General features: G+C 26.3%; 66 protein-coding genes. 32 read left to right on the plus strand and 34 right to left on the minus strand.

The window, feature by feature from the left end; all coding sequences use genetic code 11:
- Positions 1-153: 153 nt before the first annotated feature.
- The gene (locus RWY47_RS08830; RefSeq protein ID WP_021431470.1) at positions 154-531 is read right to left on the minus strand and encodes a hypothetical protein; all 378 of its coding nucleotides are present in this window, start codon (positions 529-531) and stop codon (positions 154-156) included.
- A gap of 2 nt (positions 532-533) precedes the next feature.
- Positions 534-1340: a ParA family protein gene (locus RWY47_RS08835; RefSeq protein ID WP_025163103.1), complete on the minus strand. Its 807-nt coding sequence runs from the start codon at positions 1338-1340 to the stop codon at positions 534-536.
- A gap of 1040 nt (positions 1341-2380) precedes the next feature.
- On the opposite strand from RWY47_RS08835, the gene RWY47_RS08840 reads away from it, so the two are divergent.
- The gene (locus tag RWY47_RS08840) at positions 2381-2677 is read left to right on the plus strand and encodes a hypothetical protein (RefSeq protein ID WP_150845137.1); all 297 of its coding nucleotides are present in this window, start codon (positions 2381-2383) and stop codon (positions 2675-2677) included.
- A gap of 211 nt (positions 2678-2888) precedes the next feature.
- Positions 2889-4043 carry a hypothetical protein gene (locus tag RWY47_RS08845; protein ID WP_224170974.1) on the plus strand — a complete coding sequence of 385 codons (1155 nt, stop codon included), beginning with the start codon at positions 2889-2891 and terminating at the stop codon, positions 4041-4043.
- 60 nt (positions 4044-4103) lie between these two features.
- Here the strand turns inward: RWY47_RS08845 and RWY47_RS08850 are convergent, their stop codons facing one another.
- Positions 4104-4226, minus strand: coding sequence for a hypothetical protein (locus RWY47_RS08850; protein ID WP_257440349.1), 123 nt, complete (start codon positions 4224-4226; stop codon positions 4104-4106).
- Positions 4227-4382: 156 nt separating this feature from the next.
- Positions 4383-4697 (minus strand): hypothetical protein, encoded by a 315-nt coding sequence (locus tag RWY47_RS08855; protein WP_150845139.1) that lies wholly within the window; start codon positions 4695-4697, stop codon positions 4383-4385.
- 147 nt (positions 4698-4844) lie between these two features.
- Between RWY47_RS08855 and RWY47_RS08860 the strand changes: the two genes are divergently transcribed.
- Positions 4845-5324 carry a hypothetical protein gene (locus RWY47_RS08860; RefSeq protein WP_150845140.1) on the plus strand — a complete coding sequence of 160 codons (480 nt, stop codon included), beginning with the start codon at positions 4845-4847 and terminating at the stop codon, positions 5322-5324.
- Positions 5325-5489: 165 nt separating this feature from the next.
- Here the strand turns inward: RWY47_RS08860 and RWY47_RS08865 are convergent, their stop codons facing one another.
- Complete coding sequence (locus RWY47_RS08865; protein WP_025163165.1) at positions 5490-5711, minus strand: hypothetical protein; 222 nt, start codon at positions 5709-5711, stop codon at positions 5490-5492.
- Positions 5712-5960: 249 nt separating this feature from the next.
- On the opposite strand from RWY47_RS08865, the gene RWY47_RS08870 reads away from it, so the two are divergent.
- The gene (locus tag RWY47_RS08870) at positions 5961-6551 is read left to right on the plus strand and encodes a hypothetical protein (protein ID WP_168932631.1); all 591 of its coding nucleotides are present in this window, start codon (positions 5961-5963) and stop codon (positions 6549-6551) included.
- Between the two features lie 298 nt (positions 6552-6849).
- On the opposite strand, the gene RWY47_RS08875 is transcribed toward RWY47_RS08870, so the two are convergent.
- The 3 genes from RWY47_RS08875 to RWY47_RS08885 all read right to left on the minus strand — a co-directional run bounded on the left by RWY47_RS08875 (position 6850) and on the right by RWY47_RS08885 (position 8972).
- The gene (locus RWY47_RS08875) at positions 6850-7053 is read right to left on the minus strand and encodes a hypothetical protein (RefSeq protein WP_025163163.1); all 204 of its coding nucleotides are present in this window, start codon (positions 7051-7053) and stop codon (positions 6850-6852) included.
- Positions 7054-7622: 569 nt separating this feature from the next.
- A complete protein-coding gene (locus RWY47_RS08880; protein WP_224170975.1) occupies positions 7623-7844 on the minus strand; it encodes a hypothetical protein in 222 nt (73 codons plus the stop codon).
- 15 nt (positions 7845-7859) lie between these two features.
- Positions 7860-8972, minus strand: coding sequence for a DNA-binding response regulator (locus RWY47_RS08885; RefSeq protein ID WP_224170976.1), 1113 nt, complete (start codon positions 8970-8972; stop codon positions 7860-7862).
- 217 nt (positions 8973-9189) lie between these two features.
- Here RWY47_RS08885 and RWY47_RS08890 point away from each other — a divergent pair, with 217 nt between their 5' ends.
- Positions 9190-9750, plus strand: a complete 561-nt coding sequence (locus RWY47_RS08890) for a hypothetical protein (RefSeq protein WP_224170977.1) — start codon at positions 9190-9192, stop codon at positions 9748-9750.
- Between the two features lie 99 nt (positions 9751-9849).
- Here the strand turns inward: RWY47_RS08890 and RWY47_RS08895 are convergent, their stop codons facing one another.
- Entirely contained in the window at positions 9850-10332 is a 483-nt protein-coding gene (locus RWY47_RS08895; protein ID WP_224170978.1) for a hypothetical protein, read from the minus strand.
- 896 nt (positions 10333-11228) lie between these two features.
- Between RWY47_RS08895 and RWY47_RS08900 the strand changes: the two genes are divergently transcribed.
- The 5 genes from RWY47_RS08900 to RWY47_RS08920 all read left to right on the plus strand — a co-directional run bounded on the left by RWY47_RS08900 (position 11229) and on the right by RWY47_RS08920 (position 16685).
- A complete protein-coding gene (locus tag RWY47_RS08900; protein ID WP_224170979.1) occupies positions 11229-12545 on the plus strand; it encodes an RNA polymerase sigma factor in 1317 nt (438 codons plus the stop codon).
- Between the two features lie 210 nt (positions 12546-12755).
- On the plus strand, positions 12756-15080 hold the full coding sequence (locus RWY47_RS08905; protein WP_224170980.1) for a DUF5011 domain-containing protein: 2325 nt from the start codon (positions 12756-12758) through the stop codon (positions 15078-15080).
- A gap of 246 nt (positions 15081-15326) precedes the next feature.
- The gene (locus RWY47_RS08910; RefSeq protein ID WP_035117301.1) at positions 15327-15542 is read left to right on the plus strand and encodes a helix-turn-helix transcriptional regulator; all 216 of its coding nucleotides are present in this window, start codon (positions 15327-15329) and stop codon (positions 15540-15542) included.
- On the plus strand, positions 15535-16329 hold the full coding sequence (locus RWY47_RS08915; protein WP_224170981.1) for a DUF3169 family protein: 795 nt from the start codon (positions 15535-15537) through the stop codon (positions 16327-16329). The genes RWY47_RS08910 and RWY47_RS08915 overlap by 8 nt, the downstream gene beginning before the upstream one ends.
- Before the next feature lie 137 nt (positions 16330-16466).
- Positions 16467-16685, plus strand: a complete 219-nt coding sequence (locus RWY47_RS08920) for a hypothetical protein (protein ID WP_224170982.1) — start codon at positions 16467-16469, stop codon at positions 16683-16685.
- A 66-nt stretch (positions 16686-16751) separates the two neighbouring features.
- Here RWY47_RS08920 and murJ read toward each other — a convergent pair whose 3' ends face one another.
- Together murJ and RWY47_RS08930 are read right to left on the minus strand one after the other, a co-directional pair.
- A complete protein-coding gene (murJ, locus tag RWY47_RS08925; protein WP_224170983.1) occupies positions 16752-18368 on the minus strand; it encodes a murein biosynthesis integral membrane protein MurJ in 1617 nt (538 codons plus the stop codon).
- A gap of 865 nt (positions 18369-19233) precedes the next feature.
- Entirely contained in the window at positions 19234-20010 is a 777-nt protein-coding gene (locus tag RWY47_RS08930; protein ID WP_224170984.1) for a CPBP family intramembrane glutamic endopeptidase, read from the minus strand.
- Positions 20011-20386: 376 nt separating this feature from the next.
- Between RWY47_RS08930 and RWY47_RS08935 the strand changes: the two genes are divergently transcribed.
- Entirely contained in the window at positions 20387-20575 is a 189-nt protein-coding gene (locus RWY47_RS08935) for a hypothetical protein (RefSeq protein WP_224170985.1), read from the plus strand.
- A 99-nt stretch (positions 20576-20674) separates the two neighbouring features.
- Here RWY47_RS08935 and RWY47_RS08940 read toward each other — a convergent pair whose 3' ends face one another.
- The 6 genes from RWY47_RS08940 to RWY47_RS08965 all read right to left on the minus strand — a co-directional run bounded on the left by RWY47_RS08940 (position 20675) and on the right by RWY47_RS08965 (position 25590).
- Positions 20675-21280, minus strand: coding sequence for a recombinase family protein (locus tag RWY47_RS08940; RefSeq protein ID WP_224170986.1), 606 nt, complete (start codon positions 21278-21280; stop codon positions 20675-20677).
- Positions 21281-21802: 522 nt separating this feature from the next.
- Positions 21803-23527, minus strand: a complete 1725-nt coding sequence (gene hcp / locus RWY47_RS08945; RefSeq protein ID WP_224170987.1) for a hydroxylamine reductase — start codon at positions 23525-23527, stop codon at positions 21803-21805.
- Positions 23528-23653: 126 nt separating this feature from the next.
- Positions 23654-23836 (minus strand): DUF1858 domain-containing protein, encoded by a 183-nt coding sequence (locus RWY47_RS08950; RefSeq protein ID WP_224170988.1) that lies wholly within the window; start codon positions 23834-23836, stop codon positions 23654-23656.
- Positions 23837-23867: 31 nt separating this feature from the next.
- Entirely contained in the window at positions 23868-24308 is a 441-nt protein-coding gene (gene nifU / locus RWY47_RS08955; protein WP_224170989.1) for a Fe-S cluster assembly scaffold protein NifU, read from the minus strand.
- 69 nt (positions 24309-24377) lie between these two features.
- The gene (locus tag RWY47_RS08960) at positions 24378-24926 is read right to left on the minus strand and encodes a hemerythrin domain-containing protein (RefSeq protein ID WP_224170990.1); all 549 of its coding nucleotides are present in this window, start codon (positions 24924-24926) and stop codon (positions 24378-24380) included.
- Positions 24927-24951: 25 nt separating this feature from the next.
- Complete coding sequence (locus RWY47_RS08965) at positions 24952-25590, minus strand: hypothetical protein (protein WP_224170991.1); 639 nt, start codon at positions 25588-25590, stop codon at positions 24952-24954.
- A gap of 330 nt (positions 25591-25920) precedes the next feature.
- Here RWY47_RS08965 and hcp (RWY47_RS08970) point away from each other — a divergent pair, with 330 nt between their 5' ends.
- The 3 genes from hcp (RWY47_RS08970) (at position 25921) to RWY47_RS08980 (ending at position 28564) form a co-directional block, all read left to right on the plus strand.
- Entirely contained in the window at positions 25921-27579 is a 1659-nt protein-coding gene (gene hcp / locus RWY47_RS08970) for a hydroxylamine reductase (RefSeq protein ID WP_224170992.1), read from the plus strand.
- Between the two features lie 294 nt (positions 27580-27873).
- Positions 27874-28062 (plus strand): ferredoxin, encoded by a 189-nt coding sequence (locus tag RWY47_RS08975; protein WP_224170993.1) that lies wholly within the window; start codon positions 27874-27876, stop codon positions 28060-28062.
- A 79-nt stretch (positions 28063-28141) separates the two neighbouring features.
- Positions 28142-28564 carry a hemerythrin domain-containing protein gene (locus tag RWY47_RS08980; protein ID WP_224170994.1) on the plus strand — a complete coding sequence of 141 codons (423 nt, stop codon included), beginning with the start codon at positions 28142-28144 and terminating at the stop codon, positions 28562-28564.
- Positions 28565-28682: 118 nt separating this feature from the next.
- On the opposite strand, the gene RWY47_RS08985 is transcribed toward RWY47_RS08980, so the two are convergent.
- From RWY47_RS08985 to RWY47_RS09010, 6 genes are read right to left on the minus strand one after another with little or no spacing between them, the layout of a single operon-like run.
- Complete coding sequence (locus RWY47_RS08985; protein ID WP_224170995.1) at positions 28683-29018, minus strand: cupin; 336 nt, start codon at positions 29016-29018, stop codon at positions 28683-28685.
- 3 nt (positions 29019-29021) lie between these two features.
- Positions 29022-29360, minus strand: coding sequence for a cupin domain-containing protein (locus RWY47_RS08990; RefSeq protein ID WP_224170996.1), 339 nt, complete (start codon positions 29358-29360; stop codon positions 29022-29024).
- A 43-nt stretch (positions 29361-29403) separates the two neighbouring features.
- Complete coding sequence (locus RWY47_RS08995) at positions 29404-30096, minus strand: ABC transporter ATP-binding protein (protein WP_316030296.1); 693 nt, start codon at positions 30094-30096, stop codon at positions 29404-29406.
- Positions 30068-30847, minus strand: a complete 780-nt coding sequence (locus RWY47_RS09000) for an ABC transporter permease (protein WP_224170998.1) — start codon at positions 30845-30847, stop codon at positions 30068-30070. Before RWY47_RS09000 ends, RWY47_RS08995 begins: the two co-directional genes overlap by 29 nt.
- Complete coding sequence (locus RWY47_RS09005) at positions 30819-31805, minus strand: ABC transporter substrate-binding protein (protein ID WP_224170999.1); 987 nt, start codon at positions 31803-31805, stop codon at positions 30819-30821. The genes RWY47_RS09000 and RWY47_RS09005 overlap by 29 nt, the downstream gene beginning before the upstream one ends.
- 51 nt (positions 31806-31856) lie before the next feature.
- Positions 31857-35705: an acyl-CoA dehydratase activase gene (locus RWY47_RS09010; RefSeq protein WP_316030297.1), complete on the minus strand. Its 3849-nt coding sequence runs from the start codon at positions 35703-35705 to the stop codon at positions 31857-31859.
- Between the two features lie 102 nt (positions 35706-35807).
- On the opposite strand from RWY47_RS09010, the gene RWY47_RS09015 reads away from it, so the two are divergent.
- The 5 genes from RWY47_RS09015 (at position 35808) to RWY47_RS09035 (ending at position 40227) form a co-directional block, all read left to right on the plus strand.
- Positions 35808-36494, plus strand: a complete 687-nt coding sequence (locus RWY47_RS09015) for a Crp/Fnr family transcriptional regulator (RefSeq protein ID WP_224171002.1) — start codon at positions 35808-35810, stop codon at positions 36492-36494.
- A gap of 945 nt (positions 36495-37439) precedes the next feature.
- On the plus strand, positions 37440-37865 hold the full coding sequence (locus RWY47_RS09020) for a hypothetical protein (protein WP_224171003.1): 426 nt from the start codon (positions 37440-37442) through the stop codon (positions 37863-37865).
- A 62-nt stretch (positions 37866-37927) separates the two neighbouring features.
- The gene (locus RWY47_RS09025; RefSeq protein ID WP_224171004.1) at positions 37928-38440 is read left to right on the plus strand and encodes a ClbS/DfsB family four-helix bundle protein; all 513 of its coding nucleotides are present in this window, start codon (positions 37928-37930) and stop codon (positions 38438-38440) included.
- 147 nt (positions 38441-38587) lie between these two features.
- On the plus strand, positions 38588-39025 hold the full coding sequence (locus RWY47_RS09030; RefSeq protein ID WP_224171005.1) for a GNAT family N-acetyltransferase: 438 nt from the start codon (positions 38588-38590) through the stop codon (positions 39023-39025).
- Between the two features lie 905 nt (positions 39026-39930).
- The gene (locus tag RWY47_RS09035; RefSeq protein ID WP_224171006.1) at positions 39931-40227 is read left to right on the plus strand and encodes a hypothetical protein; all 297 of its coding nucleotides are present in this window, start codon (positions 39931-39933) and stop codon (positions 40225-40227) included.
- Positions 40228-40724: 497 nt separating this feature from the next.
- Here the strand turns inward: RWY47_RS09035 and RWY47_RS09040 are convergent, their stop codons facing one another.
- Together RWY47_RS09040 and RWY47_RS09045 are read right to left on the minus strand one after the other, a co-directional pair.
- Complete coding sequence (locus tag RWY47_RS09040; protein WP_316030298.1) at positions 40725-41009, minus strand: VanZ family protein; 285 nt, start codon at positions 41007-41009, stop codon at positions 40725-40727.
- Complete coding sequence (locus RWY47_RS09045; RefSeq protein WP_316030299.1) at positions 40949-41236, minus strand: hypothetical protein; 288 nt, start codon at positions 41234-41236, stop codon at positions 40949-40951. Before RWY47_RS09045 ends, RWY47_RS09040 begins: the two co-directional genes overlap by 61 nt.
- A 251-nt stretch (positions 41237-41487) precedes the next feature.
- Between RWY47_RS09045 and RWY47_RS09050 the strand changes: the two genes are divergently transcribed.
- From RWY47_RS09050 to RWY47_RS09070, 5 genes are all read left to right on the plus strand, one after another.
- A complete protein-coding gene (locus tag RWY47_RS09050) occupies positions 41488-41952 on the plus strand; it encodes a GNAT family N-acetyltransferase (RefSeq protein ID WP_224171009.1) in 465 nt (154 codons plus the stop codon).
- Between the two features lie 132 nt (positions 41953-42084).
- Positions 42085-42330: a hypothetical protein gene (locus RWY47_RS09055; protein WP_224171010.1), complete on the plus strand. Its 246-nt coding sequence runs from the start codon at positions 42085-42087 to the stop codon at positions 42328-42330.
- 315 nt (positions 42331-42645) lie between these two features.
- Positions 42646-43011 (plus strand): DUF3796 domain-containing protein, encoded by a 366-nt coding sequence (locus tag RWY47_RS09060; RefSeq protein ID WP_150843539.1) that lies wholly within the window; start codon positions 42646-42648, stop codon positions 43009-43011.
- 7 nt (positions 43012-43018) lie between these two features.
- Positions 43019-43222: a helix-turn-helix transcriptional regulator gene (locus tag RWY47_RS09065; RefSeq protein ID WP_170075612.1), complete on the plus strand. Its 204-nt coding sequence runs from the start codon at positions 43019-43021 to the stop codon at positions 43220-43222.
- A gap of 201 nt (positions 43223-43423) precedes the next feature.
- Positions 43424-43642 carry a DUF4177 domain-containing protein gene (locus tag RWY47_RS09070; protein ID WP_025162410.1) on the plus strand — a complete coding sequence of 73 codons (219 nt, stop codon included), beginning with the start codon at positions 43424-43426 and terminating at the stop codon, positions 43640-43642.
- A gap of 115 nt (positions 43643-43757) precedes the next feature.
- On the opposite strand, the gene RWY47_RS09075 is transcribed toward RWY47_RS09070, so the two are convergent.
- Positions 43758-44336 (minus strand): helix-turn-helix domain-containing protein, encoded by a 579-nt coding sequence (locus RWY47_RS09075; protein WP_224171011.1) that lies wholly within the window; start codon positions 44334-44336, stop codon positions 43758-43760.
- 321 nt (positions 44337-44657) lie between these two features.
- Between RWY47_RS09075 and RWY47_RS09080 the strand changes: the two genes are divergently transcribed.
- Positions 44658-44987, plus strand: coding sequence for a DUF3784 domain-containing protein (locus tag RWY47_RS09080; RefSeq protein WP_224171012.1), 330 nt, complete (start codon positions 44658-44660; stop codon positions 44985-44987).
- Positions 44988-45191: 204 nt separating this feature from the next.
- A complete protein-coding gene (locus RWY47_RS09085) occupies positions 45192-45809 on the plus strand; it encodes a CPBP family intramembrane glutamic endopeptidase (RefSeq protein WP_224171013.1) in 618 nt (205 codons plus the stop codon).
- Positions 45810-46018: 209 nt separating this feature from the next.
- Here the strand turns inward: RWY47_RS09085 and RWY47_RS09090 are convergent, their stop codons facing one another.
- Complete coding sequence (locus tag RWY47_RS09090; RefSeq protein ID WP_316030300.1) at positions 46019-46309, minus strand: hypothetical protein; 291 nt, start codon at positions 46307-46309, stop codon at positions 46019-46021.
- Between the two features lie 118 nt (positions 46310-46427).
- Between RWY47_RS09090 and RWY47_RS09095 the strand changes: the two genes are divergently transcribed.
- Complete coding sequence (locus tag RWY47_RS09095) at positions 46428-46814, plus strand: CPBP family glutamic-type intramembrane protease (protein WP_224171015.1); 387 nt, start codon at positions 46428-46430, stop codon at positions 46812-46814.
- Positions 46815-47398: 584 nt separating this feature from the next.
- Here RWY47_RS09095 and RWY47_RS09100 read toward each other — a convergent pair.
- Complete coding sequence (locus RWY47_RS09100) at positions 47399-47734, minus strand: hypothetical protein (RefSeq protein WP_224171017.1); 336 nt, start codon at positions 47732-47734, stop codon at positions 47399-47401.
- Between the two features lie 302 nt (positions 47735-48036).
- Here RWY47_RS09100 and RWY47_RS09105 point away from each other — a divergent pair, with 302 nt between their 5' ends.
- The gene (locus RWY47_RS09105) at positions 48037-48447 is read left to right on the plus strand and encodes a hypothetical protein (RefSeq protein WP_224171018.1); all 411 of its coding nucleotides are present in this window, start codon (positions 48037-48039) and stop codon (positions 48445-48447) included.
- Positions 48448-48660, plus strand: a complete 213-nt coding sequence (locus tag RWY47_RS09110) for a helix-turn-helix transcriptional regulator (protein WP_025162418.1) — start codon at positions 48448-48450, stop codon at positions 48658-48660.
- A 130-nt stretch (positions 48661-48790) separates the two neighbouring features.
- Here the strand turns inward: RWY47_RS09110 and RWY47_RS09115 are convergent, their stop codons facing one another.
- The 4 genes from RWY47_RS09115 to RWY47_RS09130 form a co-directional block, all read right to left on the minus strand.
- On the minus strand, positions 48791-49186 hold the full coding sequence (locus RWY47_RS09115) for a YxeA family protein (protein WP_224171019.1): 396 nt from the start codon (positions 49184-49186) through the stop codon (positions 48791-48793).
- 10 nt (positions 49187-49196) lie between these two features.
- Entirely contained in the window at positions 49197-49946 is a 750-nt protein-coding gene (locus tag RWY47_RS09120; RefSeq protein ID WP_224171020.1) for a hypothetical protein, read from the minus strand.
- Positions 49940-50743 carry an ABC transporter ATP-binding protein gene (locus tag RWY47_RS09125; RefSeq protein ID WP_025162422.1) on the minus strand — a complete coding sequence of 268 codons (804 nt, stop codon included), beginning with the start codon at positions 50741-50743 and terminating at the stop codon, positions 49940-49942. Before RWY47_RS09125 ends, RWY47_RS09120 begins: the two co-directional genes overlap by 7 nt.
- Positions 50744-50989: 246 nt before the next feature.
- Positions 50990-51181 (minus strand): hypothetical protein, encoded by a 192-nt coding sequence (locus RWY47_RS09130; protein ID WP_021430951.1) that lies wholly within the window; start codon positions 51179-51181, stop codon positions 50990-50992.
- 199 nt (positions 51182-51380) lie between these two features.
- Between RWY47_RS09130 and RWY47_RS09135 the strand changes: the two genes are divergently transcribed.
- Together RWY47_RS09135 and RWY47_RS09140 are read left to right on the plus strand one after the other, a co-directional pair.
- On the plus strand, positions 51381-53036 hold the full coding sequence (locus RWY47_RS09135; protein WP_224171021.1) for an alpha-keto acid decarboxylase family protein: 1656 nt from the start codon (positions 51381-51383) through the stop codon (positions 53034-53036).
- A gap of 169 nt (positions 53037-53205) precedes the next feature.
- Complete coding sequence (locus tag RWY47_RS09140; RefSeq protein ID WP_224171022.1) at positions 53206-53634, plus strand: MarR family winged helix-turn-helix transcriptional regulator; 429 nt, start codon at positions 53206-53208, stop codon at positions 53632-53634.
- Positions 53635-53773: 139 nt separating this feature from the next.
- Here RWY47_RS09140 and RWY47_RS09145 read toward each other — a convergent pair whose 3' ends face one another.
- Entirely contained in the window at positions 53774-54922 is a 1149-nt protein-coding gene (locus RWY47_RS09145) for a replication initiation protein (protein WP_224171023.1), read from the minus strand.
- Positions 54923-55704: 782 nt separating this feature from the next.
- On the minus strand, positions 55705-56841 hold the full coding sequence (locus tag RWY47_RS09150) for a replication initiation protein (RefSeq protein WP_224171228.1): 1137 nt from the start codon (positions 56839-56841) through the stop codon (positions 55705-55707).
- A 440-nt stretch (positions 56842-57281) separates the two neighbouring features.
- On the opposite strand from RWY47_RS09150, the gene RWY47_RS09155 reads away from it, so the two are divergent.
- A complete protein-coding gene (locus RWY47_RS09155; RefSeq protein WP_224171229.1) occupies positions 57282-57596 on the plus strand; it encodes a DUF3784 domain-containing protein in 315 nt (104 codons plus the stop codon).
- The last annotated feature ends 75 nt before the right edge of the window (positions 57597-57671 follow it).

Consider the following 57671-nt stretch of genomic DNA (forward strand, 5'->3'; position numbering starts at 1 on the left):
ATATTACTCTTAATAAGGTATATTTGAATAAGGGTTAAAACAACAAATGGTGTAACAAATTATAAATCAAATAGAAATGTATTTGTTTTATAATTTGTTACACCATTTTAATTTAAGTTTGTTATTTAATTTGTAACTAAATCATTAGCATTACTATCTTCTAGCCTTTTTATTTCTGCTAGTTTTATCATAATCTTTTGCTAATTTATCTATGTTAAAATCACTTGGCAAATTGCTTTTAGTTGTTTCTAAAGGCCCTTCTAGTATACTCATTACTGTTTTGTTTACAGTTGTATTTTTAAACTTTGATATAGCTTTTAATAGCTTTAAATCATCTTCTTCGAAGTATATAGACATAGAAACCTTCTTACTTGATTTCTTGTCTTCTTCCATTTCTAATAAGTTAATTGAATTAGGCTTTACCTCTTCTTCTTCGAATTTAGTTTTTAACTTGTCATCTACTTTTGACTTATAATTTTTTTTAGGTAACTCCACTTTTTCCTCATCTACTAAAAATTTATCTATTCCCATATTTATAACACTTCCTTTTCTTTTAATTCTTCTATTAATTCCCCAAATTCTTCTCTAACCTTATGGCTTCTTTTAATTTTTTTACAATAATCTTCTATGTCTAATTTATTTAGTATCGCATTCTTGATTAAAGTTGTATCACTTAACTTGCTTTCTAATAGATCTTGTTTTATATCTTCAAATTGATCTAAATAATCATTAAATATATCTGCAGTAGAAAGTTTTCTTTCAGTGTATGAATTTATAATTACAGCTCTTTTAGCTGTGTTTTCCATTTCCATATCTACTAAGTCTTGATTAAACTTCTTATAAAATAATTCGCACCCTCTTATCGATGCAATATCTTGATATTCTAAAGGAGTTATAATTGAATCTGATACTATCATAAAGTTTCTAGCAATTAGATCATAAGATGGAGATAAATCTATAAATACATAATCGTAATTTTTTAAAGTTTCTATATTAGATTTGAACCATCTCCAAACTGACTTCTCTCTATTAGTCTTAGTTGTAAGAAACTCAGAAAGAACACTTAAACTTAAATCAGATGGTATTAAATCTATATTTGAATACTTTGGAAGTGGAGACTTAATTATAACCTCATCTGCACTTGAGTTATCTGTTAATGCTTCAAACATCGTTTTATCACTATGTGATACTTTATATAAAAACTGAGTTAAATTTGCTTGAGTATCTGCATCGATGATTAGAACTTTATTACCTTCTTTGCTTAATTTAATTGCTGTTAAAGCTGTTAGAGTTGTTTTTCCAACTCCACCCTTTACATTAAAAAATGAACATATTTTCAAAATACTTCCTCCTCTATGGTTGAACAAATACAATAACAATCTGTTTAATAATTAGTTTAACAAATTGTTATTGTATTTGTAATTTTATTTGTTTCAAGATTTCATTTAGAAATTGTTGTATAACTAGTCTATCAAGTTGAGTTATGGTTTGTCAATAAAATAATCGAATGTATTCGGAATAGTTCTATTAATAGTAATTACGATATAATACTTTAAAATCCTTTAATTAAATTTAATTTAGATGATTTTTATTTTTTTAATATTAAATATACAACCATCATAAGTGAAATTAATAGAAGTATTAATTTATAAGTTATAAGTAAATTTTCTTTGTATCTCTTTTTCATTTTGGAACCTCACGTTAAAAGTCTTACTTAAAGTAAATACACTTTTAATCACTTCATTAGTTGATTAAGATATAAAATGATTAAAGATATAGATACTATAAGTTTTGTTAGTTCTATAATTAAAACCTTCGTATCTTGTTTCATGTTCAATTCTCCTGCTTAGTATTTGAGTATATGATATCATGTAGAATGTGTAAGACTGCCGAACAAATTTGTAAGGTAGGCAAAATACAAGTAAACTTAAATTATTGAAAAATTTAACGTGTTGATAGTTTATTTAATTTTCGTGTTTAATTTTCTAAATTTTATAGTATAATATAAATATAGAAATAAAAAAAAAGAAACTACAATCTAGTGGTATAGAGCGAAGTTTCTATGTAAATAAAATATCTATTTATTTAGGTCACTCTTATTGCCGTTAGAGTGACTTTTTAATTTATCGTAAATAAAACATCCGACTATGCTAAAAAAGAGAACCATAGCCTATTTTGTAAGTCTTACAATTATCTTCTTTTAATCTTTTAGATGATATTACTATACCAGCGATACTTACGATTAATTCTCCTAATACACATGCCCATAAAAAGGTTCCAAAATATCAATAGAGATTTATTACAATTTGTCCTCATGTATTTTTAAAAAAGCTGCGTCATACAATTTATATATACAATTCATATGTATAAGGGGGAAATTATGATGGACTTTCTACAAACTGTTATCGTTGGAGGTTTAGCAGGTATCATAGCAGGATTAATACCATATTTCATAGGTAAAAATAAAGATCAAATAAAAATGGCTACACAAGCTCTTATAGTTTGTGGTATATGCGGTATTTTCCTAGGTCTTTTATTAGCACTGCCTGTCGCACTTATTTATACTTTTTTAATATACGTTCCTTACAAGAATGAAATTACATGCCATTATTGTAAGGAACGTATATTAAAAGATGCTACAATATGTAAATATTGCAAACAAAATATAAATCAATAACATCCTATTTTAGTTAATTTATTTTTAAAAAATGTCTTGCTAAATTCTAGTTAATTTAACAAGGCATTATTTTTTTATTTGTAGGCTACAAATTATTACAAATTTAGATAAACTATATATGTATAATATCTTTTGTAGTTATTTTTAAGATTGCGAAACGTCACTTTTTTGTGAATCAAATTTCACAATAAAAAGAAACGGGGGATTTATAATGAATCGCAGAAAAGGAATTTTAATAGCACTAGGAGTAGTTGTTATAATAGTTGGATGTACTCTAGTTCTGAAGCCAATATCTAAAACTAAAAAAATTAGTAAAGATGATGTTGTAAAAGAAGTAAACACTGGCGAGGTTACAAAAAATAAAGAAGAAACATTAGCGAAATTATTAGAAGGTAAGTACTTATATGATGATAGCGGTGATAGCAAAATAGGTACAGTATCCTGTTTCAATAAAGATGAAGTAGTAGCATTATACCCATATGAAGCGGATGTAAATAAAATAAAAAAAACATCCACTGATATAAATACTGCTTTATTCGAACTTGAAAGTAATGAACATGGTTCCCCTGAAATTATAATTAAATCTAAATTTAAAATAGAAAAAACAAATGATACATCTGTAACTCTTGTAGAGTCACCAAATGTTGAACCTACAGGGCTATCTAAAAGTTTAAATATACTAACTACAGAAGAGAGTGTAAAAGATATAGCTAAAGTTAATCCTGATTATGTTCAAGATAAAAACTTGGATGATTTAGGATTAAAAAAAGAGTTATTCACTAAAACTTTTGGATCAGTTCAAACTAGCACAAGTTCTGATGAAAACATTATATCATCAGAAAAAGCATTACAATTATGCAAAAACAAGTTATCAGGATTTATAAATACTGACTATCTTACTTTAGGAAAAAATACACCTGGTATGCCTTCAGGCGGTAAATACAATGGAGTTAGATACATATATGTGTATTACATGATAGATGGAATAGCTGCTGATTACAGATACTGCGTTAAAGAAAGTGATGGATCAATATATTATGAAGACTCTGCTAATATAGGCAAATTGATAGATATTGATACACATATCGCAAACAATAAAAGTATTAGCGATTCTGAGCCTAAAATCAAAGAGAATGAAGATACAACAGAAAGAAAGAAGATATCAGAAAGCGAAGCGATTGCTCTATGCGATAAAAGACTTAAAGAACTAAATTTCCGTGAATTTGAATCTCTTGGTAGCGTCATTAACACATTAGAAGGAGATTACTACCAAATTGTATATGATGGAGGCGATGCTTTTGCCGTTCATATGTATACTGGAGAAGTTTTTTATTATGGACGTGATGGAATATCTAATCTAGAATAGTTAAAAAAAAGAAACTACAATCTAGTGGTATAGAGCGAAGTTTCTATGTAAATAAAATATCTATTTATTTAGGTCACTCTTATTGCCGTTAGAGTGACTTTTTAACTTATCATAAATAAAACATCCGACTATGCTAAAAAATATAGCGTCGGAATTGTTTAAAAATAATCTTAAAATTTCCATACTTCCACCTCCTTCCTATTGGAAGTAGGTTTTATCCTTCGTATAGAAACAGTCACTCTTAGATTGTAATTTCCATTTATTATTATAACATAAATAAACTTACAAATATTTAAATTTTAAACGCAGCATATACTAATGCACTTTACTGTACGGAATCTATTCTTCGTAGTAGTTTACCATGTAAATATAGTCTCCGTTTGCTAATATAGATATAATTCCATTCTTTCTTTCATATCTGTATGTTTTTAAATCAGGCATATTATCTTGAATTTTTTCATTATCTTGAACATCTTTTAAATTATACCCATAGTCCTCTAGTATTTTCTGAGCATTACTAAAACTGTCACTTTCTTCTATGATAGGAGGCTCTTGATCCTCTAAGGAGCTAAAGTTAAATTTAGATACTTTATACCCTAGCGTAAGTATAAATAAGAAAACTATAGCTAAAGTGATTTTTGTAATGTTTTTCAATAATTCACACTCCTTTATATAAAATCAAATGTTATATAATTACTTATATTATAGTGTATTTCACAATTTGTAGACATTTTATTTGCATTATATATTTATAAAAATTATACTAAAAAAAGTACATCAATAAATTAAAGGGGAATTTTTATGAGTAAAAAATTAAAAATTTTAATAATCGGACTTAGTGTTTTGATTATCGCATCTATTTATATAGTATCAAAATCTAATTCAGTTAAATCTAAAGAAACATCTAAAACACTTAACTCATCTTCTCATCAACAATCTAGTGAGATAGAGTCAATTTTAAAAACAAGAAAATATCAATTAATAGAAGGCAAAGAATATATCCAATATGAGTTACCTTATTCAACAAATGAAATAATGAAAAATACTAAATTAATGCTACAACTTAGAGATCTGTTAGTAGATGAGAATACTTTTTTCACAATGCTAAAATTGAATGATGGAAATGGAGTGTTAGTGCAAACTGAATTCCAATCATTAATGATTGGTAGTTTAGGTGATGAATTTTGTACATTAAATAATGTACTGTATGATGGTAGTGTGTATAAAGATAAAATTGATTATTTCAAATTTAAGGAGACACTTCCATATATCCCAGAATAATTGCATTCATCCACATAAAACTTTAAATAGATGAACTAAGAAAAGAGCTAGTGTTCTATAAAACTAGCTCTTTTCTTTACTTAAAAAAATAAACTTTTCCACTAACTCAGTATATGCGATAAATTATAAAAACTAGGTATAATGTTATACCTAGTTTTTACTTTATTAAGCCTTGTGATTAGCCATTATATTTTTAACCTCTTCTATACACTCAGGCTTTATTAACTCCAACATTCTTGGAATAAAACTCATCATATACTCTTTGTTAAAAGTTCCTTCGTCTTGTTTTTTAAAACTTTCATTTAGTAATTCTTTTGCTTTGTCTTGATTTTCTAAAGCTACTCTTTCCATTATAAAATTAAAGAATCTTTCTTGGCCATTATTCATTGTGTGTATCTCCTTTTAATTTGGGTTCTAAGCTATGTTGATTCAGTAATATATATTATATACTAAACCTTGAGCAAATAGGTGTACTTTAGCACTGATTACTAAAATATAAGTCCTAAATACATTAACTAAGTTTCTTCAAAATTATGTATATTAGATCATTTATAGATTTAAATGTAAATAAATGGTAATATATCACAGTGAATAATGTAGGTATGTACGCTTATAAAAAGCTTGAGGGGGGATTTAATGAGAAGAAAAAGTATATTTTTAATAATTCTAATTATATTATTTATAGGTATAAACTATCTAATTTCTAAATCTAAAAATGAAAATAAAGAATCTATAAAGAACGTTAAACCAATAGAATTCACAGAAGAGATTGGAGATAACGGAGTAGGGGTTTTATTAGATGCAAAAAAAATGGGTACTAATAAAAATCCTTTGCAAGCAAATGTAGTAGAGCTTAATAAATTTCAAGCTCAAATTTTAGATGAAAACAATAATGAGAAGTTGAAAAAGTTGTATCTAAATGCAAAATCAAATACAATTTCTGAAGATGAATTTGAATCTAATTTCTATACAAAAGACAAGGATATATACTCAAAGATAAGGTATAAAGTAGTTTTTTTCGTTGATAGCGATTCATTATATTCACATTATCAGCTAGGTGAGGGGTGTGTTTTTGACAATGGAGTATTTTATCAAAACATTTATAAAATCTCTAAAAATGGACCTGTTTATGTATATTTAAAAGGAAAGTTCAATTCTGAAGATATGAAAACGGTACAGAGTATATATGACAAAGCTTATACTCACAAATTAAATGGATATAACTAAAAGTAGTACATAAAGTAAATATAAATCTACTTTATGTACTACTTTTACTAGTAAACAACACATATTAACTTTTCGCGTTCGTTGATACAATTGAATAAATATTTTTTATAAACCACATAAAAAACTATAAGGAATTTAATATAACATGCACTCTTTTGATAATAAGTTGTAAAAAAATATATATGCTATGTTTTTATTATATCATCTAGCTTTGTATTATTAAAAATTCAAATATCTTATAGTATTTATTTAAATTTTTAATGTATTTAAGTACTAAATCAATTACATTTCTAATCCCTTACTTCTTTTCTACGAACTTATTACCTTCTAATCTATAATTAAATAGCCAAAATAAGAAGCCTACATCTATCCCTAAACAGTTACTTATAGTTTTTACATCATAATACTCTAACATCTCATTTACTACATCTACCCTTTCCTTTAAACACATATTATTAAACTGATTTGTAGTTACATACTCATCTAAATTTAAATTGTTCATTTACATCACTCCCCCATACATTCTGCACATACAAATTTTAGCTTTTTCCCCAACAAATTATATATATGCTAACTAAAAAAAATTATGATATATAATTTTATATAAAAGGTTGTCCAAAAAAATCATAAAAATATCCTATATTAATTTGGATTAGAAATTACTTTTAAAAATCACACTTGAAATTTGCTATTCACAAAACAAAAATTTAATATATAGGATGTATATAAGTAATTCCTTTTAAATACAGAACACTTGAAATTACTACTTTTAAACTCTGATTTGAAGAAATACAATAACAAATGGTGTAACAAATTATATAACAAATATAAAATATATTTGTTATATAATTTGTTACACCATTTTAATAAGAAATTGTAAATGTATTTTAGTATTATACTAAAAGGATTCAATAAACACGCCTTAAACCCTTCTTTTCCGTATACAATAAAACAAAATAATCAATATCTACTGGCAGCCAACATTCCTAAAACATTCTCTATCCCCCAATTAATTATATTAAAAATAAACCCCCACACCCACATATTTATAAAGAGCCATTTCATGTCACCCTAAGGGTCCTTTTTCAAGCGTTGAACTTGCCTCACTGATAACCCTAGTTTTTCAGCTATATCTTTATTTTTTAATCCTAGTTCTACAAACTCTTTAATCTTATTTATATTATCAACTTTTTCTTGTTCCCTTTTAGTTAACCCTTCTTCATTTCTTCTCTCTAACCTTCTTCTTTTATTATTTCTATAGTACTTTTCCTCTTTATTAATTATAGTTATCATATGCTTTTGCTCTCTTCACGTAATTCCTAATCGTTCAATTAAAGCAGTATTTTTATACCAATATCCTTCTTTATCCATCATCCTTTTATAGACTTTTTTAATCTCTCCATTTCTTAAACCTTGTTCATACTCTATAAACTTTTCAATAGCTTTTGAAATACACCTTAGAATAGCTTGTACTTCGGTATGTTTAAGAGGTTCTTTAAAAGAATTATTTAACTTAATAACTTCTTTTTTAAGTTCATCTAGATTTCTAGTATATATTCCTTTCCAATATGCATAACAATGAATAATCATATTTCTATAACCTTTCATATCAAAGTTTCTGAGTTTACATAAGGTTTGTAAATCACAGGCTCTTTGCATATGCAAGCTATATGAATTAAAGAATTTATTTGAAATGACTTTGTTACCTTGTCCTTTAGTGTCTTGAATCTGTAGTTGATATGATTTAGGATTATAATTTAAATATTTATCTCTTAATTCATACATAGAATATTCTAGCTCATCATCTATATATATAACTTGGCAGTTTAATTGGTTCTTAGAGTTTATAGTTCCTGGTAATCTAAGGACCCTGGCACTATCTGTAGCCTTTTTATCTGCTCCTAAATGTTTTAGGTTGTAATATATGTAATCTTCTAGTTCTTGCCATGTATTTAAAGCTCCATATGGAGCGTTTTTTACTCTCCAGTATAAATGAATACCTCTTCCGCTGTCTGTTACCATAGTTGGCTTTGGTATTTTACCTTCATAGTATAATTCCCAAACCAAATACACCGTTTCAGCTTTTTCTAAACCTACGTTTTGACAATCTATATCTTGAAATAAAGATCTAAACTGTCTTATATTTTTTACTCTTCTCTTTGGAATGTACATTGTGTTTGGCGCGACAAATACATCCTTTTCTTCATGAAGCACCTCTACAATGTCTCTTAACTCCTCATTCCTAGTATTATATATTTCAATAGTTCTTTTAGTTGAATTTGTATTAGAACTTTCTTTATTTCCATCATTGTTTAACTTTAAAATCTGTATATACCCATCTGTGCTATCATCGTATAAATGATCGCAAAACTCTTTCATCCCCATAAAAAACTCACTTCGCTCCTGTAGCTCAAATTCCATGTCGTCAACGCCCACTCAGCAAGTTCGTGTCTCGTTGCTCAAAAATCTCCTATATTTCAACTTTATCAACCCATATTTGTGTTCTTAATAGTATGAATATACCCCCATATATTATATCACTAAGAAATTTCAAATACCAATTATTGACAAATAGCATTTTAAAATATATCTTTACTTTATTATTAGAAATAAAATTTATAAAAGGGAGTAATTTAGAATGATATCAAAGAAAAGGTATTTTCCACTAATTATTGTGGTTATTGTTTTTGCGTTTTTCATGTTTAATAGGTCAAATACTATTAAAAACAATATTGCTGATGTTGAAGAATTATCTAATGTATCTACTAACTTACAGGATTCAGAAGATATATTATTATTAGACTCAAGTAAAGTATATGAAAAAGATGATTCAAAGAATATTGCAATAGAAGATGATCCTGAAGGTGTTGTACATATCTATAAAGAAGATATATACACAATAGAAAATTTATATAAAAATGCAAAACTTACATTAACTACTCAAAGTGAAACTTTAAATTTTGTTAGAACAAAAGATAAAAATATTTATACAAAAACTAAATATCAAATAATGTCATATATCCAAGGTAACGGTAGAGGAGGATTATACTTAGGTCGTGGTTATATCCTTGATGATGGAACATTTTATCAAGGTTTTTTTAAAGATGGAAATACCATTTATGCTAAAGGTAAGTTTACAGAATCTGAAATGAAAGTAATTGAAGATATTTACCAAAGAGCTATTGAAAAAACACCATAAAATATAAGCTACATAAGTTTTAAAATATAATAATCAATACTTATGTAGCAGTTTTACTAAACTATTTGAGTTCTGTCTTCAACTTCTATTAGAATACAATTACTTAGAACTCTCCCAATTTGAATTTATTTCTACTCTTGGAAATGTTATTCCTGATACTGTATTTAAGTCACTATGTTTAACATTATTTTCTAGCGGTTTATACGGGTGTACGTAACAAACATAGAAAACAAAATCTTCTGTACCGTATTTAGCATAAGTTGCACCTTTATCTTCCCTAAATTTACTTTCAATTTCTTTAATTCCATCTGGTAAGATATTTTTTACATATTCTTTTGCCTCTTCCATTGTTTTAATAGGTTGATCTTGACTATCATAAATGCATGCGTTATACATTTTATCTTTTACTTCACTTAAACTATCGCTGAAACTAATTTTATTAGCAGTATCTTTGTTTGTATTATGTTCGGTGCTAATTTTTTTAGAATCATATTCTTTACTTGTGTTTTCAACCTTACTACATCCTAATGTAAATATACATATTAAAAATGTAAGCCCCAGTACTAATCTTTTTTTTATCATAAATTCCCCTCTCCTTTATACTTACAGTACAATTAATACTAATTATACCAGAGGATTATTTTAAAATAAAATTTCAATTCACTTGAGAGTCTACATCTGTTGCAGCATCACCTAGCACTTCTTTTATTGCTAATAATAAGTTATTCATAAATTTATTAATTTTTTGCAAAAAAAAAAGAGCACATAGAGCAAATATCGTTCTAATTTATGTACTCTCTCTTTTTATTAACAACACATATAAAATGTTTATTGTTCATTAATTTTGAATATACAAATGAACAAAGGTTTTTTATCTTGCAAATAAAAAATCATAAGGAATTTAATAACATGCACTTCTTTGATAAATAAGTTGTAAACAATGTATATAAGTGTATCTATTTGCTCTGTAACCATTATATCATCTACCTTTGTATATATAAAAATTCAAATATATAATAGTATTTATTTAAATTTTTAATCTATAAAATATATAGGGGTTAATATCATAAAAATGGTTAAACAGTAATTTACCCCTAAGGTATATAACTAGATATTATCTATATATATTTGGAATTTTTAGTCATTCATATTATACTTATAGTTATTCCAATATATTTAACTTATAAATAGTTCAATAATTTATGCCTATATATTTAAAGTGACATCATATGGTCTTTTATAAATATGTTGAAAATATATGTTAAAAATTGATATAAAACTGATTTAAATCAATTTAGAAAGAGTATAAATAATGATATTAAAATAATATGTTAGAAATTCGGACTATTTTATATAGAAATAGATCTTATTAAAGGTATAATATTATATACAATCAAAGAAAAAACTACAAAAATTAATTATATAATGATTTAGACAAATACAGAAAAAATAACTACTATTTTAGAAAAGGATGGTTTATGAAAAAATATGATTACAAGCAAATAGAAAAATTAGTTATTAAAGCACAGAGCGGTGATAATGAAGCCTTTGAAGAGTTGTACAGTACAACATATAAAAATGTATATTTTTATGTATTATCTATTTTAAAAGATGACACCTTAGCAGAAGATATATCTCAAGATGTATTTTTAATTGTAATGAAGTCTATAAATGATCTTAAAAACCCGAAGTTATTTATAGCTTGGGTGAAAAAAATTGCATATAATAGATGTATTCAAGAAATCAATTCTTCTAAAAAGCTTGCATACTGCAATTATGAAGATACATTGAAAAATGATACTTTATCTGAAGTTGATAATGTAATAGAACATACATATGAAAAGAAAGAAAAACACACATATCTTGTATCATTAATAGACAAGTTATCATTACAGCATAAGAATTTAATACTATTTAAATATTATGAAGGCTTAAAAAGTGAGGAAATAGCATTTATAATGGATATGCCTCTAGGAACGGTAAAAAGCGGACTTCATTATGCAAAGAAAAAACTAAAATCTATGTATTTAAGTGATAATTTCTACGGAATGATTTTTATTCCAAGTATATCAAAGTCATTAAATATCCATTATTATAATACTGCAAAGAACATTACAGTTCCTGCACTCGCTAAAGGCACATATTTATCCCAAAATGCAGCTGCAAGTACAAACTATTTAGGAGTATCAAGTAAAATAAATATAGGCAATAAATTCAAATTTATAGCCGTATCCTCAACAATTGTAACTTCTGGTATTTTATTAACTACTATCGGCATAAATCCAAATATAAAATCTATATCTTATAATGATAGTAAATATATAAATAAAGATTTAGAACTGGAAATTACATTGAACCACTCTGCATTTTTAGATGAAATATACATATTAGATAGCAATGGAAATAAGATTTATAGCAGTAAATCAAAACATAATAAAGTTTCAGCAGTTATAACAGAAAATGGAGCTTATGAAATATATACTAAGTCTATTTTTAACAAAACAAATACAAAAGATATAGCTATTAATTGTATTGATAAAACAAAACCTCAAATTATAGATTATAAATATAATGAAGAGGAAATAGTTATAAACGTAACTGATGATTTATCCAATATAGATTATGATAAATCATATATAACTGATGTAAATGGAAATAAAGTTGAAATATTTCCGAGTGAAAATATAAATGAAATTAAGCTAAAAACAAGTAAATATAACACTGATTTTACATTGTATTTATATGATAAGGCTGGAAATTTATCTAAATACTTGATTAATATAAAGTTTAAATAATAATATATTTAATATGATGGAAATTGACTTTAATGTAAAATGATTTTTATGTTTAGAGAAAAAATACTATGTAAAATAGTATTTTTTTTTAGAAAATTTGAACCTTTTTAATAAAAATCTACCTTATTAATTAGTATATAAATTTTTTCAAGTTGAAGACACAAAAGTAAGGGTATATAAATATAACATTGTAATAAGGAGACATCTTAAATGAAAAACAAGCAAATTAAAAAAGCAGTGGCAGGTGCAATGGCTACAACGATATTAATGAACCCAATGCCTCTAAGTATTTATGCAAATGAAATTAAACCAGATGTATCAACGGAAGATACTAACAACGTAGAAACTAATCCAGCAACAAACGATACAAATGAACTCCCAAATAATCCAACTGAAAAAGAGAATACAGATAGCGAAGTTAATAATGTTGAGGAAAAAGATAAAGTATCAGTTCCAGAAGAAACACCTGAAAAACCAGAAGTTGCATCGGAAAATAATAAAGAATTAAATAAAAATGAAAAAACCGCATATGGAAATGGATATAGATTTGAAACTAGTTACTCTGATAATAAATATGGTCATTTACACTATAATTTATCTACAGGAGAAGATATCCATACAAATTGGCACTTCGCTTTAACTAATGGGACACTTAGTGAATACTCTTATACATTTACAAACCATACTGAAAAAGGTGAAAAGTACGTAGAATTTACTAAACTACCAGTAATAAAAGAAGATTCACAAAGTGCTTTCACTCTTGAATATTCAACTGATGGAAGTTCTTTTTCTACCGATGTTCCAGAGTTAAAGGATCTAGTAGCTTTTAGAGTAACTTTAAAATCTACTATTGAAGGAGATGAAGATCCTAAATTAAAGGTTGAATATGCTTTTAAACCAATTAATATTCCTAAAGACTTTGTAAATTCTGAACATCTTATTATAGGAGGATATCAAACAACTAAATACGGAAATACTTGGGTATCTGATATAAATTCAAATATGATTCATTTTTATGAAAGTACACCAAACCATGCTCCTGTGATACATGCAAAAGATAAAACTATAGAAGTTGGAGATAAGTTTAACCCAATGACTGGAGTTACGGCTACTGATAAAGAGGATGGTAATATTACTAAAGATATTAAAGTTATAGAAAACACTGTAGATACAAGCAAAGCTGGTAAATATAAAGTTGTATATTCAGTAACTGACAGCAATGGGGCTACAACTACTGAAGACATAACTGTAACTGTAAAGCTTAAAGACTTAACTTTAAATAATATCCCTGAGATACACGCAGAAAACAAAACTATTAAAGTTGGAGATAAATTCAATCCACTGGATGGAGTTACTGCTATTGATGAAGAAGATGGTAATATTACTAAGAATATTAAAGTTATAAAAAATACAGTAGATACAAGTGAAGTTGGTATATATAAAGTTACATATAAAGTAACTGATAGTGAAGGGGCTAGAACCACTAAGTCTATATTAGTAACAGTAAGAAGTAATGATAAACCATTAATAATCGGTGCTGATGATACCAGCATAAAAGAAGGAACTTTATTTGATCCAATGTACGGAGTTGCTGCTATTGACACTGAAGACGGTAATATAACAAAGCATATCAAAGTTATTGGATATGTGAATACTAATAAACCTGGAACGTACGAACTAACGTATAAAGTAAATGATAAAGACGGAAATACGGATACTGTTAAAAGAACTATAATTGTAAATCCTAAAGAATTACATATAAATAATTTACCTGTTATAAATGCAAGTAATAAAACTATCAAAGTTGGAGACAAGTTTAATCCAATGACAGGGGTTACTGCAACTGATAAAGAGGATGGTAATATAACAAAACATATTAAAGTTATAGAAAACACAGTAAATACAAATAAAGCAGGTACATACAAAGTTGTATATAAAGTAACTGATAGTAATGGAGCTACAACTACTAAATCTATAGCTATAATTGTAAAGAGCAATGATAAACCAGTAATAAACGGTGCTGACAATGCTAGTATAAAAGAAGGAACTTCATTCGATTCAATGAAAGGAGTTACTGCTACTGACAAAGAAGATGGCAATATAACAAAGCATATCAAAGTTACTGGAAGTGTAGACACTAACAAACCTGGAACATACGAACTAACATATACTGTAACTGATAAAAATGGAAATTCTACTACTACTAAAAGAACTATAACTGTAAGCCCTAAAAATGAAGAGACAAGTAATTTACCTGAAGTAAATGAAGATAATAAAGCTCCAAATGTTGGAAATACTGTTAATTCAATAGATAGGCCTAGTTCTACTAATACAAAACCAGCTATAAATAAACCTAATTTACCGCAAGAACATAAAAAGACATTAGAAGTAACTATTTCTAGTTTAGATGATAATAAAGAGGTTTTTAGTTCAAATCCTAAAACAATAGATATGGGTATAAAGACATTCTTATTTGTAGGTGCGATATCTGCATTCGGACTGTTTTTAAATAGAAGAAATAAATATAGAAAATAATATTGAAGGAGTATGAAATATATGTATGTTGAACTACTTATCAAGATTATTAAAGAATTAAATAAAGATAAAGACTTGTAATTTAAAGTGCTTTGATTTACCAAAAAGCTGTATTAAAATATTAACTTATTTTAATACAGCTTTTTTTAGTTGTATACGCTTGACAATTATAGTTGTCATAAGCTATAGTTAATATTGACAAATATAGTTGTCATATTGACAATAAAAATAGTCAGGAGGGGTTATATGCCATTAAATAATCGCTTGAAAGAATATCGAGCTAAGATTAATGTAAATCAGACTGAGATGGGGGTATTAGTTGGCGTGTCTAGACAGACAATAAGCCAAATTGAGAGAGGGGATTACTCTCCTTCAGTTACTTTAGCATTAAAAATAGCAAAGATTTTTAATGTAAGTGTAGAGGATATTTTTAGTTATGAGGAGGATGGGGTTAATGAGTAATAAATGTATGGATGAAATTAAAAAAGAGGATAAAAAAGCTTTTAAAAGTTTTATAGTTATGATAGTAATATCGTTAGTTGCTGGACACTTTTTGGGTAGAATATCTGGAAATTTAAAACAAATTATGGGTGAGAATGTATCTAGTTCGTTAATAAACATGCTTAAATATATTACACCATTCGCAAGTCTTGTTCTTTCTATATTATTGATACTAGTATTTAAAATAATATATACTGATTCAAGAAAAAGTTATGAGTTATGGAAAAAATCAAATGAAGATGACAACCGTATAGACAAAATTGAAGAAAATTTATCTTATTTAAGACTACTTTCTTCTATAATTAATATTATTGGTATGTTCTTTATTGGAATAGGAGCCATGTTACTACCTTTTGATGATATAAATGGTGATATTAGTATTACAAAGTATATTTGTTTTTCAATAGGACTGATATTATGTGTTACATCTAATATACTAATTCAAAAGAAAATAATAAATTTACGAAAAGAAATTAACCCATTATTAAAAGGGAGTGTATATGATATAAAATTTGCTAAAAAATGGGTAGATAGTTGTGATGAATCTGTAAAATTAGGGATATTTAAAAGTGCTTATAAAGCATATGTATCTGTATCTAAAACATGTATTATACTTTGGCTATTTTGCATTATAGGTTATGATTTATGGAACTTTGGGATCATGCCTCTAGTAATAGTAACTATTATATGGCTAGTTCAAACAATTTCTTATTGTTTAGAATCAATTAAATACTCAAAGGCACAATAAGGATTCGTATATTATAATATAAAAATTACAATTCCCAATTTATTACAGTAAGGTTACACAAATGAAAAAGTATCGAAAGAAAATACCTTTCGTGTTAGAATTTGGTAAAACAAGTTTTTACTAAAGGGGTAATGGGCATGGAAGATAAAAATAAGATCGAAAAAATCACTAGTATACGATGGAAAACTTTTAATTTATTTGGATGGCTTTTCGGAGCAGCTGCAATGGCATTACATATGTCTGTAAGTGATAAAGTTCCTGTATGGTTATTAACATCTTTAGGGATTGTAATACTTTTACTAGTCATTCAATCTTTATACATTGTCTATTGCAAAAAGGTTATTTCTCATAAATAAATGATAAAAATAGTTTCTAAATAAAAAACTGTCTTAAAATATTAACTTATTTTAAGACAGTTTTTTCTATTTCTTTATTTTATTTTTTATATTGTTTAAAATTAAATTTACTTCATCTACTTTTAAAAGAATTATGCATATACCATAAGTTAATGCCCCACATCCCACGGATCCACCTAGTGAAATAATATCATATACCTTTTCAGCGGTTAATTTTTTCTCTAAGGCAGCAGGTAAAATTTTATGTAATAAATCTGGCAATACTCCATCTAATAAAGCAGGTACCGCCTCATTTAAGAAATTATATACAAATAGTGTTACAACAGCCATCAATAATGCTGATACAATTGATTTTATTAAAACGATTATAATTGATTTTCCGCCAAATGGTCCAATTTTTTTCCTTAAACTTATAAATAATAATATTATGGTAACTATTGCAGAAATACTAGTTGCAAAAGCCAACCCTGCATGTTGCATATTTGTATATCTTACAAATAGTAAGTTTAATACTATATTTAATACAATAGTAATTATCCCATTTACCATAGGTGTTGTTGTATCTTGCAATGAGTAAAACACCTTTCCAAGGATATCTCTAAGACCAAATCCTATGATCCCTATTGAATAAAATACTACTGCTATTGCTGTCATTTGTGTAGATTTCGCATCAAATGCACCTCTTTGGAAAAGTACTTTAACTATTGGAGTTGCAAGTATCATAGCCCCTATTGATATGGGTATTAGTAAAAGTATAACTGTGTTTACTGATGCTTTTATAGCTTTGTAAAATTCCTCTTTATTGTTTTGTGTTGTTAATTTAGCTAATAGTGGATAAACAACAGAAGAAATTGATACTATAAACATCCCCATTACAAATTGATTTAATTTAGCTGCATAATCTAGTGCTGATATACTTCCTTCAGCAAGATTAGATGCTATCGTCCTATCTACAATAGTGCTAACTTGATTGACTGCAACCCCTATTAAAACAGGTATTACAAGCCATAGCATTTTCCTTAAATATTTATCATTAAAGTTAACAAATAAGCTATATTTAAATCCTCTTTTTTTAGCAAATGGTAGCTGGAATAAGAATTGTAAAAATAATCCTATTAAAGCTCCCCAAGGAAGTAAATGTATACTTATTATTGAACTCAAAACTATAGATGTTATAACTATAATATTATTTGGCACACTCATAAGTCCAGGTATTACAAAGTTTCCTTTTACCTGAAGATAAGCCGTCATAATATAACTCATTCCTAAAAACGCTAATCCTATTATCATAATTCTAGTAAAGTATACTGTTTGAGCAAATATCTCACCTTTAAATCCCATTGCAAATACATGTACAATTTGAGGTGTAAATATCAATCCTAATATAGAAAATGCCATACAAATTAAAATAACTGTATTTAATACGTTATTTGTAAATTTGTTTGCTTCCTTTTCTCCATTATTCTTAAGTACCTCTTGATATAAAGGTATAAACGCTGTATCTAAAGATGTTCCTACTGCTGCAAATATAACTACCGGTATAGTCATAGATATTTTGAATACATCACTTATCCCCTGTGTTCCGTATACTCCAGCTAGAGTTAATTCTCTTCCAAATCCCAATACTTTTGCTATTAACGTAGCTATCATCAATCCTATCGTTGTTTTTGCTACCTTTGACATAAATATTTCTCCTTTTTTAAACTTATATAATTTTAAATTACAACATTAAATAACTCTGTTTTTAAATTTATATAAGCTTTTTATTTATATAGTTTCACTTTAAAAAGGTTAAATTTATAACTATATAATTTACCAGAATTATATTATACATCTTTTTATATCTTTTCAAGTTACAACTTTTACATTTATTTCCATTTGACTAAATCGTGAAATATTCTCTCTAATTGAAATTACTACATCTATTGATCTATCAATTCCTTTTATAAGGCTTTGGTTAGTTCAGTATAGGACACACGCGTATCTAAAATCATACTACTCTATATCTTTATTTTTTATTTTCTAAATTAATAAAAACTTATATACTATAAGTGCAATGCTAATTTCTCAATATAAAAAATTCAATTCACTTGATTCAATACATCCGTTGAAGATAGTATTATCTATATAGCGTTACTAAATTAATTATCAGGAGGAGTTTAAACTTGAGTTTTTATATTAATTTTTATTTAATTTTTGTTATTTTTATAGAAATACTAACCTCATTAGTTATATCAAAAGCAGTTTTATTAAGTTATAGAAACAATAGGATTTCTAAATCTGTAATGTTATTAATTTTTTAGTTCGTAAATTATTATATATATTGTTGAACTATTTAAATATAATTGACCTAATTAATAAAATACATAAAAACACTTCAATCATTGGAATTACTTAACAAAATCCCCTTAACATTTTTTAGGACTCTATCCCTACATTCTATGTAATTAGTAAGTTACACTATAAAATTAAATGTCCAAGTTTATTATATCCAGGTGTCCATTTGACAGGTTCATATTTAAGATAAGAGAATTTATTTAATACCAAGTTAATTATTACACTCTCTATTTTCAAAAGATTTTTTCATATTTTTTTTCATTTTTAATATAGAAAAAACTAAACATAATATTCCAGATATAAATACTATATATCCCATTATTTCATTAATAGCTACTAACTTAGGAATAATTAAAGTTCCACATAAGTTAAGTACCATATGTAGAATCATACTTCCTACTAATGAATCGCAATACATATATATTATAGCTAATACTATCCCTATTAAAAAAGCACATATTCCTTGAACAATATTTCCATGTGCTATCCCAAAAATTAATGCCTGAACAATAATAGCATACACTACAGTATAATTTTCTTTTAAATATCCAAATATAATTCGCCTAAATATTATTTCTTCAAATATAGGTATTATCAGTATAGTTATTATCATCTGGTCTAGCGATTTAACGCTTAGTTGATTAGCTACATTCACATAACTTGGAAAAACTTCAGTTAATTCTCCAGCTAAAATTGATCCACAAACACTAAGGCCTACTCCCAATAAGCTAATATTTATTACTTCATTTAATTTTATTTTTTTTAAAACATCTTTACTTAATAGTTTTTTATTAAAAATTGAATACATCCAATCTACTAAGATTAGTATAATAACGTCTATTATGCAAGTTATTATATATATATATTTACTCATTTCTTTAGAATCTTCAATTACAATGGCAAAAATTCCTGTTACAATCATACTGCTAAAAAAACTTATTAATAATAACCCTATACATATTCCTAGTAATTTCAAAAATTTTTTCATAATCATTTCCTTTCCATTATTTAAGATATATTTATTTTTGAATACAACTTTTTCTAAAATATAATAAAGCATTTTTTCACTTCTTATTAAAATTTTTGCTTTACATATCATTTCTGATTTTATAGAATTTTTTTCACCCTATTCCTCCATTTGTTGTATATATAATTAAATAGATATTGTGACCATATCTATTTTTGTTTTAAAAGTAAATATATTTTGACTGAATAGTGCATTTTGGGAACTGAATAGTTTTACCCTACACTATTCGAACAAGAACCTATACTATTCAGTCATTCTTTATATTTTTTTAACATTTTTATGTTATTCTTAATTCAAACAAAATAAGTTTTAACATTTTATTAAGGGAGGTTTATATATGAATTTAGAAAAATCAAATATGTCAGAATTAAAGTTTGAAGAATTACAAGAAGTTAATGGTGGTAAAGGTGGTAAAGGTTTTACATACTTAGAAGTTGGATATGAACTATTTAATTATATAGATAGTCGTCCTAAACGTAACAAAGATGCGTTTTGGAAAGCAGCTAATAAAATGAAATGGTGCTAAGTTAAGCTAAATGTCTAAAAATAAGCCCTCATTTAGTATTTATATAATTAGTACTGAATGGGAGCTTATTTATATAATTAATATTATTGAATTTTGTCCTTAACTTTCCAATTCATATTCCTTAACTCTTCTATAAAATGTATTGCTCTTTAATCCTAGCATTTCCATAGCTTTTACAGCAGTAATTTGTCCTGATTTCCATTCTTGATAAACTTCTTCGAATTTTTCCCCGGGATCTATTTTACGTCTACCAAACTTAATACCTTTTTCTCTTGCTATTTTGATACCTTCTCTTTGTCTTTCTTTTGTTCTAAGTCTTTCGTCCTCTGCCATATAACTTAAAAGTTGAAGAATTATATCTGATATTAAATTTTCTAATCCGTTCATGTCTTTGTATTTAGTAGTATCTAAAAGTGGCATATCTAAAATTACTATATCTACTTTTTTAACTTTAACTAATTCATTCCATTCATCTAATATCATTTGTTTATTTCTTCCAAGTCGGTCTAGCGATTTTATGTATAGTACATCCCCTTCTCTAAGCATCCTTTTTAAAAGTTGATACTCAGGTCTTTTAAAATCTTTTCCACTCGCAACTTCTAAAAATATATAACTTTCATCAATTCCTAATTTTTTTGCTTCTACAATTTGTCTTTCCAAAGTTTGGTCTTTTGTACTTATCCTTGCATAAAAAAATTTTCTCATACAGGTTTATCCTTTCAAGTGTCATTTTCTCTTTCAATAAGTATACTATCATTTTGCAATATTTCAAATATGAAATTGTTTAATTTTTGAAAGAAAATAACTTTTAAAAAGTAAGTATGTCAAAAAGTAGACTTTTTGACATGCTTACTTATTTTGTATTATTTGTATCTTTTATAGTTTAAATTCCTTGAGTAGCTCAAAGCAAATATAAAAGTTCAAATAGACTAATTTTCTTATACATATTATGTCTTTTAAAAAATCAAAAATATTTTACTTAACTAAAATATTTTTATCTATAGATCGAAGTTTTACTAATTCATAGTTTTTATCATATTCTTTTGTAAAAATATAGATCCAATTCATTTTTGTCTATTTATTTTAATATCTCAAAATCAACCTTGAAAAATTCTCTATTTTGTTTAATTTTATCCATATATATATCTGTTTTTAAAATTATATAATAATTTATATATTACAAAAATACTCTCCCATACAATATGTATAGGAGAGTATCTTATAATTTTATTGCTCTAAAAACATTTTTAAATCATCTTCAACGTTAGTTATTCCACCAATTCCAAAGTTTTCAATTAAAACTTTAGTAACATTTGGAGATAAGAATGCTGGTAGAGTTGGTCCTAAATGAATATTTTTAACTCCTAAGTATAATAGTGATAATAATACTATTACAGCTTTTTGCTCATACCAAGCTATGTTAAATGCTATTGGTAATTCATTTATATCTTGAAGTTCAAATACTTCTTTAAGTTTTAATGCTATTAAAGCTAATGAATAAGAGTCATTACATTGACCTGCATCTAATACTCTAGGTATTCCATTTATATCTCCTAAAGGTAATTTATTATATTTATATTTTGCACATCCTGCTGTTAATATTACAGTATCTTTTGGTAAGGCTTTTGCAAAATCAGTATAATAGTTTCTTGATTTTGCTCTTCCGTCACATCCTCCCATTACGAAGAATTTCTTTATTGCTCCTGTTTTTACTGCTTCTACAACTTTATCTGCAAGTGCAAACACTTGATTATGTGCAAATCCACCTATTATTTCTCCACTTTCAATTTCTGTTGGAGGATCACATTTTTTAGCTTGTTCTATTATTTCTGAGAAATCTTTATTATCTTCACTTATTCCTTTTATATGTCTAACTCCAGTAAATCCTGCTGCTCCAGTAGTGTATAATCTATTTTTATAGCTATCTTTTGGAGGTACTATACAGTTTGTAGTCATTAATATTGGACCATTGAAACTTTCAAACTCTTCTTTTTGCTTCCACCAAGCATTTCCGTAGTTTCCTGCAAAGTGAGAATACTTTTTAAATGCTGGATAGTAATGAGCTGGTAACATCTCTGAGTGAGTATAAACGTCAACTCCTGTTCCTTCTGTTTGCTTTAATAATAGCTCTAAATCTTTTAAGTCATGTCCTGATACAAGTATCCCTGGATTATTTCTTACACCTATATTTACTTTAGTTATCTCTGGATGACCGTAAGTTCCTGTATTTGCACTATCTAATAGCGCCATTCCATCAACTCCAACTTTACCAGTTTCTAAAGTTAATGCTATTAATTCATCAATAGTTAAACTATCATCTAAAGTTTTTGCTAATGTAGATTGCATAAATGCATTTACATCTTCATCGTCATATCCTAAAGCATTAGCATGCTTTATATATGCAGACATTCCTTTTAATCCATATATTATAAGTTCTCTTAAACTTCTTATATCTTCATCTTTAGTTGCAAGTACCCCTACCTTAGTTGACTTTTCATCTAATGCTTTAGTTATATCAGCTGATTCTTTTCCGCTTCCAAGTACAGCATCTTTTATTTTACTTAATATATTTACTTTAGCATCCATTTCTACATTTGAACTTGCATTCCATAATGCTGCTTCTGATAAATTCTTTTTATTACTTAATTTAGATAATAAAGACTCTTTAGTAGCTAAAGTTTCTTTAACTCTTTCATAAAATACAGCATCATCAAAGTTTGCATTTGTTATTGTAGTAAATAAGTTTATAGTTATTAAATGATTAACTTTTCCACTCACTTTTTTACCTTCTGCTCTAAGTCTTGTTGTAACTTCTGATAATCCTTTTGTTGTATATATTAATAAATCTTGCATTCTAGCTAAATCTGGTGACTTACCACATACTCCGAATTTTGTACATCCCGTGCATCCTGCTGTCTCTTGACATTGGAAACAAAACATTTTATTTTCCATCTGTATATCTCCTTTAAATGTGTATTTTATTTACTCTTTTTAAGTTAAAAAATAATATCTTTTATAATTGCTTAATCAATATAACTAAATTATATATAAAATAATCTAGTTGTTCTGTAACGCTCGTTACGAATTTAATTTTGATAAAACTTCTTCTAAACTTAAACCATGTACAAAGCATGCTTGTTCTAAAGTTTCCATTGTTGCAGATGGACATCCTAAGCATCCCATACCAAATCCCATTAAAACTTCTGCTGCACCTTGTTTTATTTTTAATATTTCTCCTATTGTATAATCTTTGTTTATCATTTAATTCATCTCCTTATTATTTTTATTTAAATTAATCTTCAAATATTTCATGATCATGATGATCATCATCTATAACTACGCCCTCTAATTCAGGTATGTTTACATTATTTTTTTTAGAATAATCAATTAATGCAGATTTTACTGCTTGCTCTGCCAATACAGAACAATGCATCTTTACTGGTGGAAGACCGTCAAGAGCTTGTGCAACTGCTTTATTAGTTAACTTTAATGCCTCCTGTATAGTTTTTCCTTTTATCATTTCTGTCGCCATTGATGAGCTAGCTATTGCTGATCCACATCCAAATGTTTTGAATTTAACATCCTTTATTATATCATCTTCTATATCAAGATACATTCTCATAATATCTCCACATTTTGCATTTCCAACTTCACCTATACCACTTGCATTCTCTATCTCTCCTACATTTTTAGGATTCATAAAGTGTTCCATAACTTTATCACTATATTGCATTGTAATTACTCCTTTTAATTAATCTTTATAACTTTCATAAATTATCATTTTTATGAAAGTTTTTTTAATCTATATATACTTACGTTCTAATTTTTCTAAAACAGATATACATCTGTCTTTTTCTTGTAAATTATTTGCTTCGTATTCTCTACATTCTTTGTCTATTAAATTTAAGACTTCTTCATTAAGTTCTCTTTGTGCAAATTTATATATAACCCTATCTTCTTTGTCGATGTGTCTTTCTAATAAGTGTGTATATGATATAGCATTTGATATTACATCTAGTTTAGCCTCTTCATCTCCTGACTTTAATCTAACTAAAGCCTGTTCCAAATCTCTCATATATAACCTTCCAAAATCATGCTCCACAAGCATTCCTTGTTTTACAAACTTTTCTGCAATTTCACCTATATGTTCTATCATCTTATTAAAAAGTATATCTTCTTCTTTTTTATGATGATGTCTATCTGCATAATTTGATATAAAATCAATTATTGAATTAAAATCATCATAATTTACATCTTCTCCTTTTAAGATCCTAAAACTTACTTTTCTAACTACTTTTAACATACGCGTTATATATCTATGTTCTTCATTCATTATTTCTATAGCATTCATATTATTTCTCCTTATAAATTAAGCTCTACTTTTTTATGCTTATATAATACTCTCCATCATTCTTTTCGATATATTCAAAATCACTATTTACTTCGTTGACAAAAGCTTTTATCCATAAATTCCTTAAATCATAGAACACTTTAACATTTAGCCCTTTTTCTTCCCATATAACTTTATGAACACAAATTCTTCTTTTCCATTTTACAAGTTCATCTTCTAAAGTAATAATATCATTTACACTATCGCAAGGCATCCCATCTAATATATAATCATTTATGCTATTATATAATTCCTTAGCACTTGAAATACTGCGGTTTGATTTCACTTCCTTCGCAGCTTTAATACCTTGATAAATATATATTTTTTCTAACTTTGTTAATTTATTTCTGTCACTTGATAGTATAAAATATGTCCATGATGCCATTCTTCCTTCAGAGGAATGTATTTTATTTTGTAACCAACCATGTATATTGCTTGTATCTATAATTTCTTCTAAATTTTTATTTGATAATTTAGCTCCATGTTTTAAATTAATTTCATGTTCTATATTTTCTATATCTAAGCACTCTTCTTTTGCCAATTTAATAATTTCATCCTCTAAATTCTCAAACCATAAAATTTTATTAAATAGCCAATAATGTATTTTGCCTAAAAATAAACTCATTTTTATTTCTCCTTTTTAATGTGTATTTTATATACCCTTTTAAAAGTATTATTTAACTTAAATTCATTGCATCAGTATCAATGATTACCATATCTCAAGTATATAACAATATTTTTAAATTTTATGTACCATACGTTACAATTTTATAAATAAATAATAAAAACTTAATTTTTGACACTGTATTTATAACTATATAATTTATATAATAATATGCCATAAATAAAAATTTACTGACTATAACTTTAAAATATTAATTTATTTATAAAATCATGTTATTTTTCAACTCTATTGGCAATCATATTATTGACTAATGAAAAAGGAGTGATTTATATGGATTATCCAATGTTTTGTTATCAATGTGAACAAACAGCAGGTGGGAAAGGTTGTACTAAGATAGGGGTTTGTGGTAAAACTCCAGAAATAGCAGCTCTTCAAGATTTGCTTATATACCAAATCAAAGGAATAAGCTGTTATGCTAATAAGTTGATAAAAAAAGGTGAAAATATAGATAAAGATATAGTTAGCTTTGTTGAAAATTCTTTATTTACAACACTTACAAATGTTAACTTTGATGGTGATGTTCATGAAAAAATGTTAAATCAATCTCAAGAAATAAAACAAGCCTTAAGAAGCAAAGTATCAACTTGTGCAAGTTGTTTTGAGCAAGCTACATATAATTTAAGTGCTACTAGAAATCAAATGTTAGAAGATGCTAAACGTGCAGGTATAATGTATGATCAGAACTTAGATCCAGATATACGTTCTTTAAGACAAACTATAATATATGGGTTAAAAGGAATTGCTGCATATGGTCATCAAGCTAGAGAACTAGGATATTATAACAATCAAGTTGATGAGTTTTATTTTAGAGCATTAGCTGCAACTTGTGACGATAAATTAACAACAGAAGATTTAATAACATGGACTTTAAAAACAGGTGACATGAGTGTTGCTGTTATGCAAAAGCTAGACGAGGCAAACACTACTATTTACAAAAACCCAGCTCCACATAAAGTAAATATTCATATTAAAAAAGGTCCATTTATAATAGTTTCTGGACATGACTTAAAAGATTTAGAAATGCTTTTAAAACAAACGGAAGGAAAAGGAATAAATATATACACTCATGGTGAAATGATTCCTTGTCATGGATATCCAGAGCTTAATAAGTATCCTCATTTAGCAGGAAACTTTGGAGGTGCTTGGCAAGATCAACAAAAAGAATTTGATAATATTCCAGGATGTATACTAATGACTACAAACTGTCTTATGAAACCTAGAGATTCATACAAAGACAGAATATTTACAACTAGTGTAGTTGGATGGGATGGAGTAAAATATATAGGAAAAACTGAAAATGGTGAAAAAGATTTCAGTGAAATAATAGATAAATCTTTAGAACTTGGAGGATTTAAAGAAGACCAAGAACCTAAAGAAATCTTAGTTGGATTTGGTCACAATGCTACACTAAGTAATGCTCCTGCTATAATAGATGCAGTTAAGTCTGGTAAATTAAGACATTTCTTCTTAATAGGAGGATGTGATGGTGCAAGATCTGGAAGAAATTATTATACAAAATTTGCTGAACAAGTTCCAAAAGATTGTATAATACTTACTCTAGCTTGTGGTAAATATAGATTTAATAAACTAGAGTTTGGAGAAGTGGCTGGGCTTCCAAGACTTTTAGACGTAGGTCAATGTAATGATGCTTATTCAGCTGTAAGAATAGCTTTAGCTTTAGCAGATGCTTTTGATACAAATGTAAATAGCTTACCACTTTCTATAATATTATCATGGTATGAACAAAAAGCAGTTGCTGATTTATTAGCACTTTTATCATTAGGAATAAAAGGAATATATCTTGGACCTACATTACCAGCATTTTTAAGCCCAAATGTACTTCAATATTTAGTTGATACATTTGATATAAAACCTATAAGTACACCAGAAAAAGATTTAGCATCTTGTCTAGAAGTACCTATAAAATAAATAACTTAGGAATAATTACTATGTTAGATATAAATAGTAAAAATTTAAACCTAGTAAACATTAATAAATTAATAACTAAGAGATAAATATTAGTTCAAAATGAAAAATAACTACATATTTATGTAGTTATTTTTCATTAAAATATATTTTCAAAATATGTTAAATAGTTATATACGTAACCTTCGTTACAGAAATTAACTGGGAGAAAATGTATTATATACATATCAATAAACCATACATAATTATATTTATTGAAATAAAATTAAAAGATTTTTACTAAGGAGAAAACGATAAATGAAAGCTTTTGTAGACAGAGATACTTGTATAGGATGTGGCGCATGCGAAGGTATTTGCCCAGATGTATTTAGTATAGACGATGAAGGAAAATCTGTTCCTATAACTGAAGATATTACTGCGGATACGTTAGACTCAGCTCAAGACGCTAAAGAAAGCTGTCCAGTTTCAGCTATAAGTATTGATTAATACTAAAAATAAAAACAATGATTAACCAAAATATAATCATTGTTTTATTTATTTAATAAAACAATTTAAGGAGAAAGAAATGATCCATCAAAATTTAACAAGACAACACAAAGAACTTTATAAATTATTATCTGATATGAAACATCTTAGGTATAATATAGAGTCTAATGCTGACAAGATTGCATTAAACATTAATTTATTAGCAGGAAAAATAAATATTCATTTACAATCAGAGGATAAATATTTATATTCATTACTTTTAAATTCTGATAACCCAGAGGTAAGAAAAATTGCAAAAATTTTCATTACAGAAATGGGACACATATCTAAAACATTCAATGATTTTAAATTGAAATTTAATACTAAAAATAAAATTTTAAACAACATAAATGAATTTAACTTAGAATATTCTAAAATAATTGATGCTATTTCTAATAGACTTAATAAAGAAGATAAAAATTTATACATATTATTAAATACAAAAAAAGATACGCACCTATAATTAGATGTGTATCCTTTTTTGTATTTAATAATTAGCCTTTTATGAGAGTATTGCTTAATAACTAAATGGATCTTCCCACCATAAATAGCTATATATAATTTTAATATTTCTATTAATATTATACTTTTACCAATACATTAAATAATTTAGCATTAGTTAAAGCTTTTACTCCATAATCTGTATTAGCTTCTAATGCAACTATATCACCTTTATTTATTACAACTTCATCATCCTCATTGTATAAAATCTTAACACTCCCTTCTATCATTACAAACAACGTTTCCATTTCATAATATTCTTTATCTATATCTTCTCCACTAGCAAAAGAAAAAAATCTTATTTCTATATTATCATTATCTATTAATGCTTTACTTGCTATTGTATTTCCTGTATGACTTATAATATCAGTCATGGAAATAGCTTCAAAGGGTTTTATATTTCTTAAAAACTTCATAGTTTAATCCTCCTTAACAACGACTAAAAGCATCTTCATGTCTTCCTTTGCAGTTACTTGGTGTGGTATATTAGCTGGCATCACTACTAATTGTCCTTTTTTTGCTTCGATTGTTTCTTCTCCTATTTTTACACTAGCAACACCTTGATGAATATATATTAAAGCATCTCCTTTAGCTGCATGAGGACCCACTCCTTCTCCTTTTCCAAACGCTAGTACCGTTATTCCTACTCCCTTTTTCTGAGCCATAGTTACAGTTTCTATTTGTCCTTCTTTACAACTTACTAAACTATCGAAGTCTATTGATTTTGATTTTTCTATATTTCTTATTAATTCTTGCATTTTATTTTCTCCTTATCCTGTTTGTTATTTATAATAATTAAATTTAATTTATTAAATATATTATCTCTTTTTTATATTTGACAAATTCATCAGAATTTATATCTCTATTACCAATACTTTCTTTATCCAATATTATTTCCTTAGCAACTCCAGTTGGTCTTTTTTTTAATACTATAATCCTATTAGCAACAGTTATTGCTTCATCAATTTCATGTGTTATAAATAAAATTGATTTTTTACTTTTATTCCATAATTTTATTAAAGTATTTAGCATTTCTATTCTTAAGTTATAATCTAAGGATTTAAAGGGTTCATCCATTAATAGTAAATCACAATCATAGTTAAAGCCTCTAGCTATTGCGCATCTTTGTCTCATTCCACCGCTTAAAGTGTCTGGATATGACTTTTCAAAGTTCTTTAATCCTACTTCTTCTATTATTCTTAAAGCATGTACTTCTTTTGAATTATCATTTACTATTTTTACATTTTCAAGAACATTCATCCAAGGTAATAATCTATCTTCTTGAAATACATATCCTATAGTAGGTTTTGATGTATGAATTTGTCCTTCGTACTTTTTTACTATTCCTGAAATTATATTTAAAAGTGTGGATTTTCCACATCCTGATGGCCCTATAATAGCCACTATTTCATTTTTTTCGATATTTAAATTTAAATTTTCTATGACTTTAAGTTTATCAAAGCTCTTAGTTAAATTTTCTATCTTTAAAAGCATATCTATCACCTTTTACCTTTTTATTAAACATATAATAGATAACATTATTAGTTATATAAAATAATATTACTATTATTATCGTCCAAGCAAATACATATTCTGTTTCTATATTTACTCTTGAGTTCGTAAGTTCTCCACCAATTCCATTATTACAACTTAACACCTCTCCCATAACTATTATCTTCCATCCAAGACCTATTACTACTTGTAAAGCTCCTTGAAAATAAGGAATTATTGAAGGTATTATTATTTTTTTTAACATCTTAGTCTTAGAAAAACAATATATTTCTCCCATTTCTACTAGTTGATGATCTATATTTTTTATACTTTCCACTAAATTGATTATTACTAATGGAAGTGTAGATATTACTGCTATAAATATACTCGCCTTACCATCAAGTCCAAACCAAATTATTGCTAAAACTAGCCACGATATTGGAGGTACTGATTGCATAAATCCAATTATAGGTGTTAGCAATAGTTCTATTTTTTTATTGCAACCTATAATTATTCCTAAAGCACTTCCAAGAGAAATTGATATAGCTAAAGCTATAATCAATCTCTTAGCTGTTATAAATATATTTACTAAAATTTCTTTTGTCGTAAATATATCAACTAATGCTCTTAATACTTCATTTATGCTAGGAACAATTATTGGAGAATATATATTTGACATAAACTCCCATAATATCAAAATAAATATTATGGATATTAATCTATATTTATTTTGTACTATAATAGAATTCTTCACCTGGAACATTACCTCCAATTGTGCTTGGATCAAATTCAAATAATAGTTTGTAGAAACTGTCTAAACTCTCTTTAGAATCTTTTCCATCTTTGTACATTAATCCTAATCTAGGCATAGATTTTATAACTATTTCTTTATTCAATCCAAAATGTTTTTCTCCTAATTCTCCAGCTACCTCTGGATTTTCAATTAAATAATTTAATGCCTTTTCATATTCTTTTTCAAATTTTTTCATAACCTCTTCATTTTCTTTTATAAATGTAGTTGTAGCTCCTATTCCCGCATTAGGGAAGTTTTTTTCTTCTCCCATTAATTTCTTCCACTCTGTATCATAGCTAAAAGCTATTCTTGCATTTTTATTTCCAGCTAAAGCATTAGTTACTTGCGGTTCTAAGCTTACTCCATGTTCAATTTTTCCTGCTTTTAAAAGTTGTGTTATCTCACTTGGAGTGCTATATTTTATCTCTACATCTTTACCTACTTTTACTCCATTTTTTTCTAAAAAGTATTGAGCAAATATATCTGCTGGAGATGACTTTAATGGTACATATATTGTTTTACCTTTTAAATCTGACCACTCTTTTATATTTTTATCTGTAGTTATAAAGTATACAACTCCCCAAGTGTTTACATTAGTTAACTTTATATCTATACCTTTATTATGAAGTTTAGCTCCTACTGTAAGTGGAAGTGCAAACATATCATGTTTATTATCTTGGGTCATTGCTATCAATTGTTCTGGAGAATTCCAATAATCTAAATTTAGTTCTACATTATCACCCATTACACCCGTTTCTATCATTTGTAGTATAGGTAATGTTGGTGGTGCCTTTGGTACTCCTAAATTTATGCTTGTTTTTTTAGTTTCAGTCTTCTCAACTGGCGTTGATTTGCTACTACAACCTACTACTACCAAACTAAGTATGCATAAGCATATTGTTAAAAATTTCTTTTTCATTTTTTATCCTCCAATAAAATATTTAATTAAACATATTTACTATCTATATTTTTATAAATAAGCTGTAAAAGTTTCTATTAATTCATCATTATTTTTATTCATATTACTATCAAAATATAAATCTAGAATAGGTACATTTATACAACTCTTATATTTATCTCTAATTATTTTTAAGATTGTAGCTGTATTTTCATACATAGAACTTACCAAAATCACTCCATCAACATTATTTACAGTAAGTAATTTACCTAGTCTATATCTTCCTGCTCCACCTTGATACAGAGGTAATTTGTCTTCTAGTTTTTCTAGCATAAAATCTATATCTTTATTAAATGGAGATTCACTTTCTAATATTGAATTAATAATTTCAAATAATGACTTACCTTCTTTTAATAAATTTATATATTTCTTATTTCTTTTATTTTTTTTGGTACTAAAATCTTTCCATAATACATATAAAACTTCTGATAAAGGTTGCTTTATAATTGTATTATTTTCCTTTAATTTTTCTAATTTATTATTAGTAAGGTAGTCTTTATAGACAACTAGTGGCTCTCCTATAATTAATAACTTTTTCTTATTGTTATCTTTTTTAATATTTAATTTTATTTGTTTAGCTAAATTCTCAAAATTCACATTAGATAAATCATTTATTTCTAAATAATTTATTAATTTGTTTAAGTATAATTGACTCTCATTATCATCAAGTAGGGTAAGTAAATCTCCAATAATTATAGCTTTAAAGAATTCTAATCCAAATAATTTATCTCCTAGTAAATCCTCTATAAAAGGTGAATCTAGATTAAGATTTTTATCTATTTCTAAAGCTTTATCTCTTATAAGCTTTCCATATTGTCCAAAAGTCTCACTACCCTCATTAGTTGGTAAATATAGAGTATATTCTTTATCACTATCTTTTACTTTATTAATTACCTCTGCTATTAATGATGTAAGAGAAAAATACTCTTTGCTCATTGAAAATTGTTTGCCATATTCAATAGATTTTTCATTTACTTCATCTAATATAGTTACATTTTTGCCTTGTTTTTCTAAGAAAACTTTAAATATATTACTATATGGATACACATTAGGGATTAATACTTCATTATTAACTTTATTTTCTATGATAATTTCTTCTTTGTTTTCATTTCTAGAAACATTATTATTTAAAGAGTGAACAAAAGCCTCTACCCTAGTTATAACCCCAACTTTAGATGAATGCTCATCTACCTCTATATGAAGATATGGCTTATCTCCTATTTCTTTTTTAAAATAATGACTAAGTATAGTATCGGGCCCACATCCATGATTTGTAATATATATAGGATATAAATTTTTATTGGCTTTTATTATTTCTACACCTGTTAAAGTATGTTGACCAAAAGGCCAGTACATATTTTCGTACTCTTTCTTTATTTTTATTTCTCCTGCTTCAAGATGAGATAAATAAAGTACTTTATATCCAAGCTGTTTTAACTTTTTCTCTATTCCCATATTTAAAATTGGATCCACTATATTATATACTCTACTTAGAATTACAAATACTTTTTCATCTTCATCAATATTTTTTAATACTTCTGACCCTAAATTTTCTAAGTGTTTTTCATAATCAATAAATTTCTTCATTCCAAGCATTACTGCCTTAGTAGTTTCAAGTTTATTTTTACCTAATTGCGCCCCTATAGATAATAAGGTTTTAATCATATATTCCTTGCCAAAATTAAAAGATATAGTTGGACATATTAATTCAACATTTCTTTCTTTTAAATTAAAGACATTGTCTATTATCTTTGGTGAAGTTTGCATATAAACGCAGGAATAGTCTTCTCTAACAGTAGAACCTGCATGTTTCATAGTGTGTAAATGAGGTAAGAAAATATAGTCAACATTTTTTTCTAATAATGACGCTACATGCCCATTTATTAATTTTACAGGTAAGCATGTTTCTTCAAATGAATGTTCTTGACTTAATCTTATTATCTCTTCATTACTTATATCTGAGAGAATAACATTGTATCCTAGATTTCTAAATATAGCATTAAATAAAGGAAACATCTTATTTATAAATAGTACCCTTGGTATTCCAACCGTTTTTTTATTAGGATCTAAATTTTTATCATATCCATCTAAAAACTGTTTTTTATCTTCCTTTTCTAAATAATCATTAGTATTATCTTTTTTTAATTCTACTATTTTTCTTTTACTCTCTTCTTTCGTTAAAACAGCTACTCCTAATGCTCCTGTTACACTAAAAAAGTTTGGAACTATTATTTCTTTGTTCAATATACTTCTAAAAGCATTAACAACAGCTTGGTTGTAAGCTATCCCACCTTGTAAAAATATTGTTTCACCTATCTTTTTATTACCAACTACTCTATTTAAGTAATTTTTTACTATAGAATAAGCAAGCCCTGCAGATATATTTTCTACACTTTCACCTTCAGCTATTGCCTTGCCTATATTGCCTTCAATAAATACTGTACACCTATCACCTAAATTACTTGGGTCATCTCCTTGTAATGCTAAATCTCCAAAATCGGATAATTCTATTCCAAGCTTTTTTATTTGCTCTTCTATAAAAGCTCCCGTTCCTGCTGCACAAATTTTATTCATCTCAAAATCTTTTATAACTGCATTATCTATACTTATATACTTAGAGTCCTGACCACCTATTTCAAATATTGTATCTATATTGTCATTTGCTATTACTGAACCTTTTGCTTGAGCTGTAATTTCATTGACCACTACATCTGCATTTACTAATTTTGCTATATACTCTCTTGCAGAACCTGTTGTTCCTATTCCTTTAATTTTAAAATTCGCTCCTAACCTTTCTTTTAATATTTCTATAGAACTTTCCACAACTTCTTTAGGTTTACCCATAGTTTTTGTGTATATATAATCAATTACTTCATTTTCATCATTTACTACAACGAGATTTGTACTAGTCGATCCTATATCAATACCTAAGTATCCTTCTTTAGAATCTTTGCCTGTACATTTATGCTTGTTTAAACTATCTTTTTGTCCAAATTTATCTAATTTCTTATATATAGATTTGGATTTATTCATGCATTTTATTTTTTTACTTTTAGATAACGTATCATATTTTATAGTTAAATTCTTTTTAGTAGCAGCTTTACATGCCCCAAAACATGATATATATTCAAAATTTTCATCTATTATAATATCTTTGTCTTCAATGCTCAAAACTTCTTTTAAAGCCCTTAAAACACCAATATTATTTATAACTCCCCCTGTTAAAATTACAGGAGTTGTTACACTATTTTTTTGGATAACATTTGCCTTATAGTTTCTAACAAGGGCATAGCACAACCCTAATAATATATCTTCTATCTTAGTTCCATCTTGCTGGTGATGAATCATATCTGTTTTTGAAAATACACTACACCTTCCTGCTATTCGAGGTATTTTAGTAGCCTTTTCTATATATGATGATATATTTTTTATATCTACAGATAATCTAGATGCTTGTTCCTCTAAAAAAGAACCTGTCCCTGATGCACAGCTACTATTCATAAAAAATTTAATATTAGAATTATTAGTACTATCAATATTAGTTATAAACTTTGTTTCCTGTGCACCCAATTCTATAATAGATTTAATATCTTTATTTTTATAAATAGATCCTTCTACCAATGCAATACTATTATTAATATAATAATTTTTACTTATATCAATCCTAGATGCTAAACTTCCTGTTATACCCAATATTAATTCTTCATTAGTATCTGATTTAATTTTATTTATTAATTCATTGTAGTATTTTTCTATATTTCCTTTGTGAAAGTTATATCCTTTTTCAATTACTTCATCTTCGCTATTTGTATAAATATATTTAAATGTCGAATATCCTATATCTATCCCTAATTTATTCATATTTCACCTCTTATTGAAATTAATTATCGTTTACCATTGATATTGATTATAGTATAATGTCAGTAATAAATCAGTCTCACATGAGACACTTATGGAGGTTTTATGAGAAATTTAATAAAAGATTTAAAAAAATCATCCCTTTTTGAAAATAAATCTAATGAAGAACTAGAAAACTTAATTAATTCTATAAATTATAAAATCATTAAGTTAAAAAAAAACGAGACAGTTTTTGATGTATTTACCTTGACTAATTCTATTGGTTTAGTTTTATCTGGTGAATTAACAGTCGAAAAAATTTTACCTTGCGGAAAGCTTATAGTTTTATTTAATAAATTATCTGGTGAGATTTTTGGAGAAGTTGCAGTATTTTCAAATGCAAACGAATACCCTTGCAATGTTATAGCTAAAACTGAGTGTAAAGTTATTTTATTTACTAGAGAAGAATTATTTAAACTTATTACACTTGATAATATAGTTCTAAACAACTTTTTATATTTAATATCTAGTAAGGCATATTATTTAAATTCAAAAGTAGAATCTTTATCCTTCACTTCAGTAAGACAAAAAATTGCACATTCTCTTATACGAGATTTTAATGTTTGCAAGAATAATGATTTTGTAAAATTACCTTTTTCAAAGAAAGTTTGGTCGGATAATTTAAATATATCTAGAGCATCTCTATATCGCGAACTAGATTCATTATGTAGTGATTCAATTATCACTATTTCTGATACTTCTATAATTAAGATTTTAGATTTTGATAGATTAAATTCAGTTTTATTGGAATAAGTTTTTTACTAAGCTAGATTTATAATACATTCTAATACCTTTGCCAATTTCTAGCTTACAAAGTATTATTCAATTAATAATTTGAACTTACTTATTTATCCTACTGTACTAGACTTTATACGGGGTATAACCATATGCTTGTAAAATTACCTTAACGTTATAAGTCCACATTTTCGTGATGCTACCCTTATTGTTATTTATCTTACTAATCTAATTAAAACAAAAAAAGAGTTCCATATCTAAAAATAGATTATAGAGCTCTTTTTATTAGTATTTTGTTAAAAATATAAAACTTTATTTAAGTCCTAATAATACAATTAAATTTACAAATTTTCAATGCTTTCATGTCTCCAACGACTTTGTCAGTTGCTCAAAAGATGTAGGGTAATCCCTCCATCTTTAGTTTGAAAACACCTAATACTAATTGATACTTAAATATTTCATTTTAACAGATATAAATCTTAATAAATAATTCATCAAGCAAAATGTAGCTATATAATAACATGTAAAAATAATTATACTATTAATAGTCATTACGCTCTGAAAAACTAGTAAAATACAAGTAATTATGTAAAACAGTAATTGCAAACTATAATAAGAATCCTTTATAACCTTCATATTCCCGTTGTTTATAGTGTAAATAATAATTTTATTTTTATATGATGTTAAACTATATATAAAAAGAGTTAATGGTATTATAATTGCTGAAATCACAAGGAATGTATACTCTATTTGAATCCCTCCTAAATAATTGTTTATTTAATTATAGCAGAACTTACAGCTAAAAATGCTCACGATACCATATTTGATATTCATACAACAAAATAACCACAAAAATATCTATTTTAGTGGTTATTTTGTTAAACTCTAAGTATATATAAACTAGGTATTCTTTAAAAAGTTTAAGTTAAAATCAATAATTATTTTACGAAGGGGTCAAAATTAATGAAAAAGATAATTACAGCTATTTTACTATGTATGTTTTGTATTTGTATAAGTGGATGTAGTAAGGATAATCAAAAAACAACTTGGAATATGAGATCTATTCAAGATAATAATGGAGAAGTTATTTATTGTTCAAATAAAAGTAAAGATGCTTTTCCAAATGCTATTGTCAAGGATATTATCTGCATTTTACAAGGTTCTTCTGTAATTATTACAGATAAAAGTAGCGATAATAAATGGATTGGAAACTGTACAAAAATGGATTCTTCTCAAGATATTTACGAAGTAATATTTGATAATAATAAAAAAGGTATTTTGAGTAAAAGCATTACTAAATATGAAGATAAAACAAAGGAGAATACATTGGTCATTTCCTGCGAGGGCTATACATTGTATTTTACTGAAAATACAGATGAAACAAATTGAGATTAAATTAGTAATTACTATATAATATAGGTAAATTTGAATTTTAAAAGGGGAATTGTAAATTGGTAGAATATAAAAATAGAGAAGAGTTAATTTTAGAAATTTCAAATCGTTCAAAATTATTCATAGGAGAATTTAATAGTATTAATGAAAAAGATAAAGATAAATTAATTGATGGAGTAGATAAAACCCCAGCTCAAATGATTGCTTATCAATTAGGATGGATGAATCTTATTCTTGATTGGGAAAGTAAAGAGCAGCAGGGGATTGCTGTTATAACCCCAACCCCAGGCTATAAATGGAATAATCTTGGTGGTTTATATGAAAGTTTCTATAAAAAATATGATGCATATACTCTAGCAGAATTATGTGATATGTTTGTAGAAACAGAAAATAAAATTATACAATTAATAAATACATATACAGATACCGAATTGTTTCAACAAGGAGGAAGAAAGTGGTCATCATCAACACCTTCAAATTGGCCAATATGGAAGTGGATTCATATAAATACTGTTGCACCTTTCAAGTCATTTAGGACAAAAATACGAAAGTGGAAAAAGCTGCAACAATGATAAAGTTATCTTTAAATGTATTTTTAGAGAATAGTATTTCTTAGGAATGTCCAAGAAAGCATCTGTTTTAATGGGAGCTTATGAAACTATGAATTCTGCTATAATTAAATTAACAATTGTATAAAATTATTTTAATTAATCGAGAGGATGAAGAAAATGTTTATTACCATTTCCAACTGCTGTGATGAGCAGGAGTTTTTAAATTCAGTTCGATTAAACGGTTTGCTTAAGTACAATATGAAGCAAACAAACGGTAAATTACAAGTTCCAAATGTGGAGTTTGTAAATGTAGCTCGCAACGAAAAAGGCGTTATTATTGGAGGTATCTCTGGTTCTACCTATCTTTCATCCTTGGAAATAGAGGCCCTTTGGGTGCAAGAAACTTACAGGGGACAAAATATAGCCTCGCGTTTGTTGGAAGAAATAGAACATAGGTCAAAAGAATCTGGCTGTCAGCTCGCCCATCTGACTACGTATTCCTTTCAAGCTCCACTTTTTTATCAAAAGCATGGGTATGTTATCTGCGGAGAAATCAATGGATTTCCCGATGATATAAGACTATATACATTGAAGAAGCAACTGTGATATACATCTTAAAGACGAAGGCACTAAATTCTAATTTATATATTGTAAAATAGCCAATAAACTTTAGTAATAATTAAATTAGTCTCAAAGTTTTACTTTAGAGACTAGTTATGTATTTTACATAAAGTTAATACCATTAGAATTTATTTATTTGGATTCTAATGGTATTTTTACTAGATATATTTTTTTATTATTTTTAGATTTTTTCTTGTTTTTATATGAGCTAGTAAATCTTCTAACATCAAGTAATGCAAAAAATAAACCAATTACCCCATTATAATACCTAATTTATCTCCTACTAATATACCGGTTGTAAGGCAAAATATTCCATCAAATTTAAAAAATATGTTAAATCTCTTTAGCGTTTTTTCACTCATTGTATCCCATACACTTCGATTACAATAATTTACTTTTTTTGTTTGTGCATTTTTTCTATATTATTTATTCTTTCTTCTTTTTTATCCTTTGATCTTCATTTATTCTTTCAATACCTTCTTTTAAATAAATCTTAGCATCATTAAGTTCTTGTTTCATTTCTTCCTTAGTTTTAACCATTTTAAAATCTCCTATAAGTAAATTTATCTAAATTATATCAATCATACAACTAAAGTATAATTATTTCTAATTAAGTATAAATTTGTAATTAAAGTATAGGCAATCCTAAAATTTCACTTTAAGGATTAGAACAAAGTTAAAGCTCTTAAAATCCAAATAAATGGATTTTAAGGGCATTTCTACTACTTCTCTTTAAGTAAGTTTTAGTGTAATATTTTTTATATTTCACCCCCAAATAAACCTATCTCAATCCAATTTCAACAATTTTCATTTGAACTTTTATATAATTTAAACTGGTCTTTGAAAATTTCAGAATTTGAGATTTAAGTTTGAATGGAGGAAATTTAGAAATGAGTAAGCATACATGGAAACTAATAGATTGGATTATAGGAGGAATTGGACTTATATTTATAATATCCGAACCTTCAAATTTTTTTGAACCAAATCTATACGAACCAAGTCTATATAGTAGCCCCTATAATATTCCTCAAAGGATAGTAGGTTTATTTTTGATATATTGCTTTTTATCAGTAATATACTGGGTAATAAATAAAAAAATAAATATGGTAGTTCATTATAGTATAATAATAGCCATATATATAGCAATTACTATACTATATGTTATTGCAGTTCAATCAGGTATCTAAAAAACATAATAAGAATTTTAATATTATTTTCTTTAAACTTTTTCAATTTACTTTCAATAAAATCGAAAAGTGGGTAGATTTTATATGGTTCCTAATAAATTAAATTTAAACTTAAGTGCTTCAAAATATATGAAAGATGCAGGTATATACTTTGCTATATTATAGTAATTTATCATATGCTTTATATGGTGTTATAATCTTTATATTTAAGAATAATATATTAAAACTTGTAAAAGATCCTAAAAAAAATGATATAAAAATCATTAATACCCTTAGTGTTAGTTATATATTAATAGGGTTAATTTCAAGCATAATCTATATTGATGGAATATATTTATTAATTATTGTATTAGGCTTTCCTTGGGTTTTAATTAAATATTATAAGTCATAGGCATCTTAATTTATTAAGATGTCTTTTTTACATAAATCTAATGCCTTTATAATCCAAATAAATGGATTCTAAAGGCATTTTTACTATTAAAACAAGTTTTTAAGGATTAGTTGCTTATAATCAAAATCGTTAACCGTAATGTAAGACATATAGTTGCTAAAGATGCGCATATATTAATAAATTTATTCAGTTTTAAATCTGATTTAAATATTTTAATAAGTATAAAGTAAATTAAAATACCTATAGCTCCACCTAGCGTATTATTAATTAAATCTGTTATATCAGATGCTCCTAATCCAAATATAAATTGTGTTACTTCAAATAACAAACTTACTCCAAATATAGTAAGTATTTTTTTTTTGCAAAACTCCAATCCCACTTTAACATACATATATAACAACCTAAAGGTATAAATGCAATTACGTTCTCTATTAACTCTTTGGTATAAAGCTTGCCATTTGATATTACAGAACTTCCATAAGGGACTAAGTTAATACTTCTTTCCCCAGAAACTGCTACACCCATTTTAAATACTATTAAAAAGGTTAGTATAAACAAATATATTATCAATAAAATACTCGTTACCTTATAACTGTTGTTGTTTTTACTTATTTCCATTTTACTTCCCCCTAAATACTTTATCTAAATTTAATAGTAAGTTATATAAAATAAAAAAACTAGTAAAAACTCTTATACTATTAAAAAATTTATTTAAATTACCTATTCTAATTTAAATAAATAGTCTTAAAATTTCTTAGCAATGATCACAAAAGTATCTGTTATTGTGAACACACTTAAATTAAAAGTTCTGATATGATTTAATTAGAAAATGTTTCAAGATGAATTATAAAAATGCTAGGGGGATAATTATGTTTAAGATTATAGAAATACATGATATTGAGGTTAAGTCTAATGTTGCTGATTGCATATTAAGAAAACTGCCTGAGTGGTTTGATATTGAAGAGTCTATAGTTGAATATGTAGAAGGTGTAAAAGATACTAAATTTTATGTAGCTTATGACGTAGAAAAACCTATTGGATTTATAAGTATAAAGCATAACAATGAGTACACATCAGAAATATATGTTATAGGAGTATTAAAAGAATATCAATGTAAGCATGTGGGAAAATCATTAGTTGAGGTTTCTAATAACACATTAGCCAGCAAAGGTACTAAATTTCTTCAAGTTAAAACACTAGGACCATCAAATCCAAATAAGTACTATGCAGCTACAAGGAAGTTCTATAAAAGTGTTGGTTTTTACCCATTGGAAGAAATAAAAGAACTTTGGGATGAAATAAATATATGTTTAATAATGATAAAAAATATTTAATTAGAAAGTAACCATAAATATAAAAAACTGTTCAATAAAATATCTGTTTTAGTGAACAAATCCTAAATTTAAAGGTATTATATAATTAAGTTATCAAATTAAAAAATAAATAACAAAGTAGGGGTAGAAAATATGAATAGAAGAGGGACTGGAACAATATTTTGTTTAATATCAGCAATATTATTTTCAACAAGGTATATAAGTGCAGCAATTTTTAGTTCGAATGTTTCTTCTTGGGATGCAGAACTATTTTCACATATGTTAAGTTATGTAGGGAATACTCTTACAACACTAAGTATAGTTTCTTTAGTTGTAGGTATTGCATATTTATTAGCAGCAGAAATACTAGAAGAAAAAATAAGAAATAGTAAACACTAACTTCATTTGATTTATAAAAAGAGGGTGAAAATTTAACTCTCTTTTTATGTTCACAAAAGCATATGATTTTATGTGCAGTTTCTTATATTAAAACAACAAATCTTAAAATTTCACTTCTAGTTATCTTAAAATAAAGTTAATGCCCTTAAAATCTAAATAACTATATTTTAAGGGCATCTTTACTACAAGTCTTTAACCAAGTTTAGAAATAGCTATAAACTAATTTATTTTACATTTTAGGTATCAATTCAAAAATAAATGTGATATATTTGTAATATAAAGATACAAATATATCACATTCAAAGGGGTTTTATTATGAAAAAAACAATACACAAACATTCATATTTCCTAGGATTTTTAGGGTTTTTAGGATTTTCAGGGGTAAATAATGACCCTATATTCTTTCTAAACTTTGCTTTCTTTGGTTGTTTTGCTTATTTTTGGTGGTTTAAACTAGGATTAACTGAAGATGAACGATTAATTGCAGATAGATATAAAGCAGGTTCAATTTCTTTTAGGATATGTTTTTCAATAGCATTTTTATTAAGTCTTTTTATTGGTCAATTTTCTTTAGACTTTGAATTGCTTTATAAAATTCAATTAATTATACTATCACTTACTTTTGCAATATCTGTAAATTTATGGGCATATTTAACTTACAAATTTGATTTAGAGGACTAAAAATATTATGACAAATTATATAAGTAATTTAAAAAAATATCGACAATTAAAAGAGCTAACACAGGAAGAGTTGGCTATTAAAGTTAATGTTAGAAGAGAAACCATAGCTCGTTTAGAAAATGCTAAATATAATCCTTCACTTGAACTAGCTGTGAGAATATCTAGGGAATTAGATACCCCAATTGAAAGTCTATTCATTTTTGAACTTTAACAATTGATAGTTACTTACGATAAAGTTAATGACCTTAGAATCTAAAAAACGGAGTCTAAGGTCATTTTTTCTAATTATCTTTAAACAAGTTTTTAAGGATTAGTTATTTACTTTAAATTTTAGTCATACTATAAAAACCAATGTGATATATATGTAATATATAGATATAAATAAGTCACATTAGTTAAGGGATATTTTTGTATGTATGAGTATAAATTTATAGAAGTGCCATTAAAGAAAGGTTTTAAAGTTAAATCTGGAGATACTTTTGAAGCATGTAAGTCTATTATTCATGATGAATCTAAAAATGGATGGAGATTAAAGCAAATTGTCATTCCTGCAAATGAAAATACAGGATTTTCAGCTCCAGGTGTAGCAGCTCCATATTGCTATCAAATTGTTTTTGAAAAAAGGAAATAAATTAAATACTTCATTTACATTTTGTAAGTCAATTATAAATACAACTTTATTTTTACATAAAATAAGGATTATAAAATCTTTCTCAAATTTTATAATCCTTTTAAATTATGATATTTTAAAATAATATAATAGACATAATAAAAGCTACAATTGCAGTAATTAATCCAACACCTAATGCCATTGCCCATTGCTGATACGGTCTTTTACCATATTCAATATATTTCTCATTACCCTCTAGCGTCCTTCCCTCTAAAAATGCGTTTAACTCTTTGTACGTTTTTACATCATTATTCTTTTTATGTCTCTCAACTTTACTCGCATAATACATTGATACTAACCATATTAAAATAAATATTAAAAATCCCATATTTTTCCCAAAAATCTTCATAAGTGGAACAACTAATATAATATCTGCTATAAGAAGTATAGTAAAAATCTTACCATCCTTTTCAAATTTAGAAATCTCTTCTTTTTTTATTTCCTTTTTCATTTCTTCAAGGTCTCCTTTAACTAATATATCAAGAGATACATTAAAAAGAGAACTTAATAACAATAAGCTTTTCATATCTGGATAATTTTTATCATTCTCCCAATTTGAAATAGTTTGGCGAGATACAAATATCCTCTCAGCTAATGCCTCTTGTGAAAGCTTTCTATCTGTCCTATATTTCTTTATTTGTTTTCCAATCTCCATCTAATTACCTCCTGTACTATTATCCTATAACCTTAAATTAATTTTAGCTATCAAACCTCTTTGATATTACCTATTTTTAGTATGTAAAAAGCTTTTGACACCTCTCAAAGTGTGTAATTATAAATATCCTACCAAACTTATAATTATTTTATATCATTTTAGGGACTAGTTACATATTTAGAAAACAATAAGTACTATTTTCTATCTATACTTTTCATAAGGAGCAGGTATTTTTACTAGTAACCTTTAAACAAGTTTTTAAGAACTAGATGCAATTTTAAGTATATACATTTATTATAAAACTAAAGGGAGGTCATTGATTTGTTGTTAGATATAGCATTTACTCTGTCAGGTGCATTATTTTTATTATCTAGTGTATTTTTTATTTTTAAAGGCAAGGCATCAGTTTTGATACAAGGATATTCTATTATTTCTAAAAATCACAGAGAATTATATGATGAGCTTAAATTAAGTAAAGATTATGGTTTTATACTTTTTAGATACGGATTAATATTTTTAATTGGAGCACTTGGTTATATTTTTATTTCTGAATTAATTTTATGGTTATGCTTTGTTATTTGGATTATATACTTTGTAAAAAACCTTGTTACTTTTAATTTTGATAACTATAAAATAAATAAGTCTTGCTAGTTAGTAAGATAATGTTAAAGCCCTTAAAATCGAATTAAATAGATTTTAAGGGCTTTTTTACTACAACTCTTTAAACAAGTTTTTAAAGAATAGTATTTTTCAAGAATGACTTCGAAAACACCTATCTTAATAGCCATATTAATATTTTAAATATGCTATAATTTTAATATTATGTCCAATTTATTTGATAGTAGGAGGTATCATATGATTGATAATACTATTTATTTAATAGACCAATTCATAAATACAATAGCTCAAATTTTATTATTTAGCAGTATTCCATTTTTATGGTATTTTATTTCAAAAAGAAGTTTTAAGGGAATATTTAAATTTTTAGGATTTAAAAAAACTAATAAGCAAAATTATTTTCAAGCTTTTAAAATAACTGGTTTAGCATATGTTTTTTCATTTTCTACTATAGTTATCAGCAAGTTAATTCAGGGAGATATGTCTTTAACTCCTATAGCTGGTTCGTATGATAGAGGATTTATTATTTTTACTATATCTTTAGTTCTATTTGGCATAAAGACTGGTCTTAGTGAAGAGATACTTTTTAGAGGATTTTTAGGAAAAAGGTTAATATTTAAGTTTGGATTTTTAAAAGGAAATTTATTACAAACTGGAATTTTTATGATTGTTCATGTATCTACATTTGGTAAATCGCCTACTTTAGAGTTTATTCTTGGACTTATAAACTCTGCTATTATTGGATTTACATTTGGATACATAATGGATAAAAAATCAAATGGAAGTATTTTACCAGTTATAATTTGTCATGGAATTGTGAACGTTACTTCTGCAATTCTAATAAATATAATATAAAAAAGCATATATTTTTTATATTAAAACAACAATTCTTAAAATTTCAATTTAGAAACTAGTTATAAATTTTACATAAAGTTAATGCCCTTAGACCTCAAATAAATGGCTTTTAATGGCTTTTTTACTACAACTCTTTAAACAAGTTTTTAGAGAATAGTTTAAGTTTATTTAAAAAATACTTTTACTTATATCCTAAAATTTATAAATAACTAAGATACAATAATAATTAATGATGATTTAATTATAGGGGGAAAAACAATGAAAAATAAATGAACTAAAAGTAATAATACCATTAAATTAACATTACTTCTCATATTCTTTATTGGGGTTTGGTTTACTGCTAGCGTATTAGAAGCAACCTTTGTTTGGTTTATTACAATTAATTTAATAGCAATATACCTGATTATTAAAAATAAATCTACTACATCTAAAGATTTTATTTTAGGTATTATTTTCGGTATTTTGTGTATGCCATCAAGTCCTATAATGGGAATTTCCACTATTATCCCTTTTATTGCATCTATTGGAATCTTCAAGAAAAGTAAAAATACTGTTCATATTTTCGATAATAATAAAAAAAGCATATTAGTATCAGTAATCTTAATATTGGGAGTTGGGATGATACTTGGTGCAATAAATGTATTTTTTGCAATAGGCAGCATACCAATAAATCCAGGTTTTAAAATACAATATGTATTTAATGCTTTACGTGCTGGAATATTTGAAGAAATATTTTTTAGATTATTCTTCTTTGCTATGTGTGTTTATATTACTAATGATTCTAAATTTTCAAAGATTCAAAATCTATTATGTTATTTGATAATGATTCTTCCACATACATTGATACATTTCAATCTTAGTACATTTAATCTTCCAAGTGTTGTAATGTTATCGGTATTATTTGGGTTACCTTTTGCATCAATGTTAAGAAAATTAAATTTAATATCTGCAATTGGTACACATTCAATAGTTGATATTATTCGTTTTTGTACTTTTGGTATATAGTTAACTCTATTAAAAAAATAATAAAATCTCTTAGTATAACTTGTCCTAAAATTTCCGTTTAAGTACTAGTTATGTATTTCGAATAAAGCTAATACCATTAGAATCCAAATAAATGAATTTTAAGGACATTTTTATGGCTACTCTTTCAACAAGTTTTTAGAGAATAGTTGTATAATAGATATATAATTCAAATTTATAATTTGGTGGTGATAAAATGAGTAGGATTTTTAAAAATTTTAAAAAATACTTAATTATAATACCAATCTACACTATATATATAATTGTTTTTGAATTAATACTAGGATGTAGTTTTGGCGATATTTGGGATGACTTGCTTGATAAATATGGCATAAAAAAAAATATAAAAAGTTATAAGCTAGTTTAGGTTAGTTAAACAAGTCTTAAAATTTAGGTTTAGGGAATAGTTATATCAAAAATGAGTGTAATTGTTTAAATTACTTAATCCTAATAATTACACTCATTCCTACGTTATTAAAACTTTATTTATTTAATAATTTATAACCATTTCTCTAGTTTCTTTTAAATTATTAAGTATGTTAACTATCTAATTAACATACTTATACTTACTCATTTTTACTTTTTAATAAATAGTTTTTCTTAAAAGCAAAGTGCTTTGTCATTGAAACGGTCCCATGAAATGATATTAAAAATACTAGTAAAAAGGTAGCCTCCCAATCAAGCAGAGTCCCTAAAATAATTATAATAAATAATAAAATACAAGATTTTATACAACTCTTGTATTGAAAATCATAGTAACTACTATCTATTACTTTTAATGAATCCTCCCACAACATACCTTGTGTTATCCAATAAGATACTTGATTTTTTTTATAACATCTATAATTATAAATCAAGTATATAGGAACAAAAACTGCACTTACTATAATATACGTACTCATAAATTCCCCCTTCAAATTTAATGAATTTCTTCACGACACATATTTATTTTAGCTTTTCTATAGCATATTCTAAACCATTACTTATATGCTTTCAATAAGCTTTTAGATAACTCGTTTAGCTCATTTAATTGATAATCTATATCCTTCTAATGTATTGGTATATTTAATTTTATAGAATAGTTTATATTATAAGATTAAAAGTTATATATTTCTAACATTAATAGTTGAAAAACATTTTCATAAGTGATATATTTATAACATATTAAGTTATAAATATATCACTTATAAAGGGGGACGACTATATGTCTAATAGTCAATTTACTATCAAATCACAACTTACTTTGGATATTTTCACAATGATCTTTATTTTACTAAGTGCAATATTTGATCTTTACTTTAACTCACAATATTCAAATTATGTAACATTAGCATGGGGTAGATGTCTATTGGTTATGTTAGTTTTACAATTAAAATTCAAGGGGATTAATGATGAATTGTCTGAAACTATATTATCAAAAGTAAATAAAATGAGTATGAATTTTATATTTGTATCTATAGCCTTAATTGGTATGTTTGCTACAACACCTCGTACTTCTTATATTTTTAAATCTGTTAATAGTCTTGGATTAGTAATTATAATAACTTTGCTATTACTTACAATTTTTAGGTTATTATCATATATATACTATGATAGAAAGGGACTTTATAATTAAATGCCTATTTTAAAAACAAATATTAAAGAGTATAGAGAAAAAGCTCTTATTAAACAAAATGAATTAGCTAAATTGGTTGGAGTAAGACGTGAGACTATAGTTCATTTAGAGAATGGTCGATATAATCCATCTCTTAAGTTAGCTATGGATATCGCAAAAGTCTTTAATACTTCAGTTGAAAATTTATTCGAATTTGTTGATGAAGAAGAATAAGTAAACTTAAATAAAAAAGGAATTGTACAACAATTTGTTGTACAATTCCTTTTTAAATTTGTAATTCAGTTTCTTTTACAATCTGTTTAACAATTTATATTTAAACAATTGAAATAACTGTGTTTGCCTTTTATTTTCTAGTTCCTTCTTTTTCTATCTTTTCTAAAGCTTTTGCAGGCACATCCTCTTTGTTAACTGTACTTTCACCCAGAGAGATTGTTTTACTAGCACTTATCTTAATGTAAGCCCCTGGTGCATAATAATCCTTTGCAGTACCTTGTTTAGCAAAATTAAAATCCCTTTTATTTCCTTCTTTATCATATCCAATTAAATTATACTCTTTTCCCTTTATTTCTTTTTTACCTTCATCATCTACTAACCAAGAATCTTTATTTACTTCATCTGTTGGTACTTGTGTATAATAAGTTTCTGATGCAACATATCTATTATTATAATATCCTTTTGCCCAAAGTGCTCCACCTACAATTATTGCTACGGCGATTAAAATTCCTAATGTTTTTTTCATATTCTACCTCCTAAAATTCAAGTTCTTTTTTTCTAAATATAATCATTGAAACTATTACTGGTATTACCATGTATAGTATAATTTCTATTATTGAAGTTATATTAAAACTTCCTTTTGTAATATAGTTTAGCTTTTCTATAGCTAATAATGTTGTAAACATATGCTCAGTTAAATTTCCTACTAAATCTACTACAAACTGTTGAGAAAGTATAAGATTTAATATCATCCCTACTGTTCCTGATCCTAACAATACAAATGATATTGTTCCATACATTGCATTTTGATAATGATAAACTAATATTGTAGATATACCTACATATACAATAATCTTTAGTATTCCTGTTGCTGCTCCAAGAGTCAGTTCTAAAAACTGTTCGTGCGTAAGAGTAAGTCCTAAAATCTTTGGTACAGCTATTACAAGTACACCTAACAATACACCCGAAATCACTGACAATATTACCGTTTCTATTGCTTTTGTTAATATAATTTTATTTCTATCAATACCATACCCTATAGCTATTTGCATTGCTTTACTTTTAAAATCATCTGAATATATTGATAAAAATATTGGTATTCCTACTACTAAAGGATAGAATCCTAAAAACATATCTGTTTTTGAAAGATATCCTCCTCCATCTAAATTTGGAGTATATATTATAAATACCATCGTAAGGAATAATCCTAAAAAAGTTGCTACCGTGTATATTAAAGATTTCTTACGACTCATTCTATTTAAATCTGCTATTAAATAATTTAACATTTCTTCGCCCCCTCTACTAATTCAAAGTAGTAATCTTCTAACGTCTTTGTAGATGATTTTTCTTGTAAAATTTCTATTTTGTTTTCCTTTAAAATCTTCTTTGTTCTCTCAATATCACTTACTTTAATCTCTATAGTATCTGCTTCACTTTCCAAATTGTTTTTATCTATTTCTTTAAGTATTTTTCCTTCATGAACAATACCAAATCTATTTGCAGTATGTTCTAATTCTCCAAGAATATGAGAAGATACTATTATTGTCATTTTATACTCTTCATTTAACTTCTTTATTAAGTTTCTAATATCAGCTATCCCCTGTGGATCTAATCCATTTGTAGGTTCGTCTAATATTAGTATTTCTGGGTTACCAAGTATCGCATTTGCTATTCCTAATCTTTGCTTCATTCCCATAGAAAAGTTTTTATATTTTGCTTTTGTTTCATGTAAGTTTACTATTTTTAATACTCTATCAATTTCTCCTTTATCCTTGATTCCTTTTAATTGTCTATAATAGTTTAGGTTTTCTCTAGCATCTAAATAATCAAAGAAGTTTTTCCCTATGAAAAACCCGATTTTTTTCCTATTTGCAAGCAATTCATTTTTATCTTTACTACCTTTTATTGATAATTCTCCACTACTAAATTCTGATAATCCTAATATAACTTTAAATATAGTTGTTTTACCTGCTCCATTTTTTCCTACAAGCCCATATATTTCACCACTATTTACACTTAAACTTAAGTCTTTAGTGACATGAAATTTGCCATAATATTTATTAATATTTTTTAACTTTATCATATTCTCTCCTTTTCTTTATCCGTGCTTTATTTAACTCTATTTTATACATCCATTCTTAACTAAAAATAAATCCAACCTTAAATAAACCTTACTTTTTTAAAATTCATATAAAAATCAGTAAAAATTCAGAGCTAACCTATAAGAAACATCTTTTATAGCTCATATAGATAAAAATAAGGCAAGTTATATCAGATATAACTTGCCTTATTTTTATCTATATAGTTTTAATTACATTCCTAACTTTTCCTAATCAAATCTTTCAACACTACCCTTGTATATAAATTCTGTGTGTTTACACTCAGGGCACACATGTATATTAAATATTAAATGCTCTTCAACATCAAATAATGTTTTAAATAATCCCCTATCATTTTCCCTAGACTCAAATCTATACTCCTTTAAAAACTTCATTTCAGTATTACACCTTAAACAATTCATAAATACCCCTCCAAATATAATTCTTCTTATTATTAATTATATTCTATTTAATTATATTAGTTAAATTAAAATTTATATTTGAATATAATTATAATTCATGTTATAGTTAGTTGTACATACAAATGACTTTTTTATTTGTATCTGATTTTCTAATAAAAATAAGACATTTAAATTTTAAATTAACATTGGAGGTTTTTTTATGAAAATTAAAATAGGTGATTACTTAATTAAAAGACTACACGAATTAAACGTAGATTGTGTATATGGAGTTCCCGGTGACTATAATTTGGGATTTTTAGATTTAATAGAAGATTCAAAAGATGTTAAGTGGGTTGGTAACTGTAATGAGTTAAATGCTGCTTATGCAGCAGATGGATATGCAAGAATAAAAGGTATGGGAGCTATAGTTACTACATTTGGAGTTGGCGAACTTAGTGCTATAAACGGTGTAGCCGGTTCATTTACTGAAAATGTTCCAGTTATCAAAATAGTTGGTTCTCCATCAGCAAATGTTCAAAATACTAGATCTCTTGTCCATCACTCAACAGGAGAAGGTGATTTTAGTACTTTTAGTAGAATGTTTAAAGAAATAACTGTAGCTCAAACTTTTATAAATGAATTTAATGCTGCTTCTGAAATAGATAGAGTTCTTACAACTGCGTATCAATTTAAAAGACCTGGATACATAGAGCTACCCGTAGATATAGTAAGTTCAGAAATAGATGTAGATATGAAGCCTCTTAACTTAGAGTTAAAAAGCAATGAAGAAACTTTAAGTAAATTTATAAAAACTGTAGAAAAATTAATATCTAACTCAAAAAATCAAATGATTTTAGCTGACTATAAAGTTTTAAGAACTAAAACACAAGCAGAAGTTGAAAATTTAATTAATAGTGCTAAAATTCCAGTAAGTACATTGAGTATGGGTAAAACTTCTATTTGTGAAGAAAATCCATATTTTGCAGGCGTTTATACTGGTGAATTAAGCTCTAATCAACTGAAAAATATTATAAAATCTACAGATTTAGCTATATTAATAGGAGTTAAGTTAACGGACTCAACAACAGCTGGATTTAGTTATATAAATGAAGATATGATTCACATAGAAATTGATATTGCATCTGCTAGAATAGGAAAAGAAGTGTTTACTGGAATATATATAAAAGATGTTATAAACGCTCTTGCTAACTCAGGTATACATTATTTTAACGAAAACAATGTAGTTAAAGAGCCTAGTAAAAAATTTATACCAACTGATGCTGATATAACACAAAATAGATATTTTGAACAATTACAAGATTTCTTTAAGGAAGGAGATGTAGTTGTTGCAGAACAAGGAACATCTTACTTCGGTGCCAGTACTGTTAATATGCCAAAAGGAAGTACATTTATTGGACAACCTTTATGGGGGTCAATAGGATATACAGTTCCTGCTGTTTTAGGTACACAAATGGCTGATATAAGCAGAAGAAATATACTTTTAGTTGGAGATGGTTCATTCCAACTTACAGCCCAAGAAGTTTCAACTATGATTAGACAGAATCTAAATATTGTATTATTTGTTGTAAATAATGATGGTTATACAGTAGAAAGAGTTATTCATGGTCCAAGAAGAGAGTACAATGATGTCCAAATGTGGAAATATCATATGTTACCAGAAGTTTTCTCTGCAAATAATGAAAACAAACCATTAGTTTTTAATGTTAAAACAGAACAAGAACTTGCTAATGCAATGAATAAAATTAATGAAAATCCAAATAAATTATCTTTTGTAGAGGTTCATATGGGTATCGATGATGTTCCAACATTATTAGGTAATCTTGCAAAAATATTTGTTGATCAAAATGGATATTAAAAATTAATATTTTAAATATTGGAAATCCTAAGATATATCAATTTATATATCTTAGGATTTTATTATATTTATAAGTAATAAATTTATGATTTAAAAGCTAGAATTATTGTAAATTTTAGTATATTGTTATATTAATATATAAATTTCATAAAGAAAAACGGAGGACAATATGATAGAGAATGATTTTTCTAGTTGCTTATTTTTTACAACAACTAGATTACAAAAAATATCTTATAAAATAGCCGAAGATGAGTTTAAAAAATTAGGAATGTCACCTTCATATGTGTACATACTTTTGGGAGTACATCTTCAGCCTGGTATAACACAAAAAGAGTTGTGCAAAGAACTCCATCTAATGCCATCTACATTAACTAGACTTATGGATAAGTTAATTTTAAAAGGTTTAGTAGAGAAAAAACAAAATGGCAAAAACTCACATATTTATTTAACTAATGAAGGAAAAGAAATGCATAGTGATATCGAGAAACTTAGATTAAAACTACATGATCGTTATAAGAAAATATTGGGAGAAGAAGAATATCAACATCTAATTAAATTGACAAATGAATCAGCAAAATTATTAGAATCGGGATATTAATAAATGTTTATAATACAAAAAGGAATTGAATAACAATTTGTTGTTCAATTCCTTTTTGTATTTGTATTTCAATGTGTTAAATAATTTGTTTTATAATTTGTATCTTAACACTTGAAATTTCTATATTGTACTAATTTATCTACCAAAACATATCCATTTCTCTTTTGTGATCTATGTCTTCTTTTTCTTCTAATTTATATTCAACAATCTTATTGTCTAAAGTTCCTTTAAAAAACTTATATGAAGTTGCTTTAATAGTTTCAACATCATCTTTATCAAGCGTTATCATAACTGCATCTTCAAACGCCTTTTCCATATATTTATTCTTAAAATCAATATCTTTAAAATCCATTTTGACTCTTCTTAAAGTGCCTTTAGTAAATATACTTTCATCGGGAATAAAGATCTCTATCTTATTCTCTTTCGTATCAGATATAGTTTTTGGCTCAATAATTACCTTGTCATTTATGATGATTTCTTCTTTATTTTCACAATCATTTTCATCATAAGTAATCGCAACTTCTTCTAGCTCTATACCCGGAATTTCTTTTATAATTTCATCCTTTGTAAAGTACTTACGCTTGTCTAAATCTTTAATGTAAAAATCAATAGAATCAACTTTTCGTCCTACTTTATTTTCTTTTATATCTATTTCAAAGTATCCAGTCTCATTAAGCTCTTTTATTGCTGGAAGTATTACTCTTCTCTTAAAATCATTGTATTTGCTATATTTATCCTCTAGCATTAATAGTTCTTTAATTTCATCCAATTTATAGTTTATAGTATCTTTTGTCCCACTCCAAAGTCTCAATAAATCATAAAATCGTTGAGCGTAAGAATTGTTTAAAGATAGCCAAATCTGCACATTGACAGGTGTATATCCCATTTTTAAGTATTCTTTTAATAAGTTATGTATTTTCTCTGATGCTTCAATATTGAATATCCCTAATTCGTCGTCATACTCATACCCATTTATAAATCCATATGCTCCCCATAAATTACCTTTTTTATTTTTCTTTTCTTCCTTGAAATATATAGGTTTCTTTCTTAGATCTTCTAATACTTCTAAAACCCCTTTAACTGTGTTTTTTTGCTTGAATTTAATTATGTCTTTAAATTCAGAGTGGCTAATTGAGCAAGTTAACACTCCATCTGATTTTTTTTGAAGTTTATACAACATAGATAAAAATACTCTGTTTTCAATTAAACTTAAGCTATACCTAGCTTTCACCAGCATATTGTTTTTCATCAATATACGATTACTTTCTAATTCTTCTATCAGATTCACGTTTACTATCCCCCTTTAAACTAATTCTAGTTATAGAGTAACAAATGGTTTTTACTACGTCAACAATTTTAATTTTGTCGTTTTTATGCTCCCTAATACGTCGTAGTTAATCCCTGATTTGTCGTCTTTAATCCCTAATACGTCGTAGTTATGTCCCTGATTTGTCGCTTTAAATCCCTAATACGTCGTAATAAATCCCTAATTTGTCGCTTTTAAACTTCTTATCCTTAGTGTTTTCAATGGATTGAGCTATGTCTAAATACTATTAAATACTATTAAATACTTTTATAAATACTAAGTAAAGACTAGTAAAGGTCATTTTTCTGTTCTAATCTGTCCTATTAAAAATAAATCCCTGATTTGTCGCTTTTAAAAATACAGATTGAATTTACTAAAACTTATATATAAAGTTATTTAAGAATAAAACATAATAACTTTACAAATTAACCAACTGGTTATTACAGTTTCATTTTGAAACTTCCTATTTGTCCTATTAATAAAATAAGTCCCTGATTTGTCGCTTTTAAAAAATATAAACGTATCTGTATTTAATTAAAATTTAGGAATTATTGTTGATTTACTCAATTTTACTTTAATTTGAATTTCCCATTTGTCCTATTTCAATAAAACAAATCCCTAATTTGTCGCTTTTAAAATTCAATTCATATATGTCGTAAACATACACTCATAAACGTGGGGCATTACACAAAAAAGACAGATTTCTCTGCCTTTTCATATTTATATAATCATTTAACTACAATTGTCTATTAGATTTAATTCATCTACCAAAATGTATCCATTTCTCTCTTATGATCTAGATCCTCTTTTTCTTCTAGCTTATATTCAACAATCTTATTATCCAAAGTTCCTTTGAAAAACTTGTATGAAGTTGCTTTAATAGTCTCAACATCATCTCTATCAAGAGTTATCATAACTGCGTCATCGAAAGCTCTTTCCATATATTCATTCTTAAAATCAATATCTTTAAAATCTTTCTTAAAACTTCTTAAAGTCCCCTTAGTAAATATAGTTTCATCAGGAACAAAGTGATCAAGTTTTTTAGGTTTTTCTTTTAAAAGACTTTCTTCTGCAGTGTCACACGCATCATCACTAGAAGTAAGTGCAACGTCTTCAAGTACGATATTAGGAATTTCTTTTATAATTTCATCTTTATTGAAATATTTTCTCTTGTCCAAATCTTTAACGTAGAAATCAATAGATTCAACTTTTCTACCTACTTTGTTTTCTTTTATCTCTATTTCAAAATATCCAGTTTCATTAAGTTCCTTTATTGCTGGAAGTATAACCCTTCTCTTAAAATCTCCATATAAATTATATTTCTCATCTATTTGAAGAAGGTCTTTTAACTCCGATACTTCATAGTTTATAACTTGTTTAGTTCCACTCCAAACCCTTAGTAAATCATACAACCTTTGAGCATAGTAATTATTCATTCCAAGTTTAACAATTAAATTAATCGGTGTGTGGCCTTCCCTTTTGTCATAATAATTTTGGATTAAAGTATATATTTCTTCTGTAGCCTTTACTATAAAAGTATCTCTATCTTCATCATAAGTTGAACCATTTATAAGCCCGAATCTATGCCATTTATATTTATCCTTATCTTTTATCTTTTCAGCAATTAAGATTTCCTTTAATCTAAGTGATTCCAATAAATCACTTACTCCTTTTATAGTTTTATCTTTCTCTTTGCCTATTAAATTTCTAAGTTCATTCCTATGAATTTCACAACTTAAAATACCATCTTTTTCCTTTTGAAATTTATATAATAAAAGTTCAAACACTCTATTTTGAACCAATGTTAAGTTGTACTTAGCTTTAACCAAAGAATTGTGTTTCATTAACACTTTTATATCTTCATCCGTTCCAAAACGACTCCTTAACTCTTCTCTATCCATTTTCCACCTCTTATATTTTGATTATATTATAAATAATACTATAATCACTCAACTATGACAATTATTTTAAAATTGTCATAGTTAGACTTCCTAAATGTCATAATTAACTTCCCATTTGTCATACTAAGTTTCCCAAATGTCATAGTTGAACTTCCTATTTGTCATATTAAACTTCCCAAATGTCATAGTTCGCTTCCCATTTGTCATATTTAGAGTCCTAAACTTAAGCAATTCCAATACTTACATATATGTCTAAATACTATAAATACTATTAAATACTTTCTTAAATACTAGTAAATACTAGTAAAGGTCATTTTTCTTTTCTTTTCTGTTCTATTTTTTTACATATAAACGACTTGCACTAAAAAATATTTAAATTGAAATAAATATTAAAACTATTTTTTAAATGGATTAGTATAAATAATAAGGGGGGGATAGATATGATAGAAGGAATTATATGTTTAATTATGTCAGTTATATTTTTTATTTACTCATTATTTGCATTTAAACAAAAGGGTCCATTATTAACAAGTATGTATTACATTTCAAATGCTGAAGATCGAGCCAAAATGAAAACCAAAAAAGAATATCATCTTGTTGCTAAGACATACTTATTGCTATCAATAGCTCTTTTGCTTGTAGCACTTGGAGAAATATTTAAAATACAATGGACTTTTACAGCTGCAATTATAGTGATAATTTTTACTGTTATTTATACGTTTGTTGTTTCAGCAAAAAATACGATTAAAAAGTAGATATATACAAAATAATTAAAAATTACGTTTAAAAGGCGATTATTTTGTATAAGCTAACTAGATTATGTATTTTAG

This window comes from Paraclostridium sp. MRS3W1 (assembly GCF_032465715.1).
Taxonomy (GTDB): domain Bacteria; phylum Bacillota; class Clostridia; order Peptostreptococcales; family Peptostreptococcaceae; genus Paraclostridium; species Paraclostridium dentum.

Bases quoted from the DNA above. Each gene is read 5' to 3' on its own strand.
- RWY47_RS08990 (WP_224170996.1), bottom strand. From the start codon at position 29,360: ATGCAAGAATTAATAAGAAATATAGAAAAATCAAAATCAATAGACTTC.
- hcp (WP_224170987.1), bottom strand. From the start codon at position 23,527: ATGGAAAATAAAATGTTTTGTTTCCAATGTCAAGAGACAGCAGGATGC.
- RWY47_RS08965 (WP_224170991.1), bottom strand. From the start codon at position 25,590: ATGAGTTTATTTTTAGGCAAAATACATTATTGGCTATTTAATAAAATT.
- RWY47_RS08860 (WP_150845140.1), top strand. From the start codon at position 4,845: ATGAGTAAAAAATTAAAAATTTTAATAATCGGACTTAGTGTTTTGATT.
- RWY47_RS09010 (WP_316030297.1), bottom strand. From the start codon at position 35,705: ATGAATAAATTAGGGATAGATATAGGATATTCGACATTTAAATATATT.
- RWY47_RS08975 (WP_224170993.1), top strand. From the start codon at position 27,874: ATGAAAGCTTTTGTAGACAGAGATACTTGTATAGGATGTGGCGCATGC.
- RWY47_RS09135 (WP_224171021.1), top strand. From the start codon at position 51,381: ATGAAAATTAAAATAGGTGATTACTTAATTAAAAGACTACACGAATTA.
- RWY47_RS08915 (WP_224170981.1), top strand. From the start codon at position 15,535: ATGAGTAATAAATGTATGGATGAAATTAAAAAAGAGGATAAAAAAGCT.
- RWY47_RS09140 (WP_224171022.1), top strand. From the start codon at position 53,206: ATGATAGAGAATGATTTTTCTAGTTGCTTATTTTTTACAACAACTAGA.
- RWY47_RS08985 (WP_224170995.1), bottom strand. From the start codon at position 29,018: ATGAAGTTTTTAAGAAATATAAAACCCTTTGAAGCTATTTCCATGACT.
- RWY47_RS09030 (WP_224171005.1), top strand. From the start codon at position 38,588: ATGAAGAAAATGTTTATTACCATTTCCAACTGCTGTGATGAGCAGGAG.
- RWY47_RS09125 (WP_025162422.1), bottom strand. From the start codon at position 50,743: ATGATAAAGTTAAAAAATATTAATAAATATTATGGCAAATTTCATGTC.
- RWY47_RS09040 (WP_316030298.1), bottom strand. From the start codon at position 41,009: ATGTATGTTAAAGTGGGATTGGAGTTTTGCAAAAAAAAAATACTTACT.
- RWY47_RS08870 (WP_168932631.1), top strand. From the start codon at position 5,961: ATGAGAAGAAAAAGTATATTTTTAATAATTCTAATTATATTATTTATA.
- RWY47_RS08875 (WP_025163163.1), bottom strand. From the start codon at position 7,053: ATGAACAATTTAAATTTAGATGAGTATGTAACTACAAATCAGTTTAAT.
- RWY47_RS09150 (WP_224171228.1), bottom strand. From the start codon at position 56,841: ATGGATAGAGAAGAGTTAAGGAGTCGTTTTGGAACGGATGAAGATATA.
- RWY47_RS09095 (WP_224171015.1), top strand. From the start codon at position 46,428: ATGATACTTGGTGCAATAAATGTATTTTTTGCAATAGGCAGCATACCA.
- RWY47_RS09085 (WP_224171013.1), top strand. From the start codon at position 45,192: ATGATTGATAATACTATTTATTTAATAGACCAATTCATAAATACAATA.
- RWY47_RS09115 (WP_224171019.1), bottom strand. From the start codon at position 49,186: ATGAAAAAAACATTAGGAATTTTAATCGCCGTAGCAATAATTGTAGGT.
- RWY47_RS09060 (WP_150843539.1), top strand. From the start codon at position 42,646: ATGAAAAAAACAATACACAAACATTCATATTTCCTAGGATTTTTAGGG.
- RWY47_RS08845 (WP_224170974.1), top strand. From the start codon at position 2,889: ATGAATCGCAGAAAAGGAATTTTAATAGCACTAGGAGTAGTTGTTATA.
- RWY47_RS09110 (WP_025162418.1), top strand. From the start codon at position 48,448: ATGCCTATTTTAAAAACAAATATTAAAGAGTATAGAGAAAAAGCTCTT.
- RWY47_RS08865 (WP_025163165.1), bottom strand. From the start codon at position 5,711: ATGAATAATGGCCAAGAAAGATTCTTTAATTTTATAATGGAAAGAGTA.
- RWY47_RS08935 (WP_224170985.1), top strand. From the start codon at position 20,387: ATGAATTTAGAAAAATCAAATATGTCAGAATTAAAGTTTGAAGAATTA.
- RWY47_RS08920 (WP_224170982.1), top strand. From the start codon at position 16,467: ATGGAAGATAAAAATAAGATCGAAAAAATCACTAGTATACGATGGAAA.
- RWY47_RS09020 (WP_224171003.1), top strand. From the start codon at position 37,440: ATGAAAAAGATAATTACAGCTATTTTACTATGTATGTTTTGTATTTGT.
- RWY47_RS09105 (WP_224171018.1), top strand. From the start codon at position 48,037: ATGTCTAATAGTCAATTTACTATCAAATCACAACTTACTTTGGATATT.
- RWY47_RS08895 (WP_224170978.1), bottom strand. From the start codon at position 10,332: ATGATAAAAAAAAGATTAGTACTGGGGCTTACATTTTTAATATGTATA.
- RWY47_RS09130 (WP_021430951.1), bottom strand. From the start codon at position 51,181: ATGAATTGTTTAAGGTGTAATACTGAAATGAAGTTTTTAAAGGAGTAT.
- RWY47_RS09155 (WP_224171229.1), top strand. From the start codon at position 57,282: ATGATAGAAGGAATTATATGTTTAATTATGTCAGTTATATTTTTTATT.
- RWY47_RS09100 (WP_224171017.1), bottom strand. From the start codon at position 47,734: ATGAGTACGTATATTATAGTAAGTGCAGTTTTTGTTCCTATATACTTG.
- RWY47_RS09065 (WP_170075612.1), top strand. From the start codon at position 43,019: ATGACAAATTATATAAGTAATTTAAAAAAATATCGACAATTAAAAGAG.
- RWY47_RS09045 (WP_316030299.1), bottom strand. From the start codon at position 41,236: ATGGAAATAAGTAAAAACAACAACAGTTATAAGGTAACGAGTATTTTA.
- RWY47_RS09055 (WP_224171010.1), top strand. From the start codon at position 42,085: ATGAATAGAAGAGGGACTGGAACAATATTTTGTTTAATATCAGCAATA.
- RWY47_RS08900 (WP_224170979.1), top strand. From the start codon at position 11,229: ATGAAAAAATATGATTACAAGCAAATAGAAAAATTAGTTATTAAAGCA.
- RWY47_RS08940 (WP_224170986.1), bottom strand. From the start codon at position 21,280: ATGAGAAAATTTTTTTATGCAAGGATAAGTACAAAAGACCAAACTTTG.
- RWY47_RS08850 (WP_257440349.1), bottom strand. From the start codon at position 4,226: ATGGAAATTTTAAGATTATTTTTAAACAATTCCGACGCTATATTTTTT.
- RWY47_RS09120 (WP_224171020.1), bottom strand. From the start codon at position 49,946: ATGTTAAATTATTTAATAGCAGATTTAAATAGAATGAGTCGTAAGAAA.
- RWY47_RS08890 (WP_224170977.1), top strand. From the start codon at position 9,190: ATGATATCAAAGAAAAGGTATTTTCCACTAATTATTGTGGTTATTGTT.
- RWY47_RS08905 (WP_224170980.1), top strand. From the start codon at position 12,756: ATGAAAAACAAGCAAATTAAAAAAGCAGTGGCAGGTGCAATGGCTACA.
- RWY47_RS09070 (WP_025162410.1), top strand. From the start codon at position 43,424: ATGTATGAGTATAAATTTATAGAAGTGCCATTAAAGAAAGGTTTTAAA.
- hcp (WP_224170992.1), top strand. From the start codon at position 25,921: ATGGATTATCCAATGTTTTGTTATCAATGTGAACAAACAGCAGGTGGG.
- RWY47_RS08885 (WP_224170976.1), bottom strand. From the start codon at position 8,972: ATGGAATTTGAGCTACAGGAGCGAAGTGAGTTTTTTATGGGGATGAAA.
- RWY47_RS08910 (WP_035117301.1), top strand. From the start codon at position 15,327: ATGCCATTAAATAATCGCTTGAAAGAATATCGAGCTAAGATTAATGTA.
- nifU (WP_224170989.1), bottom strand. From the start codon at position 24,308: ATGCAATATAGTGATAAAGTTATGGAACACTTTATGAATCCTAAAAAT.
- RWY47_RS09035 (WP_224171006.1), top strand. From the start codon at position 39,931: ATGAGTAAGCATACATGGAAACTAATAGATTGGATTATAGGAGGAATT.
- murJ (WP_224170983.1), bottom strand. From the start codon at position 18,368: ATGTCAAAGGTAGCAAAAACAACGATAGGATTGATGATAGCTACGTTA.
- RWY47_RS08995 (WP_316030296.1), bottom strand. From the start codon at position 30,096: ATGCTTTTAAAGATAGAAAATTTAACTAAGAGCTTTGATAAACTTAAA.
- RWY47_RS08960 (WP_224170990.1), bottom strand. From the start codon at position 24,926: ATGAATGCTATAGAAATAATGAATGAAGAACATAGATATATAACGCGT.
- RWY47_RS08950 (WP_224170988.1), bottom strand. From the start codon at position 23,836: ATGATAAACAAAGATTATACAATAGGAGAAATATTAAAAATAAAACAA.
- RWY47_RS08880 (WP_224170975.1), bottom strand. From the start codon at position 7,844: ATGATAACTATAATTAATAAAGAGGAAAAGTACTATAGAAATAATAAA.
- RWY47_RS08980 (WP_224170994.1), top strand. From the start codon at position 28,142: ATGATCCATCAAAATTTAACAAGACAACACAAAGAACTTTATAAATTA.
- RWY47_RS09075 (WP_224171011.1), bottom strand. From the start codon at position 44,336: ATGGAGATTGGAAAACAAATAAAGAAATATAGGACAGATAGAAAGCTT.
- RWY47_RS08930 (WP_224170984.1), bottom strand. From the start codon at position 20,010: ATGAAAAAATTTTTGAAATTACTAGGAATATGTATAGGGTTATTATTA.
- RWY47_RS08830 (WP_021431470.1), bottom strand. From the start codon at position 531: ATGGGAATAGATAAATTTTTAGTAGATGAGGAAAAAGTGGAGTTACCT.
- RWY47_RS08840 (WP_150845137.1), top strand. From the start codon at position 2,381: ATGATGGACTTTCTACAAACTGTTATCGTTGGAGGTTTAGCAGGTATC.
- RWY47_RS09005 (WP_224170999.1), bottom strand. From the start codon at position 31,805: ATGAAAAAGAAATTTTTAACAATATGCTTATGCATACTTAGTTTGGTA.
- RWY47_RS09050 (WP_224171009.1), top strand. From the start codon at position 41,488: ATGTTTAAGATTATAGAAATACATGATATTGAGGTTAAGTCTAATGTT.
- RWY47_RS09015 (WP_224171002.1), top strand. From the start codon at position 35,808: ATGAGAAATTTAATAAAAGATTTAAAAAAATCATCCCTTTTTGAAAAT.